The organism is Kluyvera genomosp. 2 (assembly GCF_036759865.1).
Taxonomy (GTDB): domain Bacteria; phylum Pseudomonadota; class Gammaproteobacteria; order Enterobacterales; family Enterobacteriaceae; genus Kluyvera; species Kluyvera ascorbata_B.
This window is the reverse complement of the sequence record NZ_JAPKIA010000004.1, coordinates 169,276-226,219: the sequence shown is the minus strand read 5'-3', so window position 1 is coordinate 226,219 and position 56,944 is coordinate 169,276. Positions and strand designations below refer to the sequence as shown.

Here is a 56,944-nt window from a genome sequence, read left to right as displayed (position 1 = left end):
TCGTTACGATCACGGCGGGATTGTGATTGTGAATAACGGATAAAAAAATGGCGGGTTTATCTCCCGCCATTTTATCTTTGCGTTTATCCGGCCTACGGACATGTAGGCCGTCACCGGGCAATCCGGATGGATTAGTTCAGACGAACCGGCATACCGGAACGGTTTTTCACTGCCTGGTCAACGATGCTCTGGTCAACGTCGGACTGGCTGGTTACTGCCTGTACGGCTTTGGTCAGCGTTACAGGTACCGTTTCACCGCCTTCGAACTGTGCTTCGGTGGTGGACAGCGGGTTGTGAACTTCGATGTAGCGGCTGCCATCGGGTTCGGTCGTGGCTTTCACCGGCTCATCAATAAACTCTACGCGAGTGCCAACCGGCACGTTTTCGAACAGGAATTTGATGTCTTCGTTACGCAGACGGACACAGCCGTGGCTTACGCGCAGGCCGATACCGAAGTTGGCGTTGGTGCCGTGAATCGCATACAGACGGCCGATGTACAGCGCGTACAGGCCCATCGGGTTATCCGGACCGGCCGGAACCACTGCCGGCAGCGGGTTGCCTGCCGCAGCATATTCTGCGTGCATTTTCGCCGTCGGGGTCCAGGTCGGGCCCGCTTTCTTACGTTCAACCTTAGTTGTCCAGTTGATCGGGGTATCTTTACCCAACTGGCCGATACCGATTGGCAGCACGATCACGGTGTTGGTGCCTTTCGGATAGTAGTACAGACGCATTTCCGCGCTGTTAATGACGATACCTTCATGCACGGTATCCGGCAGGATCAGTTGCTGAGGAATATTCAGCACGCTGCCGCCTTTCGGCAGGTAGGTATCCACGCCCGGGTTAGCTTCCAGCATGTTGGACAGACCCATCTGGTACTGGGCGGCGAAGTACTCCAGCGGCTGCTTGTTGTCCTCAGGGATCGTGATGACCTGATTCTGACCGACAATACGGCTGCCATCGGTCGGCAGCGGGTACGTTACCGCTGAAGCCGAATTGCAGAAACCTACGACAGCGAGCGCCGCAGCGAAAAGCGTTGTTAATTTCATGTTCATGTTGTGCGAGGTATCAGTGCCATTACGGCGGTTGTTTGGGAATTCAGACTGTTGGTAGGAGCGCATTATATGTGCATTCGCCGTCACAGGGAATTCGGATGTGTACGAAATCACATTTTTTTCACTTACCTTACAGTTTAGCCTTCTCGCGAAGGCGGGCGCTTTTTATTCGTAACTGTGGCATAATAGGGAGTTTGTCACATTCTTCAGGATACTCCCGTGTTAGTTACCAGCAACGTCACCATGCAGTTTGGCAGTAAGCCGCTGTTCGAAAATATCTCCGTCAAATTTGGCGGCGGCAACCGTTACGGCCTGATTGGCGCCAACGGGAGCGGCAAATCTACCTTTATGAAAATTCTCGGCGGCGACTTAGAGCCGACGCTGGGCAATGTGTCCCTCGATCCGAACGAGCGCATCGGTAAGCTGCGTCAGGATCAGTTCGCCTTTGAAGAGTTCACCGTGCTCGATACCGTGATCATGGGCCATGGCGAACTGTGGGAAGTGAAACAAGAGCGCGACCGCATCTACGGTCTGGCGGAAATGAGCGAAGAAGACGGCTATAAAGTGGCCGATCTCGAAGTACTCTACGGTGAAATGGACGGCTACTCTGCGGAATCACGCGCGGGCGAACTGCTGCTGGGCGTGGGGATCCCGCTGGAGCAGCACTACGGTCCGATGAGCGAAGTGGCGCCCGGCTGGAAGCTGCGTGTGCTGTTGGCGCAGGCGCTGTTCTCTAACCCGGATATTCTGTTGCTCGACGAACCAACGAACAACCTGGATATCGACACCATTCGCTGGCTGGAGCAGACGCTGAACGAGCGTGACAGCACCATGATCATCATTTCGCACGACCGTCACTTCCTGAACATGGTCTGCACCCACATGGCGGATATGGATTACGGCGAACTGCGTGTTTACCCGGGCAACTACGACGAATACATGACGGCGGCAACCCAGGCGCGTGAACGTCTGCTGGCCGACAACGCCAAGAAGAAAGCGCAGATTGCCGATCTGCAGTCCTTCGTCAGCCGCTTTAGCGCTAACGCATCAAAATCGCGTCAGGCAACCTCCCGCGCGCGTCAGATTGATAAAATCAAGCTGGAAGAAGTCAAAGCCTCCAGCCGTCAGAACCCGTTCATCCGCTTTGAACAGGATAAGAAACTGTTCCGTAACGCGCTGGAAGTGGAAGGTCTCACCAAAGGCTTTGAAGACGGCCCGCTGTTCAAAAACTTCAACCTGCTGCTGGAAGTGGGCGAGAAGATTGCCATTCTGGGCGCCAACGGCGTGGGTAAATCCACCCTGCTGAAGACGCTGGTTGGCGACATGCAGCCGGATAGCGGCACCGTGAAATGGTCCGAGAACGCGAGCATTGGCTACTACGCGCAGGATCACGAGTACGAGTTCGAAAACGATCTGACCGTCTTTGAGTGGATGAGCCAGTGGAAGCAGGAAGGCGACGATGAGCAGGTGGTTCGCAGCTTCCTGGGGCGTCTGCTGTTCAGCCAGGACGACATCAAGAAGCCGGCGAAGGTCCTGTCCGGTGGTGAAAAAGGCCGTATGCTGTTCGGCAAACTGATGATGCAGAAACCCAATATTCTGGTGATGGATGAACCGACTAACCACCTGGATATGGAATCGATTGAATCACTGAACATGGCGCTGGAAATGTATCAGGGCACGCTGATTTTCGTTTCTCACGACCGTGAGTTCGTCAGTTCCCTGGCGACCCGCGTGATCGAGATTACGCCGGAGCGCGTGGTCGACTTCACCGGCAACTACGAAGATTACCTGCGCAGCAAAGGTATCGACGGTTAATGCCAGATCGCTTCCCGATGGCGCTCGCGTCATCGGGAATTGTTACCACATCATTTATCACAAACAATTCATCAACAACGTTCCGAAACCCCCGCCACACCATAATTCCTGCACAATTTTATGAAGAAATGGCTCCTGCACATTCATTGATGGCGGAAGAGACGATGCAAGAATTCATGCTCTACACCAGCACGGACGACAGAACCCTTTATCGTTACCTGATACGGCAGCGCGGCCCCGTTTTCTACATAACAATGAGTCGGATGGAAAACGACGTTGAAGCGGAACAGCTTGGTACCCGGGTCGTCAGCAACATCACCCGCCAGGACGCGATTGAAGAGTGTCTGGCGCACTGTCGACGACGAAGCCATACTGAGGTCTGGAGACGGCGAAAAGCGTTGCTGGCCGGGGTGCGAAACTGGCTAGTGTGCAGCGTGGCGATGCTGACTTTTATTCGTCTGGCCATTGTCAAAAGTTAACCCTACCGCTCAACCTTTGAACGGGGCCGATGCTGATGATCATTATGCTGCTGGTGGTCAATGTCGTTTTGTACGGTGTGCTGATTGGTTTTTTGATTGCGGCAGCGTGAGAGACGCAAAAAAATGCCATGAGCGGTTACACTCATGGCGTGCTTTGTTACCAATGGAAAAAAATCAGCGGTTTATCCACTCTGTCGCGGCGACGCCGTTAATCAGTAGCTGACGTTTTTCATTGGCAGGCAGCGTCACCTTCAGCGCCTTCCACGCCGGACGATAATCGCCGCGCGCGTTGACCTTCAGGTCAATGGTACTGCCGGTGCAGACCATTTCCCATTCCAGCCACAGCGCGTTGCCCTGCTGGTATCCCCACGACTCTCCGTCATCTTCAAACAGCAGGCCAGACGTGCTGCCCATGCCTTTCAGCGGGTACAGCTTGAGCTCGCGCTGCGTATCCTCGGCGGCGTTCACAAAGGTAATGCGCTCGCTCATTGGGATACCGGCACCGGCGCGAACCAGCAGCGGCAGTTTTTCCAGCGGTGCGTCGAGGGTGATCCACTGGCCGCCGCTGAACCAGGCACCGGTGTAGAAATCATACCAGCCTGCCTCGTTGTCCGGCAGCCAGACGCGGCGCTTGCGTTCACCGGCTTCCACTACGCTGGCCACCAAAATGTCGCGGCCGAGCAGGAAGTCGTCACACTCTTCAAAGGTCTGCGCGTCGTGCTCGTGGTCGAGGAACGTCGGGCGCAGCATCGGTTCATCGTCGGTGTGCGCCTGCCACATCAGGGTGTAGAAATACGGCAGCAGACGATAGCGCAGCTCAATGGCGCTGCGAATCGCCGGGGTGACGGCTGGGTACATCCACGGCTCGTTAACCGTATGGTCATCGTTCCATGAGTGGATGGTGAAACGCGGATGCATCACGCCGTTCTGCACCCAGCGTACAAACAGCTCCGGGTCCGGTTTATCGCCGGAGAAACCGCCGACATCGTGGCCAAGGTTGTACAGCCCGGACAGGCTCATGCCCAGCCCCATACGGGTGTTGTAGCGCAGGGTGTCCCAGTTGGTGCGGTTATCGCCGCTCCAGGTCTGCACGTAGCGCTGCATCCCGGCGCAGCCGGAACGGGAGATCAGATACGGGCGCTTGTTCGGCGCAAAGCGCTGTTGGGCTTCCATTGAAGCGCGAATCATCAGCAGCGGCATCACCGGGCGAATATGTTTAATGGCAATCTCTTTGCCAAAGCCGTGGCAGCGCGCTTCGCCGTCCCAGACTTCAAACTCGTTGTTATCGTTCCAGGTCGAATCTATACCCATCTCCAGCAGTTGGCTGGTCACGCCGTTCTGCCACCAGGCCACGGTCTGCGGGTTGGTGAAATCGAGGTGTGAGCCTTCGTCGTCCCAGAAGCTGGAGCGTTCCGGACCGTCGCTTTCGGAATCGCGAATAAACAGCGCCTGTTCCGCTACTTCGCCGTAGCGCGGGTGATCCTGTAACAGACACGGCTTAATGTTCGCCGCCAGATGCAGACCGGCATCGTGGAACGCCTGGCTCATCACCTTCGGCTGCGGCACTTTGTCGTCGTTCCAGTTGAACACATAGCGCTTGCCGTTAATCGAGGTATAGCCAGAAGAGAGCTGGAACGAGTCGCACGGAATGGCATGCTCGTCGCACAGGCGAATAAAGTTCATCAGCTGATTCTGCGCGTCCGGCGCATCGGTGTAATGCATGGTGGAACCGCTGTAGCCGAGGCTCCATTTTGGTCCGAACAGCGTTTTGCCGGTCAGGCGAACGAAGGCTTTGGTCACGTCGAGCACGCGCTCGCCGGTAAACAGGTAGTAATCGATATCCCCGGCCTCTGCCTGCCAGCGGCGGTAGGCGGTGTGATAGTTATCAATTTCGTTACCGAGATCCAGCCAGCAGCTGCTGAGGTTGTCGTAAAACAGCCCGAAACTCACGTCGTCGCGGCGGGTGATGGTAAACGGAATATGTTTGTACAGCGGGTCGGTGCTGACCGCGTTGTAGCCCATCGCGTCGAGGTTGCGCATTTCGTAGCGCTTGCCGCCACGCTGTAAATCTCCGGCTTTATCGCCGAGGCCATAAAAACGTTCGTCTTTGCGGCGGCTCTGATAGTGCGCCACGCCGTCGCCGTGGGCGTTCATCAGATAGGCGCTGGTGGGACGGTCGTTGACCAGCGGCTGCCACTCGCCCTCGGCGTTGCGGTAATGCCATTCAATCCATAGCGGCTGGTGGACGGTAGCACGTAAGGATTCGGTCGCCACCGTTACGGTGTCGTCCTGCTGGCTCAGCGTCCAGGTCGGCAGGGTAAAGCCGCTGAGATCCTCACGGTCACGCCCTTCCCACGGCACATCCAGCGATGGGGCGATACTCCAGGTGCGATCCAGCGCCAGCTCGCCTTTGCGTTTTAACAGTACGCGGAACAGATTCTCTTCCAGCACGTACAGGCACAGGGTGTGCTGGCCGTCGACCCGCAGCTCGACGTGATGGGTTGACTGTTTTTGCAGGGTCCAGTTTTTCAGCGTTTTCATGTCTACATCCACTCTCAGGCGCGTTTTGCGCGACGTTCAGCAATAAAAGAAACCAGGAAGATGGCGCCAATCAGGTCGAAGAAACCCATGGCGATAAACAGCGGGTTGAAGCCGATTTTGTCGGCGGTCACCCCGATAATCAGGGAAAAGATGAAGCTCGCGATCCACGCGGCGGAGCCACGCATACCGTTCACGGTGGCCATCTGGCCTTTATCGAAAGACTCCACCACCAGCGCGCTCAGCATGCAGGAGATAATCTGGTGGCCGAAACCGCCAATCGACATCAGCACCACGGCGACGATAGGATCTTTAGTGAGCGCGACCACGGCGAGCGAGACCATCAGGAACGCGCCGGTCACGGAGCTTGCCACGGTGGAGTTAACGCGTGAGAAGCCAAACAGACGCACATACAGGCGGGTTAAGTAACCGCTGGCGACGCTACCGAGATCGGCGGCGAGGAAAGGCAGCCAGGCGAACAGGGCGATCTGCTTGAGATCCATGTTGTACTGCTTGGCGAAGTAGAGCGGCATCCAGAAGCTGAATACGGCCCAGGCCGGTTCCGCCATAAAGGCCGGGATCGCGATGCCGTAGAAGCGTTTGTTTTTGCCGACGGTTTTCAGCGCGGTAAGGAACGGCAGCTTGACCGGCGGCGCTTCGTTATCCTGGCGGATATAGTCCAGCTCGGCCTTGCCCAGGTTCGGGTGTTTGTCCGGGTTATGGTAAAACGCCCACCACAGCACGACCCAGGCAAGTGCCAGCAGACCGGTAAACATAAATGCGCCCTGCCAGCCGAAGGAGGCGTGGGCAAAGTAGATGATCGGCGGCGCCAGCATTGCGCCGATAGAAAAGCCTACGCCCGCCCATCCTGCCGCTACCGGGCGCTCGGATTTCGGGAACCACTCGCCAATCGTTTTGGCGTTTGCCGGGGTCGCCGCTGCTTCCGCGCCGCCCATAAAGAAGCGCAGCAGCGCCAGATGTATCCAGTTACCGGCCCCCGCATGCAGCAGACAGGCCAGCGCCCACAGGCTGGCGCAAATCATAAAGCCCAGCTTGAGGCCAATCACATCAATCAGCCAGCCGCACAGCGGCTGGAACAGGGTGTAGGCGATCTGGAAGGCACCGACGATCCAGGAATACTGCTCGGTGGTGATGCCGAGGCTGTCTTTCAGCTCTGGCGCGAGGATCCCCAGCGAGTTACGAGTGATGTAGTTGACGGTAACGCCGAGTAAAAAAAGCACCAGCATCCACCAGCGCAGGTTTTTGACGACGCGGCGGGTTTTACTGGTGGCCATTTCATTATTGATACCCTGACTCATAGGGATCTCCACAGGATGATGTAGGGAACGGTGCGGCAACTATGTGGGAAGCTGTTACACCACTTTTTTAAGGTTTTGATCGTTATTGCTTTTGTTGTTTTTGACTTCCACCGTTCTTGTATGGAAGTTGTTCTACCAATTCACCTTAAGAGACAAAAAAATCCGGGGAAAGCGGGTTTTGTGCACGTTTTTTCATAACAGGCTGATATACATTGCACATACGTATTTCAGCCCATGCGGCATCAGGATTTTCAGTCATGAAAATTCTTTCATTTGCGAATTAGAGGCGGATCACAAAATGGAAAAGAAGCTGAAAATTGCCGAAATCGCCGCGCGAACGGGGCTGTCGGCCAGTACCGTGTCGCGGGTGCTGGCCGGTAAAGCCAACACCAGCGCCCGCGCCCGTGAGCAGGTGCTGGCCTGCGCACGGGATCTGGGGGTAATGGACGGGATGGCGGCAGGCAGAATGCTGCTAAATAGCCTGATTGTGTTCGCGCCGCCGCGTGCGTTTGACGAGCGGTCCGACATCTTTTACTACCGTGTGATCCAGAGCATCAGCAAGGCGCTGTCGCCGCATGAGGTTCGCCTGCGTTACTGTCCGCTGGATGAGAACGATAGCGATCCGGCGCTGTTTCTTTCGCGCATGAACGAACCGGAAACGCAGGCGGCGATCCTGCTTGGTATCGACTCCCCGCATATTCACGATCTGGCCGCCGATCTCGCCAAGCCCTGCGTGCTGATCAACTGTCGCGACGAACGTATGCGCTTGCCCGCCGTCGCCCCGGATCACCGGATGATCGGCGCTTTTGCCGCCCGATACCTGTTCGAGATGGGCCACCGTGAGGTCATGAACGTGATGTGCCTGCGCCGCTACACCATGGAGCAGCGGCTGGCGGGGATTAAAGAGTCGTGGCGGGCGCATAATCTGACGTTTCAGCATGAGCGCGACCTGCTGAATATCAGCAGCTTCAGCGCCAAAGGCGCCGAGGAAAAGGTGGGGGCGTGGCTGGATGCCCGGGGTAACCGTCCGCTACCGACGGCGTTTCTGGTCGGCGGCGATTTTATGGCGGCGGGGACCATCAACGCGCTGCGCCAGCGCGGGCTACGGGTGCCGCAGGATGTTTCGGTCATGAGCATTGACGGTTTTAACCTTGCGGCGATTGAAGATGTCCCGCTGACGGCGGTGCATGTGCCGCGCGATGAGCTGGGCGTTGAAGCGGTGCAGATGCTTCAGCAGCGGCTGATTCGCCCGGACGCGCCGATGGGCTCGTTACTGCTGCACGGCCGTCTGGCGGTGCGCGAGTCGGTACGGCGGGTGCGCCCCGGTAAAGGACACACCGCTGTAGAACGGGAAGGGTTGTACGACAATCAGACGTCGATGCCGAGCGCGCGTTTACCGTAAACATTGAGATCGGCGAGGGTAAAGCGTCCCTGCCACCCGGCCTCGTAGTCTTCGCGCGGGAAGTCGCCCGGCGAGGCACCACGCTCCAGCGCTGCCTTCACCTTGTGGGCGTAGGCGAGGTTTTTCGCGCACATCGGTGCTGCCGGAATATACATCACGTTACCCCAGCCTTGCTGGTTGTCGACCGGTGCCACCGAGTGAATCACGTCGCAGTGCCACCATACTGAATCCCCGGCCTCAATGGCGGGAATGGCGGTCAGCGCGCTGATTAACAGCGGGTGCCACTTCTCCGAGATTGGCAGTACTTTCCCCGGCGCAACGCCGCACAGTTCATCTTCCGGAACGTCATCAAGCAGCGGGCGCAGTAGCACATAAGCCATCGCTTCGGGAATCGGCACCACGTGCAGCAGACCCTGGTCAGGAATCATATCCGACAGCGCCGTCCAGCCCTGGAAGGTGCGGAACACCGAGCATTTGGTGGTGTTATCAACGGTATACTCTTCTACATCGGTACGGTACGCCGCGTTCCACGGATCGTACTGCTCGACGTTGCCGTTAAACACGTTAGCAAACACCTGCTGATAGGCTGGCAGCAGCCAGCGCTCCAGCGCGCCGGAGTCGGTGTGCGCGCCCAAACCTTTCGACGTGGTGCCCGGCGGGCGGCGTCGAATACGGTCCGGGTAGATAACGCTGATATCCGGGTTAAACCACTGCTTACCCTCGCTTTCTACCTGCCACAGGCGGTTAAGGAACGACTGTGCCAGCGCCATCTCTTCGCTCTGGCGCGCCTGCATTTGCGCCTGTGACCAGTAGATCGGGTAGATTTCCGGGCGTGAAGCATCGAGCGAGCCGAAGAAGGTGTCACCAGGCCCTTTGTAGACGTCGTCAAAACGGTTGAGGTCGAGATAGTCGAGCATCGAACGATCCCAGGCCAGCGCCCGTTCGCGCGGGAAATGACCTTTGATCACCGCACAGCCGCGGCGTTTCACCTCGGCGCGCGTGGCTTCGCTGATTTTCCCGGCCGCCAGCGTCTCAAAGGGGATTATTGGCCACACCGGCTGTCCCTGCGTCTTCAATGCGTTAATTTCCGCTACCCGGGCCTCAATTGTGGCACTCAGGCGGTCGAAGACGGCCTGCACGTCGCCAATCTGCGCGCGCAGCGTCTGCTTCATCTGACGAATGGCCGACGTGGGATCGGCAGGGAGCGTTTCGTGGGTAAAGGTAACCGTCATATCAACCTCGCAATCTTTCGTTCGAAAGCAAAATGAATTACAGGTGATACTTTAAGTTAAAAATAAGTTAATGCAAGTTTAAATTTTAGAGGGTGTGACCGGGCGAGTCGGCCGGATAAGGCGAAGCCGCCATCCGGCACTGTGCACGATGGTGCCTGATGGCGGCTTCGCCTTATCAGGCCTACAAAGGGAGAAAATCAGAAGGGGGCATTGCCGTCCAGCACGGCCTGGATCACGTTCAGCGCGCCGTCGTGGTTATTGTCATCGGTACGATAGCCAGCAATCGCTTTTATGCTGTCGACGGCGTTATCCATCGCAAAGGCATATTTTACCAGCTTGAGCATTTCCGCATCGTTACCGCTGTCGCCGATGGCCACGCATTGCTGCGGGGAGCACTGCCAGCGCTTCAGCAGGCGGCTGATGCCGTTGGCTTTATGCAGCCCCGGAATAATCAGATCGACGAAGCCAAAGCCGCTGGTAACCGGCTTCATAATACCGTCGAGAGAGACGTGCAGCTTATCGACCAGCTCGGGAATATCGCTGTCCGGTAGATTGAGCGAGAACTTAAAAATTTTGTCGTCAACGGCGTGGAAGTCGGCCACGCGCTGGAGGCGATAGTAGTGTTTTGACATGAGCTCAACCAGCGCTTGCGGCGCACGGTCGCTGATATAGGCGCTTTCCAGGCCGCAGGCGACAAAGTGCATCTGCGGGTCTTTTAACAGTTCGCCAAGCACCGCCTGGTACTCATGACGCGTCAGTTCGCCGTGGAAAAGCTGCTGCCCGTGCTCGTATACCAGCGCGCCGTTTTCGGCGACATAGGAGATGCAGTCGCGAATTTCCGGGAAAAAGGTAATTAATTGATAGTACTGGTTGCCGCTGGCGACAACGAATTCAATGCCACGCTGTTGAAGCTGTTCAAACTGCGCCAGAAACCGCGAACGGTCGTAGGTCTTGGCGTCATTAAGAAAAGTTCCGTCCATATCAGTGACGATAACTTTAACGGTCATGCGGGATGCTCCTGGGGTAACTTCGGCCAGAAACAATTTAATTACAATGTGAGCTAAAGCACAAATTTATTTCATTCGAAAGGGAGGTGATGTGCGCGTTTTACCCTCATCCCGGCCCTCTCCCTGGGAGGGAGAGGAAGAAAACCGGCACCCTTTGAAAGGGAGGAGGAGAAAATGGCACCAATCGGTTCCCTCTCCCCATTGGGGAGAGGGTTAGGGTGAGGGGGAAAACACCGAACTACAGTGTGTGCTCCGTACGGGCAATAATATCATCCTGCGCATCCGGCGACAGCGCGGTAAAGAACGCCGAATACCCCGCCACGCGCACCACTAAATCACGGTACTGATCCGGATGTTTCTTCGCTTCCAGCAGCGTTTCGCGCGACACGATGTTGTACTGAATGTGCCAGCCTTTGTGTACTTCAAAGAAGGTGCGCAGCAGCGCCATCAGTTTCTGCTTATCGCTCTCGTTTTCCAGCGTTGCCGGGTTCAGCTTCTGGTTAAGCAGCACGCCGCCAAGAATGGATGCCGTCGGTAACTTACCAATAGAGCTGATCACCGCGGTAGGCCCCAGATGGTCGGTACCGGAAGCCGGACTGGCGCCTTCGGCGAGCGGCGTTTTCGCCTTACGGCCATCCGGTGTAGCCATAGTCTGGGCACCAAACGGCACGTTGGCCGAAATAGACGAGGTGCCGGCGTAGTAGTTTCCGCCAATCGGGCCGCGGCCGTAGCGCGGGTTATGGTACTGCTTCAGTTCGTCGATATAGGTCTGATAGGCGCGCGCCAGCAGGGTATCAACGCTGTCATCGTCGTTGCCGTACTTCGGCGCGCCGTTGATCAGGCGCTGACGCAGCTGTTCGTGGGTCAGACCCTCGTAATCGTCCGCCAGCGCTTGTGCCAGTTGCTGCTGACCTATCGCTCCCTGATCGAATACCAGCTTTTTGACCGCCGCCAGGCTGTTGCCGAGGTTGGCGATGCCCACCTGCAGGCCGGAAACCCAGTCATACTTCGCGCCGCCCTGTTTGATGCTCTTTGCGCGCTCAATGCAATCATCGACCAGCGCCGAGCACAGAATATCGTGCACGTTTTCTTCCAGCATGGTGTCGACCACGTACTCAATCTCAATCGATTTACGCGTGTAGTAGCGGATCTGATTATCCCAGTCGGCCAGCATCTGGTCGAAGTTGGCGAAGTTGCCCTGCGACAGCGCGTGCTCCTGTGGCAGGAACACCTTACCGCTGGTGGCATCGCGGCCGCCCTCCATCGCCGCCAGCATCACGCGGGCAAAGTTGATAAAGCTCATGCCGGTACAGCGATAGCCCCATTTACCGCCGACGGCGGTTTCGATGCAGCCGATTGCCGCGTAGTCGTAGGCATCTTCCGGTTCGACGCCGAGCTTAATAAATTCCGGGATGACGATTTCATCGTTATTGAACGCTGGCATGCCGAAGCCGCAGCGAATCACCTGCACGCAGGCGTCGAGGAAATCGTTGCTCATGCCCGCGTGGTAGCGCACGCTCAGGTTTGGCTGGGTGGAGCGCAGGCGGCCGCAGGATTCGAGAATTGCGTAAGAGAGCGGGTTGACCGCGTCCTGTGCCTCGCCGTTTACCCATTTTTGGCCGCCGATGGTGACGTTCTGATACAGCGGGCTACCGGCAGAGGCTTTGGAGTGCGAGCCGGAGCGAATTTTGTTCACCTCCAGCAGCTTCAGCCAGCAGCTGTGCAGCAGTTCAATGGCGTGCTCGCGATCCAATGACTGTTCCAGCTCAACGTCGCGGCGATAGTAAGGGTACAGATACTGGTCCATACGGGCGAACGACACGGAGTGTCCATTCGACTCAATTTGTAAAATCAGCTGAATGAAATAGCACAGCTGCAGCGCCTGCCAGAAGGTTTTTGGCGGCTGGTGGGCAATCACGTCGCAGTTTTCCGCTATCGCCAGCAGCTCATCGCGGCGGCTGGCCCGCGTTTCTTCGGCGGCCATGTTACGCGCCAGCTCGGCGAAACGGGCAATGTGCAGGCTTACGGCTTCAAGAACGATATCGATAGCTTTGAGGAACTGCTCACCGTGCAGGTCTTCCAGCACGGTCAGGTTAATGCGGGTACGGCGTTCGGCCACTTTCGCGCGCATGCCGTCGAGGCCCTTTTCCAGCAGCAACGGGTAGTTTACCGCCAGGTGAGCGTCGCCCGAGGTCATATTGCCTTCAGCTTTGATGATACCGGTCGCCAGCAGCGCTTTTTGCTCATCGGTGAACATACCGTAGCAGCGGTCTTGTACGGTCTGGCCGCGCCACCATGGGCACACTTCGTGCAGCACGCGTTTGTTCTCTTCGCTGACGGCGAAGCCCGCGCCCGGACGGTCGGCGAGATCGTCGATCTCTTTTTCAATCCAGCTGACGGTATATTCCGGGAAGATCGGCGCGGCGCGCACTTCACTGGCTTGGTTGCCGATGATCAGCTCGTCGTGTTTGATCCAGATAGTCCGCTCTGCCAGGTGGTGGGCCAGCGCCAACGCGCGGCGGACTGGAATCGGCTTGTCCAGGTGCTGCTGGTACGCTTCGGTATAGTGGCGTGCGCGTTCGGTGCACACCGGCGGCTTAACAATATGCACCAGCGCGTTTTTGTGGGCCTGGATGCGGTCGGTCAGTTTATCGAGCGTCAGAGTGGTCATGGTTTTTATCCTCGTAGTGTCGCCGTTAACCCTTTTTCGTGCGCGTACTGTTGGGCAAAGTCCAGCAGCGCTGGGTCATTCAGCGGCTTGTCGGGTGCAAAGTAGGGAAGACCGAGCAGGGAATATTTGTTGATTCCCAGCGTGTGGTACGGCAGAAAATGAATGTCGCGCACGCCGGGCATTTCATCGGCGGCAAAATCGGTAATCGCTTTAATGGAGGCGGTATCAGCGTTGAAGCCCTGAATCAGCGGCACGCGCAGGGTGACTTTTTTGCCGGCTGCCGACAGGCGTTTCAGGTTATCGAGTACGCGCCTGGCCGAGCCGTCGGTCCACTGTTTAAAGTGCGCCTCGTCAACGTGCTTGAGGTCGGCGAGGAACAGGTCGATATACGGCAGCGCCGGTTCGAGATAGCGCCACGGCACATGCAGGCAGGTTTCGACCGCCGTGTGGATGCCTTGTTCATGCGCGCTTTTCAGCAGCGTCAGCGCCAGTTCAGGATTCATAAACGGCTCGCCGCCGGAGAGCGTCATGCCGCCGCCGCTGCGATCGTAAAAGGGCTTATCGCGTAGAACGGTCGCCATGATGTCTTCGGCGCTTTTCGCTTCGCCGCAGACGGTCAGCGCCTGCGTTGGGCAACAGTGTGCCAGCGCGTCGAGATGCGTTTGATTCAGCTTTTCGCGATGAATAACCAGGCCGTTAAGGGCACGGGTAATGACCGCAGGCGCCGCCTGTTGACACAGATCGCAGCCCTCAAGGCACAGGCGCGGGTCAAACAGCAGATCCTGTTCACGGGCGCGGCTTTCCGGGTTTTGACACCAGCGACAGCCGAGCGAGCATCCTTTCAGGAAAACCACGGTGCGGATGCCTGGACCATCGTGGGTGGAATAGCGCTGAATGTTGAAAATCATAGCGTGCCCTCATCTTTCGTATAAAGATTAAAATACTTTCGAATGAAAGTTATCTTGACATGCGTCAACTTAAGAAGAGGTTTTGCTGTGGTAGGGTTATTCCATGCTCAATATCACGCTTTAAGGAATCATCATGGAACTCTATCTCGACACCTCTGACGTTGCGGCAGTTAAAAAGCTGGCGCGCGTGTTTCCGCTGGCGGGCGTTACCACCAATCCAAGCATCGTGGCTGCGGGCAAAAAGCCGCTGGATGCGCTGCTGCCGGAGCTGCTTGACGCCATGGGCGGTAAAGGCCGTCTGTTTGCCCAGGTCATGGCGACTACCGCCGATGGCATGGTGGCAGATGCGCATACGCTGCGGGCGATTATTCCGGATCTGGTGGTCAAAGTGCCGGTAACGGCAGAAGGGCTGGCGGCGATTAAAATGCTGAAAGAAGAGGGGATCCCGACCTTAGGCACCGCCGTATACGGCGCCGCGCAGGGGCTGCTGTCGGCGCTGGCGGGTGCAGAATATGTCGCGCCTTATGTCAACCGCGTGGATGCACAAGGCGGCAACGGGATTCAGACGGTGTGCGAATTACAGGATTTGCTGACTCTGCATGCACCGCAGTCGAAAGTGCTGGCGGCCAGTTTCAAAACGCCACGCCAGGCGCTGGATTGCCTGCTGGCGGGCTGTCAGTCGATTACTCTGCCGCTGGACGTGGCGCAGCAGCTGATTAGCTACCCGGCGGTAGACGCGGCGGTGGCGAAGTTTGAGCAGGACTGGCAAACGGCATTCGGACGGACGTCGCTGTAAAAGAAAATACCGGATGGTGGGCAAGCGATTATCGGTTCCCTCTCCCCGTTGGGGAGAGGGTTAGGGTGAGGGGGTTATGCCGAAGCCTGCCCGCACACCTCACACGCTGGGTCACGCATTAGCTTCATCTCTCTGAACTGACAGCGCATCGCGTCATACATCACGATTTTCCCCGCCGCTGGCGTACCGTAATGGGCCAGCACCTTAATGGCTTCCATGGCCTGCATTGCACCGATGACCCCGACCAACGGCGACATTACGCCCGCTTCGACGCAGGTGAGGGCATTGTCGCCGAACAGGCGGCTCAGGCAGCGGTAGCATGGCTCGCCTTCCTGATACGTAAATACCGAAATCTGCCCTTCCATCCGAATCGCCGCGCCGGAAACCAGCGGGACCTTATGGCGGAAGCAGCCCGCGTTGAGCTGGTTGCGAATGGTGACGTTGTCGGTACAGTCGAGCACCAGATCGTGTTCGGCAATCAGCGCCCACAGCTCGTCTTCTTCCAGCAGTGCGTTACGGGCCGCCAGCGTGACGTGCGGGTTAATCCGCGCCAGCGCCGCGCGGGCGGAGTCCACTTTCGGCAGGCCAATCGTGGCATCGCTGTGCAGCGTCTGGCGCTGGAGGTTGGAGAGCGCGACGGTATCGAAATCCAGCAGCGTCAGTTGGCCAATGCCCGCGGCGGCCAGATACTGGGCTGCGGCGCAGCCCAGACCGCCGAGGCCAACGACCAATACGCGCGACGCTTTTAGCTGCTCCTGACCGTCAAAATCAAAGTCGCGCAAAATGATTTGCCGGTTGTAGCGCAGCATTTCGGCATCGCTGAGTTCGACGGCCATTACAGGCCTCCCAGCAGATGGTTAAACGGCTCAACCTCGACCCATTCACCCGCTTCAACGGTGCCGCGTTCGCGCTCCAGCACGATGAAACAGTTGCCCTGGCTGAAGGAGCTGAAAATATGCGAACCCTGGTGGCCGGTGGTGGTAACGGTAAGCTCACCGTTGGCGTCGCGGCTTAGCACGCCGCGCTGGAAGTCGAGACGACCCGGCGATTTCTTCAGTCGACCGGCGGCGCGTACGCGCAGGCGGGGAGCCTGGGTGGCGTGCGTGCTGGCGCTCAGCTTCGCCAGCAGCGGTTGGACCAGCTGATAGAAGGTTAACGCGGCGGAGACCGGGTTACCCGGCAGACCGCAAAACCAGCTGTGGCTCAGCTTACCGAAGGCGAACGGTTTACCCGGCTTGATGGCCAGCTTCCAGAAACCAATTTCGCCGAGCTCGTCGAGGATGGTTTTGGTGTAATCCGCTTCACCCACCGATACGCCGCCGGAGCTGATGACGACGTCGGCCTGTCGATCGGCCTGGACAAAGGTTTCGCGAAGCTGTTCCGGGTTGTCACGGATGATGCCCAGGTTAATGACCTCACAGCCGAGCTGTTCGAGCATCAGGTGTACGGCCAGGCGGTTAGTGTCGTAGATTTGCCCGTCACCCAGCGGCTGGCCCGGCAGCTGCAGTTCATCGCCGGTAGAAAACAGCGCGACGCGGACCTTCCGCACCACGTCGACGTCGGCGATGCCGAGCGACGCCAGCACCGGTAATTCGGCAACGGTAAGGCGCGTCCCTGCGGGGAAGACGACCGCGTCGCGGGCAATGTCTTCACCGCGGCGGCGAATGTTTTGCCCCGGCTTCACGTTGGCGATGAAGCGAATACCGGCGTCGGTCTGCTCGGTTTCCTCCTGCATCACGACGGCATCGCAGCCGGCGGGAACGGGGGCACCGGTCATAATGCGCACGCAGCTGCTGGCAGGCCATTCGCCGTGGAACGGTTGTCCAGCAAAGGCTTTGCCAGCAACGGTCAGCGGCGCCTGTGCGCTAAGATCGGCCAGGCGGACGGCGTAACCGTCCATTGCCGAGTTATCAAAACCGGGTACGTCCAGCGGGGAGATGATATCGCGTGCGGTAATGCGCCCAAACGCCTGCAACAGCGGTACCGTTTCACTTTCCTGAAGTGGGGTAATCCGATCAAGCATCTGTGTGAGCGCCGCATCAAGCGGTATCAGTCCGGCGGTAAAATCCATGGGTAAACTCCTGCGGGAAACGTTCGAATCCGCACATTATGGCAGAAAACCCCCGCAGACTGTATGCCACCTGCGGTGTAGCTTTACATGACGGAAGGCTATTTCTATATTCAAAATTCATATAGGCGCAATGCCACTATAATGATATTTATAAAGAAAATGATGGAAGGGATGGCGTAATGGGCAAGGCAGTCATTGCAATTCACGGCGGTGCGGGGGCCATCAGCCGCCAGCAGATGTCGGCGGAAAAAGAGCGCGAATATGTGACCGCGCTGTCCAGCATTGTGGAACATGCACAAGGGATGCTTGAGGCCGGTGCCAGCGCCCTTGATACGGTGACGGAAGCGGTACGACAGCTCGAAGAGTGCCCGCTGTTTAACGCGGGAATCGGCTCGGTGTTTACCGCCGAGGAAACCCATGAGCTTGACGCCTGCGTGATGGACGGCAACGCGCTGCAGGCGGGGGCCGTGGCGGGCGTGAAACATCTGCGAAACCCCATTCTGGCTGCCAGACTGGTGCTGGAAAAGAGCCCGCACGTGATGCTGATTGGCGAAGGTGCGGAAGCCTTTGCTCAGGCGCAGGGCATGGAGTGGGTGGAGAATTCGCTGTTCTCTACCGACGCGCGCTTTCAACAGCTTGTCGAAGCGCGCAGCAACGGCGCATTTATTCTCGATCACGACGGTGCGCCGCTCGATGAGCGTCATAAGATGGGGACCGTCGGTGCCGTCGCGCGGGATATCAACGGCAACCTTGCCGCCGCCACCTCGACCGGCGGAATGACCAATAAGCTTCCAGGGCGGGTGGGCGACAGCCCGCTGGTGGGGGCGGGCTGCTATGCCAACAATGCCAGCGTTGCCGTTTCTTGTACCGGCACCGGTGAGGTGTTTATCCGCACGCTGGCGGCGTACGATATTGCGGCATTAATGGAGTACGGCAACCTGAGTCTGCTGGAGGCCTGCGAGCGGGTTGTGATGGAAAAACTGCCGGCGCTCGGCGGCAGCGGCGGGTTGATTGCTATCGACCGCGAAGGCAACGTCGTGCTGCCGTTCAACAGTGAAGGGATGTATCGTGCCTGGGCCTACGCCGGCGATACGCCTACGATTGGTATTTACCGGGAATAAAAGGAGCAACCGTGCCGCATGCCGATGAGCTTGATGTAACCCAGGTGCTGAGCGTTCAGAACCTGAACGTGGCGTTTCGCCAGGATAAGCAGCCCGTGCGTGCCGTACATCAGCTCTCTTTTCATCTCAATCGGGGCGAAACGCTGGCGATTGTCGGCGAGTCCGGCTCGGGGAAATCCGTGACGGCGCTGGCGCTGATGCGGCTGCTGGAGCAATCCAACAGCGACGTCCACTGTGACCAGATGCTGCTGCGTCGGCGTAACCGTGAGGTCATTGCGCTTGCGGAGCAAACGCCCGCGCAGATGCGCCGCGTGCGTGGCGCCGATATGGCGATGATTTTTCAGGAGCCGATGACTTCACTCAATCCGGTATTTACCATCGGTGAGCAGATCGCCGAATCTATTCGGCTGCATCAGGGACTAGGGCGCGAAGAGGCGCTGGCCGAGGCGAAAAAAACGCTCGATAACGTGCGCATCCCCGAAGCGCAGACCATGCTGTCGCGCTACCCGCATCAGCTTTCCGGCGGTATGCGCCAGCGGGTGATGATTGCCATGGCGCTGTCGTGTCGCCCGGCGGTGCTGATTGCCGATGAACCGACCACCGCGCTCGATGTGACCATTCAGGCGCAAATTCTTCAGCTTATCGACGTGCTGCAAAAAGAGATGTCGATGGGGGTTATTTTTATCACCCATGATATGGGGGTGGTGGCTGAAATCGCCGATCGGGTGCTGGTGATGCATCAGGGCGAGGCGGTTGAGACCGGCCGCGTTGAAGATATCTTTAACGCGCCGCAGCATCCCTACACGCGTCGTCTGCTCGCCGCGGTGCCCCGTCTGGGCGCAATGCGCGGCAGCGCGTTGCCGAAAAGCTTTCCGGATCTGAACGCGTCGGCACCTCCGCCGCCGCCGCAAAATACGGTAGTGAGCGGTGACCCGATACTCAAGGTTCGTAACCTGGTCGCGCGTTTCCCGCTGCGCGGCGGCCTGCTAAACCGTATTACCCGCGAAGTGCATGCGGTGGAAAACGTCAGTTTTGATTTATGGCCCGGCGAGACGCTGGCGCTGGTCGGCGAGTCCGGTAGCGGCAAGTCGACCACCGGACGGGCGCTGCTGCGGCTGGTGGAATCACAACAGGGCGCTATTACATTTAACGGCGAGCGAATTGACGGCCTTTCCGCCAGCCAGCTTCAGCCGCTGCGGCGCGATATTCAGATTATCTTCCAGGACCCCTATGCTTCTCTGGACCCACGTCATACCGTCGGTTTTTCGATTATGGAGCCGCTGCGGGTGCACGGTGTGCTGCAGGGGGAGGCGTTGCAGCAGCGCGTGGCGTGGCTGCTGGAGCGGGTGGGGCTGCTCCCGGAACATGCCTGGCGCTATCCGCACGAGTTTTCCGGCGGCCAACGTCAGCGTATCTGCATTGCGCGCGCGCTGGCGCTGGAGCCGAAGGTGGTAATTGCCGATGAGTCCGTGTCGGCGCTGGACGTCTCTATCCGCGCGCAGATTATTAATCTGCTGATGTCGCTCCAGCGCGAAATGGGTATCGCCTTCTTGTTTATTTCTCACGACATGGCGGTCGTGGAGCGTATTAGCCATCGCGTGGCGGTGATGTACCGCGGCCGCATTGTGGAAATTGGCCCGCGGCGCGCTATTTTTGAGGATCCGCAGCATCCGTATACCCGTAAGCTGCTGGCCGCCGTGCCGGTCGCTGACCCGGCGCACCGGCGACCGCAGCGCGTACTGCTGTCCGACGAGCTGCCGGGCAATATCTATAAGCGGGGCGAAGAGGTAGAAACGACCGGTTTGCAACAGGTTTCACCTGGGCACTACGTGGCCCGCGAACCGGTAAGCAGTGCGCTGATAAACCGATAATAAAACCATAGGCAGGGGACAATATGACACAACGCATTTCAGGTAAATGGCTGGTTGCTCTGGGGATAGCCTCGGCGCTGGCCGCCGCTCCCGCGTTCGCGGCAAAAGATGTTGTGGTCGCGGTTGGTTCTAATTTCACCACTCTCGACCCGTATGATGCTAACGACACGCTGTCGCAGGCGGTAGCAAAATCCTTCTACCAGGGGCTGTTTGGCCTGGATAAAGAGATGAAGCTGAAAAACGTGCTGGCCGAAAGCTACAGCGTGTCTGATGATGGCAAGGTCTACACCGTGAAGCTGCGTCAGGGGGTGAAGTTCCAGGATGGCACCGATTTCAACGCCGAGGCGGTGAAGGTTAACCTCGATCGCGCCAGCAATCCGCAAAGCCATCTCAAGCGCTACAACCTGTACAAGAATATTGATAAGACCGAAGTCGTCGACCCGCAGACGGTGAAAATCACCCTCAAGCAGCCATTCTCGGCGTTTATCAATATTCTCGCCCACCCGGCGACGGCGATGATTTCGCCTGCGGCGCTGAAAAAATACGGCAACGAGATTGGCTTCCACCCGGTAGGTACCGGGCCGTATCAGCTGGATACCTGGAACCAGACCGATTTTGTGAAGGTCAGCAAATTTGCCCACTACTGGCAAAAAGGGCTGCCGAAGCTGGACTCGATTACCTGGCGTCCGGTTGTCGACAACAATACGCGCGCCGCGATGCTGCAAACCGGCGAAGCGCAGTTCGCCTTCCCGATCCCTTACGAGCAGGCCGCGCTGTTGGCGAAAAACAGCCAGCTTGAGCTGGTGGCCAGCCCGTCAATCATGCAACGCTACATCAGCATGAACGTGACGCAAAAACCGTTTGATAATCCGAAAGTGCGCGAGGCCATCAACTACGCGATCAACCGCCAGGCGCTGGTGAAGGTCGCTTTTGCGGGATACGCAACGCCGGCGACCGGCGTGGTGCCACCGTCGATTGCCTACTCAACGCAATATCAGCCATGGCCGTATGACCCGGCGAAAGCGCGCGAGCTGTTAAAAGAGGCGGGTTACCCGAACGGTTTTAGCACCACGCTGTGGTCATCGCATAACCACAGTACCGCGCAGAAGGTGCTGCAGTTCACCCAGCAGCAGCTGGCACAGATTGGTATCAAGGCGCAGGTGACGGCGATGGACGCCGGTCAGCGTGCGGCGGAAGTGGAAGGTAAGGGCCAGAAAGAGAGCGGCGTGCGCATGTTCTACACCGGCTGGTCGGCATCGACCGGCGAAGCTGACTGGTCGCTGTCGCCGCTGTTTGCCTCATCAAACTGGCCGCCAACCCAGTTCAACACTGCATTCTACAGCAACCCGCAGGTTGATAAAGACCTGGCCGCTGCGCTGCAAACCACCGACGGCAGCGAAAAAGCGCGGCTGTATAAAGACGCCCAGGATATCATCTGGAAAGAGTCGCCGTGGGTGCCGCTGGTAGTGGAAAAACTGGTTTCAGCGCACAGTAAGTCATTGTCTGGGTTCTATATTATGCCGGATACTGGATTTAGCTTTGACGATGCGGATTTGAAGTAAGCGACCTTACCCTGCGTCATGATGGCGCAGGGGATGCGCGGCAAGGAGAGTCATGCTCAACTATGTGATGAAACGCCTGCTCGGCCTGATCCCCACGCTGTTTATCGTGGCCGTGCTGGTGTTTTTGTTTGTCCATATGCTGCCCGGCGACCCGGCGAGGCTGATTGCCGGGCCCGAGGCGGATGCGCAGGTGATTGCCATGGTGCGCCAGCAGCTGGGGCTGGATCAACCGCTGTATGTGCAGTTCTGGCACTACATTAGTCACGCCGTGCAGGGTGATTTTGGCACGTCGATGGTGTCACGACGCCCGGTATCAGAAGAGATTGCCAGCCGTTTTCTGCCGACGCTATGGCTCACGCTTGCCAGCATGAGCTGGGCGGTAATATTTGGCATGGGGGCGGGAATTGCCGCCGCCGTCTGGCGTAACCGCTGGCCGGATAGGCTCGGGATGGCGCTGGCGGTGACCGGCATCTCGTTCCCGGCCTTTGCGCTGGGTATGCTGCTGATGCAAATTTTCTCCGTCGAGCTGGGCTGGCTGCCGACGGTGGGGGCTGACAGCTGGCGGCACTACATATTACCGTCGTTGACGCTGGGGGCCGCTGTGGCCTCGGTGATGGCGCGATTTACCCGCGCCTCGTTTGTTGATGTGCTGAATGAAGACTATATGCGCACCGCGCGCGCCAAAGGGGTGAGCGAGAAATCGGTAGTGCTCAAGCACGGGCTGCGTAACGCTATGATCCCGGTGGTGACAATGATGGGCCTCCAGTTTGGCTTTTTGCTCGGTGGCTCGATTGTGGTCGAGAAAGTGTTTAACTGGCCGGGGCTCGGGCGCCTGCTGGTGGACTCCGTCGAGATGCGCGACTACCCGGTGATTCAGGCCGAGGTGCTGCTGTTTTCGCTGGAGTTTATTCTTATTAACTTAGTGGTCGATGTGCTTTACGCCGCCATTAACCCGGCTATCAGGTATAAATAACGTGCGATTATTCAACTGGCGCCGACAAGCCGTTCTTAACGCCATGCCGATCGTGCAAGCAGACGCTCGCCGCACGCCGTGGCGCGAGTTCTGGCGGCGTTTTCGTCAGCAGCCGGTGGCGATGGCTGCGGGCATTTTTGTCCTGCTATTGATCGTTGTGGCGATCATCGCCCCGTGGATTGCACCGTTCGATGCGGAAAACTACTTTGACTATGACAGGCTTAACGACGGACCGTCGTTGATCCACTGGTTCGGCGTCGACTCGCTGGGGCGCGATATTTTCAGCCGCGTCCTGGTCGGAGCGCAAATATCCCTCACCGCAGGCGTATTTGCGGTGCTGATGGGTTCGCTGATAGGCACCGTTCTTGGCCTGCTGGCGGGGTATTATGAAGGCTGGTGGGACCGCATCATCATGCGCGTTTGCGACGTGCTGTTTGCCTTTCCCGGCATTCTGCTGGCGATTGCGGTGGTGGCGATTATGGGTAGCGGGATGACCAACGTCATTATTGCCGTGGCCATATTTTCCGTTCCCGCCTTTGCCCGCCTGGTGCGTGGCAACACGCTGGTGCTCAAGCAGCAAACCTTTATTGAATCGGCGCGCAGCATTGGCGCCAGCGACAGCGTGATTATCTTCCAGCATATTCTGCCAGGCACCGTGTCATCCATTGTGGTGTATTTCACGATGCGTATCGGGGTGTCGATTATCTCCGCCGCCAGCCTGTCATTCCTGGGCCTCGGCGCTCAGCCGCCGACGCCGGAGTGGGGCGCAATGCTCAACGAAGCGCGCGCCGATATGGTGATTGCGCCACACGTCGCGATATTCCCGGCACTGGCGATTTTCCTGACGGTGCTGGCGTTTAACCTCCTGGGCGATGGGCTGCGCGACGCGCTCGATCCGAAGCTGAAGGGGTAGTCCCTGCGACAGGTTGCTGGCGTCACGGGCAGCCTGTTCCTTCTCCTTATGTTCTGGAAGAGCGACTTTGTCGCTCATCACAATCCGCTCTCTTTTTTTGACGCTTCTCGCTTTTTTCCCTGCCTCCGGAAGAAGGCATTTCCTCCTGTGGGCGGAAAACGCCGCTCAGACTGCGAGGGCAGGAAGTCTTAGTATCGACCTAACCTAATCGGGACTAAACGCATGGAGAGGTAGGTCAATGCTCATTGCTCGGGACAACATTTTTCTCAACCAGCCTTTTATCGATAAGCAGTCGGTCTTTCGCTTTCTCGCTCACCACGCTGTGGCGCAGGGGTGGGCCGACAGCGCGCAGAACATTGAGGCCGATCTGTGGACGCGCGAGAACCAATATTCCACCGGCTTTGAAAGCCAGATTGCTATCCCTCATGCGAAAACCGCCAACGTCTCGCAGGCCGGGGTGATCTTTATTCGCCTGCAGCAGCCGATTGCCTGGGAAAGCCTCGACGATCAGCCTGTACAGATTATTTTCGGCCTGCTGGTGCCTGAAGCGGGGGCACCGCTTTTGCATTTACAGATCATCAATAGCCTTGCCTGCCAAATCGTTGAGGACGATTTCAGAGCGTTTTTATTTTCTGCCAAAGATGAAGACGAATTGTTTCACTTTATGCAGTCACGTATCGAAATAAAGGAGCAGAGATGAACATAGTTGGAGTGACCTCCTGTATCGCTGGTCTGGCCCATACGCCGATGGCCGCAAAATCGCTGGAAAAAGAGGGTGCCCGCCTTGGCCACAAGGTCAGTATTGAGCAGCAGGGCGCAATGGGAATCCTGGATCGCCTGCCGGAACAGGCGATTGCCGAGGCCGATTTTGTGCTGATTGCTGCCGACCGGACCATTGAAGAAGAGGCTCGTTTCGCCGGGAAAACGGTGATTCGGGTAAAAATTGGCCAATGCGTCACTCATGCCGCTGATGTGATTAGCAAATGCGTCGCGGCGGTTGAGGCGCGCCGCAACGCATAAAACTGCCGGGGTAATGTCATGAAAAAGATAATGATAGACATAAAAAACCACGTAATGACCGGCATTTCTTTTGCGCTGCCGGTCATTATTGCCGGTTCGCTGATGGTCGCGGTGGCCAAAATACTCGGCCTGATTGTTGGCGAATCCAATCTTGATGCCTTCGCCAAAAGTGACGGACTCATGAACTGGCTGTATCTGACCCAGGATGTCGGTTTCAAAATCATTGGTCTGATGAACTACGTACTGGGCGCCTATGTCGCTTATTCGGTAGCGGGTAAGAAAGGACTGGCGGCCGGTTTTACTGCCGGGCTGATTGCCTCCATAACCGGCTCAGGGTTTCTGGGGGCGGTACTTGGCGGTCTGCTGGCGGGCTATTCGGCGGAGTGGGTAGGACGCAAAATTCGCATTACCGGTTCAGCTTCTAGCTCGGTACCGCTGATTATTTTGCCGTTTATCACCGTTGGCCTGCAGGTTGTGGTGATGCTGCTGTTGCTCGGCGATGCGCTTAGCTGGATTAACGCTGCGCTGATGGGCTGGGTACAGCAGATGACGGAAGACGGTACCAGTACCGTGATGCTGGCGGCGGTGCTGGGCGGGATGATCTGCTTCGATCTCGGCGGCCCGGTCAACAAAGCCGCTTGGGGTACCGCCAACGTGCTGTTTCTGAGCGGCGTTTATCTGCCTGCTATCCTGGTGAATGTGGCGATTATTATTCCACCGCTGGGCTACGCTGTCGCACGTTTCCTGCGGCCCAACAACTTCAACCAGACCCTGAAAGAGGCGGGCAACGGTGCGGTCATTATGGGTATCCTCGGCATTTCTGAAGGCGCAATTCCGTTTACGTTGCGTAACCCCGCGCGGCTCATTCCCGTTAACGTGTTAGCCGGGGCGCTGGGCGCGATGACAGTCGCGTTGTTCAAGGCTTATCCGATCATGCCACCGCTCGGTGGGCTGTACGGCGGTTTCACCGTTGGTCATCCGTGGGCCTATTTTCTCGGCGCGCTCGTTGGCACCCTGGTGATAGCCTTTGGCGCCAATTTACTGGTGAATTTTAACGATGAAGAACGGGTAGAAACCGGCGATATATCGACGGTCAGCGATGAAATAGACATTAAATTTGATTGATTTGGGCCTGTGACGGAAGGGAGAGCGGGATGAAAGAGAAAGTGGTACATATTTACAGCCATACGCACTGGGATCAGGAGTGGTATTTCACTTCATCGCGCTCGCGGATTTACCTCTTGCATCACGTGAAGAATGTACTGCGCGTGCTGGAGGAGAATCCCGATTTTTCATGTTATCTACTGGATGCGCAAAGTGCTCTTATCGAAAGTTATCTGCAGTGGGCGCCGGAAGATAAAGCGCGACTGAGCGCCTTGGTAGCGGCAAAACGCCTGCTGACCGGACCCTGGTATACGCAAACCGATCAATTGGTGGTTCACCAGGAATCGGTGGTACGCAACCTGTGGTATGGAATGCGCGTAGCCGATGAATCCGGCGGGAGCATGAAGCTAGGCTACGTACCGGACTGCTTCGGTCAGGGCGGTAATATGCCGCAAATTTACCGGCAGTTCGGTATTCGCCACGCCTTGTTCTGGCGGGGCATCGCCGACAACACACTTCATGAGACCGAATTTTGCTGGCAGGGGGATAACGGCGATACGGTATTTGCCGTGCAGATGCCGTGGGGGTATCACTATGGCGGTTTGCTGGATGAAACACCGGATACCATGGCGGCGTTCCTGCAGGCAAAGATGGCACCGATAGAAGCGCGCAGCGCCCGGACGAATCTGCTGTATCCGCACGGTTTCGATCAAGCGCCGATTCGTGAGAATCTGCCGGATCTGGTGCGTCAGTTCAACGCCTGCGACGACGAGCGCCGTTATCAAATTAGTAGCCCGCTCGATTTTATCACCGTGTTGGAGAAAGAGGCCGCTGGTGATGTCCGTACGCTTCATGGGGAACTGACGGAAGGTAAACACTCCAGGGTACATAAGACGATCTTTTCCTGCCGGGCCGACCTGAAGCGGCTTAACAACGACATTGAGGCTCTGCTGGTCAATACTCTGGAGCCGGTTTTGGCCATCAGCCGTAGCCTGGGACACGACTACCCCGCCCGCGCGGTAGCGGATATCTGGAAGCTGATGTTTTTCAATGCTGCCCACGACAGTATTGGTGGCTGCAACAGCGACGAAACGAACCGTGATATTGCCGCTCGCTATAAGCAGGCGCACGATCTCGCCAGTAATCTGCTCGAGCTGCATACCCGGCAAATCGCCATTCGTACCCCGCGTGAGCACGATTATACTTTTAGCGTATTTAACCCATTGACCGCACCCGCTGCGCCACAGATTACCTTTGAAGCGTGGCTACCGGGCACGCCGTTTATTTTACGCGATGCCGCAGGCCACGCGCTGCCGTATGTGATTGAGGCGCAGACGGATCTGACCGACTATGTGCTGAATCAGACTATTCGCCTTAACCCCGGTCAGCCTTACCATAAGCCAGAGCGAGTGTACCGCAGCAAAGTGACGGTGAGCAGCAGCGCGCTGCCCGCGCTGGGCTATACCCGCTGGTACGCAGACTTCAGTGCCGACGGTGCAAGCCAGACTCAGAGTGATACGCGGTCATGGATTGAAAATGACTATTATCGTATTGATGTAGAGGAAAATGGTCTGCTGACCGTGACCGACAAAGCCAGCGGGAAACGCTACGCCCGGCAGATGTTGCTGGTAGAAAACGGCGATGACGGCGACGCCTACAACTATTCGCCGCCACGCCACGACAGGCAGGTCACGTCGGAAGGTTGTCTCAACGGCCTGGACCGCGAGCGCAACGCGCTGCGACAAACGCTGCGTCTGCGCTATCGGATGCCAGTGCCGATTGACCTGGAAGCGCGAGCACGCGGCGTTTTCGATGGCGTCATGCCGGTCACCGTCGAGGTTATGTTGCAGCAGGATGCCCTAATCCGCTTCACCGCCGAGGTCGATAATCAGGTGCTGAGCCATCGGCTGTGCGTGCATTTTGCAACGGATATTCTGGCAAATGTCTCCTGCGCCGATCGGCTGTTTGGCGCTGCCACGCGGCCGGTGCAGCTAAGCAACTCGCTGCGGGTGTGGGAACAAGAGGAATGGCATGAGAAGCCGATAGCGATAGAACCGATGCAAAGTTACGTTAACCTGCACGACGAGAACCACGGTTTTACGCTGCATACCAACGGCGTGCGCGAGTATGAAATTGTCGGCGACCGTTTTGACACGATCGCCGTCACCTTGTTCCGCTCGTTTGGCTACATGGGTAAAGCCAATCTCCTTTATCGTCCTGGTCGGGCGTCGGGAGAGACGGTTGTTGCCACGCCGGATGCCCAGCTATTGGGGACGCTCTCGTTCAGCTTCAGCTGGCGCATCTACCGCGGGGCATTTGATGACGCGCAGCACGCGCGGCTGTCGAAGACCTTAATGACCACGTTCCCCGTCTATCAGGACAGCGATTTTCTGAACGGCCGTCTGCGGTTTTGCCTTAGTGATGAAATACGTTGTTACCCGCATGAGTACAGCCTGCTGACACTGCCTGATGGGCCACAGGATGCACTGCTGAGCGTGGTGAAGTGCGCCGAGCGGGGGAGCGGCTTAGTATGCCGCTTCTATAACCCGCACCTTGAAACGCCGGTGTTGATTCCGCCGCTGAAAAATGCGCACTGTGTGCTACTGGACGAGCAGACGCCGGCGCAGGAGAGAGCGACGCTTAAGCCGAACGATGTGCAGACGCTGTATGTAGCAATCGCCTGAAGAGGGAAAGATGAGACTGTTCACCAATAAGCGAGTCAGAGATATTTTTATCCAGATCGCGCAGGGTACGGCGACGCAGGTGTCGCTCGCTAAAGCCATGAATGTCTCAACGCGGACGATTCGCAGCGATCTCAAAACGCTTAGTGACATCGTTGGCGAAGCGGGCAACCGTCTCATCTACGATCGTAAAACGGGCTTTTCGATTCAGGTTGATAACCCGGCTGGCCACCACACGCTGCTTGAACAATCGCAAAAACCGTGGAAAGAATCACGGGCGACCGGAGAGCGGCGCCGTGCGCTGCTTACGGCGTTGCTGCGGCAAGAGGCGGAGGTGTCGTTGGAGATTCTGGAGTCGACATGGTTTATTAGTCTGTACACCTTGCGTAACGACATCACCCTGCTGAAACGCCACTTTGCACTCTACGACATTGTCATTCACAGTGAAGGTGCCGATTGCTATAAACTTCAAGGCAGCGAGATGGCGCTGCGCCGCTGTATTTATGACCATTTGCTGCGGGCGAAAGAGGCGGATGATGAATATGCTGCGCTGTTTGATACGCTTGCCCCAATATCGGAGATTAAGCAGGCGTTGGGTGGGTATGTGGTTGAGCGTGGGCTGCAGCTGAGCGATGTTAATCTGCGCTTCTTTACCCTGATTTGCGCTATTAGCGCGGGGCGGATACGGCAAGAGCACTGGTTGTTGGAGGCGTCTTTCGACGCCGGGGATCGGCTATTTAACTCCGCCGCTGAAGATATTTTCCACCTGCTAAATGGTGCAACCTCAGCCGTGCTCAGCAGTGAAGTCAGTTACCTGGCGATGCACCTTGCGGCGTTTTGTACACACGCGGCTTCCGTGTCGGCGGTGAATCCTGATGGCGACGCCGCCGAACTGACGATCATGAACCATTTTCTCAGCTACGTCAGCGCATCCTGGTTTTGCGATGTTTTCTACGACGATGTATCCCGCGCCAGCCTGCTGAGCCATATTAAAGCGATGCGCATTCGGGTAAACCACGGAATTACGATTATCAACCCGCTCATCGAGCAGATAAAGCGCCACTACCCGCTGATGTACGAAATGACCCTGGCGGTTTTCAGCGAGCTGGAACATTTTTTCTCTGGCCCCATAAGCGATGATGAAATTGGGTATCTGGTCATGCACATTGGCGCCATTCTGGAAGAGACACATCTCAAGAACGCCGATTGTACCCTGAGCGCGCTGGTGGTCAGTGAGCAGGGCGGTGCACCGGCCAGGTTGGTATGCCAGAAAATAATCCGCATGTATCCACAGTTGGCGATTGCGCGCTGTATCTCGGTGGAGCAGTACAATGCCGCCGAGTATATTGACGAAAATCTGGTCATTAGCCTGGTGGCGGTGACGGAGAAAAACCGGCGGGTGATTCATCTGCCGCCTTTACCCGAACGCTGGCAGTTGGAAAATATGAAGTATTTTCTGAACGCACAATCGCCGCCGCCGCCGACCATGGCGAACTATTTCTCTGCCGAACACTTTTTTATATTTACCGACTGCCCCCATGATAAAGCGTCGCTGATGCAGTTTCTCTGCGCCGGGCTCGTGCGTCAGGGGCGGGTGGATGAACACTATCTGCCATCCGTGCTGGAGCGGGAGAGCCGGGCTTCAACGCTGCTGGATGACAAAATGGCTATCCCGCATCCGCTGGGGCTAGTGGCGTTGAGCACCATGGTGACCGTTGCGGTATTTCCGCAGGGGATTGAGTGGGATGAGGGAAAAACGGTGAAGCTGGTATTTATGCTGGCCATCAGCGAGGATGCCTTCGTCGATAGTATGCTGATATATGACTATCTGACCAACATTCTTGATGATGATGTGATTGACGCGTTGAGCCAGTGCACAAGCTATGCGGCGTTTATGGCGCTGTCGCAGAAGTACTTTTTGTAGTATTTATCCTGAATCATGCCTTTCCCCTGCGGGGAAAGGCATGCTGAAATTACACCCGGCTGCCCCACAGGTCGTATTCGTCGGCGTTTTCTACCTTCACACGCACGACGTCGCCCGGCTTCACGTTGCTTTCGCCGTTCAGGTATACCGCGCCATCGATTTCCGGAGCGTCGGCCATGCTGCGGCCAATCGCGCCTTCTTCGTCGACTTCGTCAATCATAACCAGAATTTCGCGGCCGACTTTCTCCTGCAAACGCTCAGCAGAGATCTGCTGCTGCAGCTGCATGAAGCGGTTCCAGCGTTCTTCCTTAATGTCATCCGGTACCTGGTCCGGCAGATCGTTGGCGGAGGCGCCGTCAACCGGGCTGTACTGGAAGCAGCCGACGCGGTCGAGACGGGCTTCCTTCAGGAAGTCGAGCAGCATCTGGAAATCTTCTTCCGTCTCGCCCGGGAAGCCGACGATAAAGGTCGAACGCAGGGTCAGCTCTGGGCAAACTTCGCGCCACTGCTTAATACGTGCCAGCTGGCGGTCAACGGCACCCGGGCGTTTCATCAGTTTCAGAATACGCGGGCTGGCGTGCTGCAGCGGGATATCGAGATACGGCAGGATTTTGCCTTCTGCCATCAGCGGGATGACATCATCAACGTGCGGATACGGATAAACGTAGTGCAGACGGACCCAGACGCCCAGTTTAGCCAGCTGTTCGCACAGGCTGGCCATGCTGGTTTTCACCGGTTCACCGTTGTGGAAGCCGGTGCGGTGCTTCACGTCAACGCCATAGGCGGAGGTATCCTGAGAAATCACCAGCAGCTCTTTCACGCCGGCATCAACCAGACGTTTCGCTTCGGCAAGCACTTCACCAATGGGACGGCTTACCAGATCGCCGCGCATAGATGGGATGATGCAGAATGCGCAGCGGTGGTTACAGCCTTCAGAAATTTTCAGATAGGCGTAATGGCGCGGCGTCAGCTTAACGCCCTGTTCCGGCACCAGGCTCAGGAACGGGTTGTGCTGAGGCTTCGGTGCGTAGTGGTGTACGTGTTCCAGCACCTGCTCGTAGCTGTGCGGACCGGTAATTTCCAGTACCTTCGGGTGCACTTCGCGAATTTGATCTTCTTTAGCACCGAGGCAGCCGGTCACAATCACCTTGCCGTTTTCTTTCAGCGCTTCGCCGATAGCTTCCAGGGATTCCTGGACTGCGCTGTCGATAAAGCCGCAGGTGTTGACGATAACCATGTCGGCGTCATCGTAGCTGGGCACGACGTCATAGCCTTCAGTACGCAGTTCGGTCAGGATGCGTTCGGAATCCACGAGGTTTTTCGGGCAGCCTAAAGATACAAAGCCAATTGTGGGCTGGCGATGAGGTGATTTGTCTGACATATGTACATTGCTCAAAAGTTGGGGCCAGGAAAAGCGGGGATTCTACCATGATGGTAGGAAAACTATACGTCAATAATACGCGATGAACGCTGATGATGCAGGCGAAGAAAATCGCCAGCAGCATCAGCGGAGAAGGGCCGCCGACCTGGATAGGACTACGGTTTTGTCACCGTGTCTCCCCGGACAATAAAGGGGATAGAGTCGCGAAGCGACGGGTTGACGGTACCGCTGTGATCAAGCCCTTCATAAATATGCACTTCCGTTTGGGTACCTGCGGCTTTAACGGCGTCGGAGAAGCGCATCTGCATGGCGGTGGGGACATTGATATCGACGCTGCCAATGCCAATAAATACCGGATGCTGAATATGCATCGTTGGATACAGCATGGTGTTGATACCCGCACTCAGCAGGGATTCAATGGCCGGTTTCAGCGTATTGCCGGCGTTAAGACCGGCCTGCATGGTTTTTTCCGTCAGCGGCGTAATACACAGATTTTTCGCCTGTTCCAGCAGGGGGAGCGCGCTGTCCTGGAAATAATCTGACGGCTTCAGCGACGGGTCTGCGTCGGCGGCCGCAAGGTAGATATAGAAAATATAGGGGATTTTAGGATCACCGGCCTGCGCATTGCCTGCACTCGCAGGTGGCAGAATATCCGCTGCGGTGGTGTTGGCGGCAAAATACGGCGTGCCGGTCAGCACCGTTGAACGGATGTTCAGCTCAGGTGCGTACTGCGGCTGAAAACCTGCGCTTGAAAATGCCGCATGTGCGCCCTGCGATTGGCCTACAAGAATGAGTTCATTTTTCAGTGGAAACTGGTGCAGCGCGGCCCGAACGCCGTCCAGTATGCTCCACGCTTCCCCACGGGCATTCAGATAATGGTGCACGCCCTCCGAGCCGAGCCCGGCGTAGTCCGGCGCCACGATGGCGTAGCCCAGAGAAAGCCAGGTGTTGAGATACTGCTTGTCTCTTGCCGTGCGTTCATTGAGCGAGGGGGCGCACTGATTGGCGACGCCAACGGTACCATGCGCCCAAACAACCACCGGCCATCCGCCTTCCGGCGTTTTCCCTTTGGGAAGAAATACCGCCGCAGAGTCGATGCGTGACGAATGCCCGTCCACGCCGCTGCGCGAAGGGTAGTGCATCAGATATTGCTGGGCGGCTTCGCTCAGCCCGTGATTGGCGCTCAGCGTGGTAATACTTTCACGGCTTTTGGTGTCCGTCGGCGCCGCAATGGCGGGAGCGACGCTAACCGACAAGAGCAGTAATGCGGACGCGCCAGCCCGCAGCTTTTCCTGAAGTAACATTCATTACATCCTTTTCTGTAGCCTGAATAGTCACAGTGTAGTCGGCGATGCGTGAACGCAGGGTCAATCAAATCAGGATAGTACGGGAAGGCGCAGGGGCCGCTTTTCTGCTGTCAGTCGCGTCGTGAAGTTGTTTCATTGTTAAATATGTTGCAAATAATGAATTGTTGATGTCGCGCAGTATTTTGTACGTTAAGTAATCACATAATGAAAATGCCAATGGGTGGCAAGGGAGGTAAATGCATGACGGAAAGCAAACTGAAACGCAAGCTGGTGAGGCGGCTCATTAGCGCGCGGATTGACCTTGATGCCTATTTGCAGCTGCGGAAGGCTAAAGGGTATATGTCAGTCGGTGAAAACGATCATCTGCGTACTAACCTGCTCGAACTGTGTGGCGAACTGCGCGAAAACGCGGTGGCTTTGAAATTGTGCACTTCGCTAAATGAACTTGAAACAATGCGGCAGGCGGGCGAGGCAATGGCCTCCGCTGCGGTCTGTCTGATGAGCGGGCGCTATGACTGCCCCGCCTATATTGCGGTTAACGTCGAAACGCTGGAACGCTGCCTGACGGCGTTGACAAAAAGTATCCATAAACTGGAGGCCGAGTCTCACGCAGTGCAGGTCTGAAATCAGGGGGAGGTGACTCCCCCTGTATTGTGATGGTTAGCACGGGAATTCGGCATAGGGCGCGAGATAACCGTGTGGATCCGTTTTCCGGCAGTAGGCCTTAATGGGTAATGGATCTTCGGCACGCATCTGCCAGATAGCGAGCCATTGCAGCATTGTTGAGCGCACGTCGCTCAGCGTCGGGTCGTTCCAACGGTTATGTAGCTCAAAGGGATCGTCAGCAATGTTAAACAGGCGAAACTCGCCGGTCATGCTGGCGAACAGTGACCAGTCGCCGCTGCGAATTTTGCGATGTCGACCGCTTTGCGTGATGGCATTCAGTTCATCAAGCCGCGGTATGTTCTCGCCATCATCCCACATAATGCCCGGATGCGAGTGCATTGGAATATCGTCGGCGGTGTAGGGCAGCCCGCCAAATCCCTGCTCGATATAGACGCTGGCAAACTCGGCTTCCGGCCATGACTCACCGCGCAGCATCGGCAGCAGGCTGCGTCCCTGCACGCTCAGCGGCAGCGGCTGGGCCATAGCTTCGCAGAAGGTGGGCATCATATCCGCTAATGAGACAAAAGCGTGTTGTCGCTGCTGTACGATGCCGTCACCGCTCACGATCAGCGGAATGCGGGCAAGCATCTCCGGTATCTCCGCGCCTTTACGCAACAGACCAAATGCGCCGACATAATCGCCGTGATCGGCGGTTATGGCCAATAAGCGCGCACGTTGCTGGTGGCGGTGAGCCAATCCTTCATGCAGCCGTTTTACCTGATCGTCAATCAGTCGCAGCATACCGCAGTAGTTAGCGCGCGCCCGTGCGATGTGATGATCGTAATTTGGGTCCGACTCAACGCCAATGTCGTGCAGGTAGTGCCAGGCAAAAGATTGGTTGGCCCGATCGTTGGCGTCTGGGAAAAGCGGCGGCAGGCTGTCGGGGGGAAACAGCGAAAACCACGGTTCCGGCACCTGGTAAGGGTTGTGCGGTTCGGGGAAGGAGACAACCAGCAGCAGCGGTTTATCCGCCGGTTGCTGGTTGGCCCACGCCAGCGCCCGTGACACGATACGGAATTGGTTTTGCTCTTCGACCGGGAACGGCGTGGCCTGGATGGCAGTGCGGTGGCGCAGGTCGTGCAGCCACTGTTCAAAAGCGGTCCATTCACTCTCGGGCACCACGCGGCCTTCGTGTGAAAACTCATCCCAATAGTCGACGTCGCTGGCCGACAGCCAGGTATGGTTTTTCCCGACCATCGCGGTGGCGTAGCCCGCGCGACGCGCGACGGCAAACAGGTTTTCACCCGGCACCGCCAGCTCCGCCGCCGAGTTTTCTACCACCCGATGCGCCGATGGATAGCGGCCAGTAAACAGGCTGGTGCGCGCCGGGCAGCACAGCGGGGCGGTAGTGTAGGCGCGGTCAAAACAGGCACCGTCCTGCGCCAGCGCATCCATAAACGGGGTGGTGTCGAGGGGGAAACCTTCTCGCGCGCAGTGATCGGCACGCTGCTGATCGGTGATGACCAGCACAATATCAGGACGTTCATTATGCGCCATGGTGGCTCCTTTGGTAGTCGGTGGCGGTATCGCGACGCACGCTGGGACGCATGGCAATGCCGCACAGTGCGGAAAGTGCGCAGACAACGGTGAGTACCAGCGCCAGCACGTAAGCATTACCGTCGGCCCAGATAAGAAGGGTCAGGCAGGCGGCTGGGGTCAGGCCGCCGATAATGGCAGACACCTGATACACCAGCGAGACGCCGGTGTAGCGCACCTCCACCGGGAAAATATCAGCGAGGAACGCCGACTGAACGGCAAACGGCATCATGTTGCAGATACGCATGATGATGACACCCAGCACCATCACCGGCACGATTTGGGTGTTGAGCATGGCGAACATAGGCAGCATCGACAGCGCAACCAGCACCATGCCCAGAACGAAAATACGTTTGCGCCCCACGCGGTCAGAAATTTTGCCCGTAATCAGCATGAGCGGGATGGCAATCAACGTGGGGACCAGCGTGGCGACAAGGCCAATGGAGTTACTCATGTGCAAATAGGTGGCGACGTAGGCGATGACTACTGAACCGGCCACGTTGCCGGAAATGGCATCGGAGGCGCGGGCGCCAAGCCCTAGCAGCAGCGCTTTCCAGTGATGGCGTAGCACCGCCATGACCGGGCTTTTTTCGACCTTATTTTCTTTAACCAGCCGGGAAAAATCACCGGTTTCCTCCATGCGGACGCGGACAACCATCGCGTACACCAGCAGGATAGCGGACAGCAAAAACGGCACGCGCCACAGCCAGGCGGCGAACAGCTCATCACCGGCGAAGTAGGTGCAGCAGAGCACCAGAATGGTCCCTAACGCGCCGCCCACCGGGTTGCCGAGCTGGGGAATCGCACCATAGAAGCCGCGCTGGGATTCCGGAACCGATTCGATGGTGGCCAGCGCCGCGCCAGCGTATTCACCGCCGAGGCCAACACCCTGCAGGATTCGGCAGATAATCAGGATAACCGGCGCGGCGGTGCCGATTTGCGCGTAGCTCGGCAGGCAGCCGATAATCAGCGTCGGAATGCCCATAATCAGCATGGTGGCGACCAACAGCTTTTTACGCCCGACGCGGTCGCCGAAATGGCCGAAGATTACCGCGCCCAGCGGGCGCGCAACGTAGCCCATCGCGACCGTTACCAGCGAGGAGAGCGTGCCGACGGCGGCGCTTTGTTCCGGGAAAAACACCTGATTAAAGACCAGCGTCGAAACGGTGGTATACAGCACGAAGTCATACCATTCGAAGGTTGAACCAAGAAAGCTCGCCAGCACGGTGCGTTTTGCGGCAGCGGACAGACGGCCTGAAGCAGCGGAATTCATAATCAATCCTTTCGTCCCCTATGGGGCGCGGTGAGAAAAGCAAAATGAATGAAGCGGTGATTCAGATGTTGGGAAGGATGTTGTGTAGGCCCGATAAGGCGCAGTGCCCCCGGTAAATCGGCGCAAGATTCGCGGATGGCGGTTTTGCCTTACCAGGCCTACGACAACAAGGGTTTTGGGCGGATGACGTGCATCCGCCCCGTCGCGCTTAACGCATAATGCGGCGCAAAATGCGGTTAGCCTGTTCCTCAAAGTTGCTGGCGGCCTGATCGATCGTCGCCTTACCGTAGTCGATGCTTTGCAGCGCGGCGCTGAACTGCGCGCCAAACTGCGGATCTTCCAGATAAGGCAGCGCTTTCGATTTGTTTGGCAACGATGCGGACTGAAGCAGGCCCGAAATCACCGGGTCGTCGTCGGTCAGCAGGCCCGCTTCACGCAGAATCGTTTCGCCAGCCTTGCTCAGCGGCACGCCACGCTCCAGCGCCACGGGGATGACGCCGTCTTTTTCGCTCATCAGGAAGTTAATCAACATGGCCGCTTCCTGGGGATGGCGGGTGTTTTTGCTCACCGAGAACATCAGCGCCGTTTTATGGAACTGACCGGCATCTTTGGCTCCTTCACGCATTGGGTAGGGCCCCATCACCAGATCCGACGGATTCGGCAAATTCTGCGACTCGGCGGTATACAGCACGTTCCAGTTGTAGACGCCGCCCCACTCTCCGTTAATCCACGGTTTCATCTCGTAGGCTACGCCTTTACCAAACGAGGCCATGGTGCGGGCATCCGGCACCGCGTGGGCGTCAACCAGCTTACGGTAGAAGGTGAACGCTTCTACCAGATCGGCGTGGCTCCAGCCGAGCTTGCGGGTTTTTTCATCCACCATCGGTTTCTGATTACCCTGATAAACGTAGGAGTTCAGCAGCAGCAGCGCGTCCTGTTCGGTCAGAATGAGCGGGAAGTAGTTATCGCCCAGCTTCTCTTTGAATACCGGACCGGCTTTCAGCAGCTCGTCCCAGGTTTGCGGGAGCGCAACGCCCGCTTTTTTCCAGGTGGCGGCGTTGTAGTAAAAGAGCATCACGTTAGCGGAAATCGGAATCGCGTTTACCTTGCCGTCGACCGTGGTGCTGGCCAGTGACTCGGGGGAAAACTGGTCAAGGCCGATGGGTTTACTGAGCTTATTCAGATCGTAAAAGCCGTCGCCGGTTTTCGACAGCAGCGTCAGCCAGTTCCAGTTGGTCTGGATAACGTCGGCTTCGGTATTGCTGTTGATCTGCGTTGTCAGACGCGAGTAGAAACCGTCCCAGCCGGTGTATTCCGCCTTCACTTTGATGTTGGGATATTGGGCTTCAAAGGCTTCCAGCGCTTTTAAGGTTGCCTGGTTACGGGCTTTGCCGCCCCACCAGGCAAAACGGAGTTCCACCTGATCGGCGCTGTGCGCAATCGGCATCGCGGCGAAACTGCAGCAGGCAAGCAGGAACAAAACAGACTTTTTCATGGATGAATCCTCCGTGTTCAACGAGTTAGTGTTGCTGCCGACGCCAGGTTGTTAAGCCTTTTACCAGCCGCATCTCCTGTTCGCACCACGGCTTACCTTCTGGCGTCAGCACGTCGTGGAACCAGAGCGACCGCGGGTTCGGGTGGTTTTTATTGACGCTGGTCCACGGGATCCAGGTCTGGGTGCGGCCCTGTACCAGACCCCACTGATAGCAGCCAGCAGCAAAGGCGCAAAACAGCGGTAGCTGTTCGCTGAAGACGCAGTCCATATGGCGAGCCAGCCACTCTGTGCACAGGATGGGACGATTGCGCGCCGTCAGGCTTTCCAGCACGCTGAGCTGGCGGGCGGCAGTGTTGTAGTTGTGGTAGGTGATGATGTCTGACAAATCCATGGCGGCCGCGTCGATCGGGTGTTCCAGCGTGCCGTATTTTTCATGGTCGATGTGCCATGCGCCGACGGTCAGCGGCTGAGTCGGGCCGACTTCACGCGCCCAGCCGAAAGTCGCGGTCATTAGCTCCAGCGCGAAGGTTTCCAGCGCTTCGTCATACTCCATCGATTCCGTCGGCGACAGGTTGATGCCGCGGTTGCCCGGTTCGTTGTAAAGATCCCAAATGGTGATGCGGTCATCGTCTTTGAAGCGGGTCAGGACGTCGCGCACGTAGGCTTCTACGCGCGGCCACTGGTCGGGGTCCATCACAATAGCGCGTCCCGGGCTGGCGGCCGCCTGGCTGTTATGTACGCCGTCACGCGGCGGTTTTTGCGGCCCGAGGTACGGCTCGTCGCCGGAAAAACCACAGTCGTCCATCAGCGTTAGCATCACCTGAATATTGTGCTTTGCCGCCACGCTGAGGAAGGTGTCGATGCGCGCCAGCAGGCCGTCGCGATCGGCCTCCCAGACGATAAACGGCAGGTTGGTGCGTAGCGCGTTGTAGCCATAGTCATGCGCCCAGCCCAGTTCCTGGTCGATCGTGGCAATATCAAAGGTCTCCGCCTGCCACATTTCGGTCCAGTTTACCGCGCTGCGCGGGAGGTAGTTGAAGCCACAGGCCCAGCCATGCTGTTGAAACCATGCTTGCGCCTGAGATTCGGTCCATTGCGAATGCATTTCTGTATCTCCATCACTAATAATTATTAGCTAATATTTATTAACTGACGAGAGATACGCAATCCCAAAGCTGCCAATATGCTGGGGCGTTCACAAAAAAACCGTTGGATAACTGTGCTATAGTCGGCGACGTCAAGGAGTAATCATGCAGAAAAAAAATAAGATAACGATGAGTGATATCGCCAGGGAAGCCGGTGTCTCGCAGGCGACCGTTTCGCTGGTGCTCAACAATAGCCGCGCCATTCGCCTGAGCGACGCCACGCGCGAGCGGGTATATGCCGCCGCGCAGGCGCTGGGCTATCAGAAGATTATCGTGCCGCACCGTCAGGACGGGCAGGAAGAGATAGCCATGCTGCTGTGCGGGATGCCGAACTATGACCCGTTCGTTGACGCCATTAGCGAAGCCAGCAGCACCGCCTGGCAGCGGGATACGCTGCTGAGCGTGTACGACTATGGCGACGATATGGAGCTGGCTGCGCAGATTCTGCGCCAGCTTGATCGACGCAACTGCGCAGGTGTGATCCTGGCCAGCTCCGTGACGCGCGCGTTTGATTTTTCACCCTTTGAACCGTTGCTGAATAAGCCGGTGGTGCTGCTGAATCAGTACGATCCTCATCGTCCGCTGCTGCCGACCTTTTTGCCGGACGATCGGGCTAACGCCTGCCAGACGGTCAACCATCTGCTGGCGCAGGGTGTGACGCGTATCGCCCACATCATGGGCGATGAGTGGATGGACGCCAGCGTGCTGCGTCTGGAAGGCTATCGTCAAACGCTGGAACAGGCGGGGATCGTGGTCGATGAGGCGCTCATCAAACAAACCGACTGGTCGCTGGACGCGACCTTTAAAGCCACGCTGGAGCTGATGCGTCTGCCGCAGCCGCCGCAGGCGATTTTCTGCGCCAGCGACTGGATGACGCTGGGCTGCTACCAGGCGCTGGCCACCTTAAACGTGTCGATTCCGGGAGACGTGCTGGTGTGCGGTTATGACGATCAGCGCATTGCGCACCAGCTGACGCCATCGTTAACCAGCGTGCAGCTGGCTTATAATGAACTGGGCAGAATGGCGGTGAGTTACCTGTGCGAGGGCGACGATACCGCCGCGCATATCCGGCTGGTGGGGAAATTACAGGTGCGCGGCAGCAGCCAGCGCACCTGAGGGGCTAGCTGACCGGAATCATCACCACCTCGCGGAACGCCGGGCGCTCGGCGAGCTGCTGATACCAGCGGGTGAGATGCGGGCGCGGCTGCCAGGTGTTGACCGTTTCCAGCAGGTTATAGACGAACGGCGCGACGGCAATATCGCCCACGCCAAAGCGGTCGCCAGACAGCCAGCGCTGCCCGGCTAGCGTGTTGTCGAGTATCGCTAGCAGCGGCTCGCAGGCGACGATCGCGCCCTCAATCTCCGCAATGTTGCGCTGCTCGGCGGGGGTTCTCACCAGCCCGATGAGAATCTTACGGTGCACCGGCGACAGCGTCTCGTTGGCCCAGTCCATCCATTTTTCGCTTTTGGCGCGCGCGATCGGTTTGCTCTGCCACAGGCTGTCCGCGCCATACTGTGCCGCCAGATAACGCACGATGGAATTGGACTCCCACAGCACGTCTTCGCCGTCCTTTAGCATCGGCACCAGGCCGTTCGGGTTGAGCGCCAGGTAGGCCGCGTCGCGGTTCACGCCAAAGCCCTGGCCCGCCATAATCTGCTCGTAGGGCAGGTCGAGCTCGGCCAGCGTCCAGCGTACTTTCTTCACGTTTGTTGAATTATTTCTTCCCCACAGCGTAACCATAGTCACTCCCGTTTTTTTCGCGAAAGTTCAATGTGAGCCAAAGTTAACGCTTACGCAATCTTGATCAAAAAAAATGTCAGGTTTTAAGCACAAGCCGGGGATCTTGCGTAAACTTAAAAAACTTTACCAACTCACTGTTTCTTTGAGAGAGTTTCTACGCTATTACTCACGGCCTGGTGCAACACGGTACTGTCGTGGCGTGTTTTTGGGAATGGATACTTGGGTGGCTTCTATGATGTGTAACGCTAACGCCTTTCGCAGCCTGATGGCAGGCTCTGTGCTTTTACTTTTGGTCGCGCCGATAGCGCAGGCGGCAGAGCAGCTTCCTGATGCTCCGGCCATCGATGCCAGGGCGTGGATTTTAATGGATTACGCCAGCGGTAAGGTGCTGACGGAAGGCAATGCCGATGAAAAACTGGATCCGGCCAGTCTGACAAAAATCATGACCAGCTACGTCGTCGGCCAGGCGCTGAAGGCGAATAAAATCAAGCTGACCGATATGGTGACCGTGGGCCGCGACGCATGGGCCACCGGCAACCCGGCGCTGCGCGGGTCATCGGTGATGTTCCTCAAGCCCGGTGAACAGGTTTCCGTTGAGAACCTGAATAAAGGGGTGATCATTCAGTCGGGTAACGATGCCAGTATTGCCATCGCTGACTACGTCGCCGGCAGTCAGGACTCTTTCGTTAGCCTGATGAACGGCTATGCGCAAAAAATCGGCCTGACCAATACCACCTTTAAAACCGTGCATGGCCTGGATGCCCCGGGGCAGTACAGTACGGCGCGTGATATGGCATTGCTGACCAAAGCGATGATTCACGATGTGCCGGAAGAGTACGCGGTACACAAAGAGAAAGAGTTCACCTTTAACAATATCCGCCAGCCGAACCGCAACCGCCTGTTGTGGAGCAGCAACCTTAACGTCGACGGGGTGAAAACCGGCACGACGGCCGGGGCAGGGTATAACCTGGTCTCGTCGGCTACTCAGGGCGATATGCGGCTGATTGCCGTGGTGCTGGGCACCAAGAGCGATCGCGTGCGCTTTAACGAATCGGAAAAACTGCTGACCTGGGGCTTCCGCTTCTATGAAACCGTCACCCCAATTAAACCAGATGCCACGTTCGTCAGCCAGCGCGTGTGGTTTGGCGATAAGAGCGAAGTGAATCTGGGCGCCGGTGAAGGCGGGTCAGTGACCATTCCGAAAGGCCAGTTGAAAAACCTGAAGGCCAGCTTTGCGTTGACCCAGCCTCAGTTGACGGCGCCGTTAACCAAAGGTCAGGTGGTCGGGACCATTGACTTTAAACTCAACGACAAAACCATCGAGCAGCGCCCGCTGATCGTGATGGAAGCGGTCGAAGAGGGTGGTTTCTTCAGTCGTATGGTGGATTTCGTGTTGATGAAATTCCACGACTGGTTTGGCAGCTGGTTCGCTTAATCGCCGACTAATACAGCAGCGAGATTTGCTGCTGTTTCGCCAGCGTCACCAGCTCGTCGTCCGGGCAGATGTCGCTGGCAATCACATCAAAGCGCGTCAGGTCGCCCATGCGGGCAGGGCGCACTTTGCCAAATTTGCTGTGATCCGCCACCAGCACGTGATAGCGCGACTGGCGCATCGCCCAGTGCTTCACCGGCAGCTCTTCAAGGTTAAAACAGGTTGCCCCCATCTCAATGTCGATACCCGCCGCAGAGTAGTAGGCGATGTCCGGACACAGGTGCGACAGCGTATCTTGCTCGCTGATCGGTTTGAAAATGGCGTTGCTGGCGTGAAACTCACCGCCGCAGAGAATCGGCCGGCAGTGAGGTTTATCCTGTAGCGCAAGGAACGTGTTCAGCGAGTAGCACACGGCGGTAAAGGGCAGGTCATTATCAATGGCGTCGATGATCCACGGCGTGGTTGTACCGCAGTCAAAAAACGCCATCTGGTGCGCTTTTAACAGCTTTGCCGCATGACGCGCCGCCAGCTTCTTTTCTTCGACCAACCGCGTTTTCTGGTCGCTGAGCAGGTAGTGCGGCACGCTGCGTGGTTCCAGCACCACGTAACCACCCAGCAGAACCACCGGGCCGCTCTCGCTGTTCAGATCGCGACGAATGGTCATTTCCGACACGCCAAGCAGTGCCGCCGCTTCTTTAAGATGCAGCTTGTCGCTACGTTTCAGTGCCTGAATCAGTTGACCAATTCGCTCGTCGCGTCGTGTTTCCATAGTGCCTCTGATGGACGTGTCCCGGCAAAAAGGCCGGGGTTCAGCGCGCTATTTTACCTGCGTGCGCGGTGCTAGTCACGTACCCAGCCTTTACGAATTGGCAGGGAGAACACCAGACGATAAATCTGCTGCAAACGCGGGTAAACCGCCGCGCCGATGTACTGCCAGAGCATTTGTGCCACCAGGCAGCCAACGAGGCCGCTGAGGAAACCGCCCAGCATATCCATTGGCCAGTGCACGCCGAGGTAGACGCGAGACCAGGCAATGGCCACGCCAATGGCCATCAGCACCAGGCCAGACCACAGTCGATGCCAGAACAGGAACGCCAGCGCGAAGGTGAAAATGACTGTGCCGTGATCGCTGGGGAAAGAGTTGTCGGGCGCATGATGCAGGAACGTGTGGCCGACGTTCGCCACAAAAGGACGGGCGTGCGGGAACAGCTGCCCCATTGTCCAGGACAGCGTCAGGCTGACGGCGATAGCCAGTGCTACCTTGACCACCAGGTGCCGCTGGGCGTGGACCTGCTTACGTTCTCCCCACAGCCACATGGCGGCGGCGAGCAGCGGGACAATCAGAATCAGATCCTGTGCGATAAAGGTCGCTAATGCTATCTCCCAAGCCGCAGAGGCGGGCGTGGCGTTGATCAGCAAAAACAGCGTGTTATTCAGGTTTTCCAGCATAACGTTCCGGCTTTATAGATGACGGTTTGATGACAGCTACCTTAAAAATCCTTTTCCGGACGGTAAAGCGGCATTGTCTGAATCGCGCTACCGTCGTGCAAGTGACTGATATTAAGGTGGCGTATGGCGTGGGTACAGTATAGCGTGCGCTACCTTAAGCCAATCTTAACAACATCAATTTGTGCGAAATCGTTAATTGACGTGATAATTAACTATCACCACTACTGTGCATTGATTAAACTTGCGCGTTTTTATAATGGTTACGAGTCATCTATGGATACTTCCTCTCCTTCCCGGAAACGCTTAGGGCGCAAGGCGATTCTGTTTCCGCTTTGCCTCGTGCTCTATGAATTTTCCACTTATATCGCTAACGATATGATTCAGCCCGGAATGCTGGCGGTGGTGAAAGAATTCAACGCCGGCGACGAGTGGGTGCCGACGTCCATGACCGCCTATCTCGCGGGCGGCATGTTTCTGCAATGGCTGCTGGGGCCGCTGTCCGACAGGATTGGCCGCCGCCCGGTGATGTTGACCGGGGTCATCTGGTTTATCGTGACTTGCCTGGCCACCCTGATGGTGCAAAATATTGAACAGTTCACCTTCCTGCGTTTTTTACAGGGCGTCAGCCTGTGCTTTATTGGCGCGGTAGGGTATGCAGCGATTCAGGAATCTTTTGACGAAGCCACCTGTATAAAAATCACCGCGCTGATGGCTAACGTTGCGCTGATTGCGCCTCTGCTGGGGCCGCTGGTGGGGGCCGCGTGGATTCACGTAGCGCGCTGGGAGAGCATGTTTGTGCTCTTCGCGGTACTGGCGGTCATCGCCTATGTGGGGTTGCATAAAGAGATGCCGGAAACGGCGACCCGCATTGGTGAGAAGCTGTCGATTAAAGAACTGGGGCGCGACTATCGCGAAGTGCTCAAAAACGGCCGCTTCGTGGCCGGAGCGCTGGCAACGGGGTTTGTCAGCCTGCCGCTGCTGGCGTGGATTGCGCAATCTCCGGTTATTATTATCAGTGGCGAACAGGCCAGCAGCTATGAATACGGGCTGCTGCAGGTGCCGATTTTTGGCGCGCTGATCCTGGGCAATCTGGTGCTGGCACGGTTGACCTCACGCCGTACGGTACGTGCGTTGATCATCGCCGGTGGCTACCCGATTATGTTTGGCCTGCTGCTGGCCTCCGTTGCGACGGCGGCGTCGTCCCACGCTTACCTGTGGATGACCGCCGGGCTGAGCTTCTACGCCTTCGGGATTGGCCTCGCGAACGCCGGGCTAGTGCGTCTGACGCTATTTTCCAGTGAGATGAGTAAAGGAACGGTGTCGGCGGCAATGGGCATGCTGCAAATGCTGATCTTTACCGTAGGGATTGAGCTGAGTAAGCATTGCTATCTGCTGGGCGGCATTGGCTTATTCAGCCTGTTTAATCTGGCGGGTGGCATACTGTGGCTAGTGTTGATGGTGATGTTCCTGCGGGATAAAACCGTCGGCAGCGGTTTACAGCCAGGATAACAGGAGGCCGGATAAGGCAACGCCGCCATCCGGCAGCCGGAATGAAATGGCCCGATAGCGCTTTGCTTATCGGGCCTGGCGTTGGGTCAGGCAAACGGCGCTTCGCCTTTCAGTACCTTATCGATAATGGCCAGTACGCCTTCCTCGTTATTGTGCGGTGCAGCATAACCGGCAACGGCCTTCACCGCGTCGGCCGCGTTGGCCATCGCGAACTCGAAGCCGGCCTGGCTTACCATCTCGATATCGTTGCAGCTGTCGCCAAACGCCACGACTTCATCGTCGCGGATCCCCCAGCGCGCCTGCAGCAGGCTCAGGCCGTGGGCTTTATGTACGCCCGGCATGATCAGATCGATACTGCCGTGGCCGGTGGTGACCGCGGTGAGCATATGGCCGAGCTGGTTATCAAGCAGCACCTGCATTTGTGGCACCTTGTCGTCCGGAATATTGAGGGCGAACTTGAGGATGGTGTCATTAAGGCTATCGAAATTCTCCACCCGTTCCAGACGGTGATAGTAGTGGGCCGCGATATCGTGGAAGCGCGCATCATACTGTTTCAGCGTGTAGGCACTCTGTTTTCCGCAGGCGATAATCTCGATTTCCGGACGTGTTTGCAGGAACGCTACGATCTGCTGGAAACGATCGCGCGGCATATCGCAGTTAAAGATATCTTCACCGGCATCCCGTACCCAGCCGCCGTTCTCAGCGACGAACGCGATTTCACCGGCGATCTCCGGGAAGAACGACGCCAATTGATAGTACTGGTTGCCGCTCGCGACCACGAAGCGAATCTGCTGCGCTTTCATCTGCGCATACTGCTGAAGAAAACGCGCGCGGTTATAGGTTTTTTTGTCGCTTAAAAACGTGCCATCCATGTCGACAGCGATCAGTTTAACGCTCATCAATGACTCTCCATTACAACGCGGGGCTCGGGTTTGGCCACCGCTTTCGCCACCAGAGCGGCAATCAGAACCAGCGACAGTACGGCCAGCATGGCGCTACGCAGGCCGTAATGTTCGCCAAGGAAGCCGAGCAGCGGCGGCCCGACCAGGAACGCCAGATAGCCGGTGGTGGCGACCACGCTGACGCGGGTAGGCGCATCCGGGCCGGTATCGCTGGCGGCGGAAATGGTTAGCGGGAAGCCAAGCGAGGCGCCCAGCCCCCAGAGGATCACCGAGACGCCGGCAACCCAGGCGCTGTCGATAAAGATAATCAGCGCGATGCCCAGCGCTCCCATCAGCGCGCTGGCGCGCACGACGGTGACGCGGCTGTAGCGGTCGATAAACCAGCCGCCGGTAAAGCGTCCCACGGTCATCCCCAGCGTGAAGCCCGCGTAAATCAGCGAGCCGGAGGCAGGGCTAAAGCCGTGACCGTCAACCATCAGCAGCGGCAGCCAGTCGTTGGCCGAACCTTCGGCGAAGGCCATTGCCAGCACCACCACGCCAATCAACATCAGCTGCATATCGCGCCAGAAGGGCACGCCTTTTTCCTGATGCTGCGCGTCTTCAGCGACGTTTTTGCCGGTGCCGTCGGGAATGGCCTTGATGGCAATAGCGATGGGGGCGATTCCCACCAGCGCCGCCAGCAATATATGCCACATTGCCGGCAACCCGAAGGCGGTAACCGCCATACCGACGCCCGCGCCGACCAGCGTACCGAAGCTGTAAAAGCCGTGCATCATGGGGAGCACGGTTTTTTTCATCTCGCGCTCGACGGCCGCGCCTTCCACGTTGATGGCCACCTCCGCCGAACCGAAGCTGGCGCCAAAAATGGCGAGCCCCACGGCGAAGATCCACGCTGAAGCTTCATGTAGCGCCAGGCTTAAAATCATCATTCCGAAGATAGCGCATGACATGGTGGTACGAATAACCGCCCGGGTCCCGAATCGTTTCACTAAAAACGCCGAACAAAGGATGCCGCTCATTGAACCAATCGACAGGCCAAACAGCACGATGCCCATTTCGGCGGTAGAAACGGACAAAATATCGCGGATCGCCGGCGTACGCGTGGCCCACGAGGCCATTAATAAACCGGGTAAAAAGAAGAACATAAACAGCGCCCACATGCGCAGCTGCAGGGTTTTACGGGAGGTTAAGGTTGTCATCCATTCGCATCGGGTCGGAAAGTGTGCAGACAACACTAACAAGGTTGTGTACATTTGTACATAATCAGAAAGAGGAGAATTATGGCTCGCCGACCGAACGACCCGCAGCGCCGGGAGCGCATCCTTGACGCCACGCTTGAGACCATCGCAACCCATGGGATCAGTGCGGTTACGCACCGAAAAATCGCGACCTGTGCCGACGTGCCGCTGGGCTCGATGACCTATTATTTTGACGGCATCGATGCGCTGCTGGGTGAAGCATTCCGCACGTTTACCGAGCGAATGTCAGAAGAGTACAGCGCCTTTTTTGCCCGCGTAGAGACGCCCGCCGATGCCTGTGATGCCGTGGCCGAGCTGATTTTCACCAGCCAGGTGACCACCCCCAGAAATATGACCCTGATGTACCAGCTTTACGCGCTGGCAAGCAGTACGCCATCGATGAAAGCGATTATGCAAAATTGGATGCAGCGCAGCCAGCAGACGCTGGCGCAGTGGTTCGATCCGGTAACCGCCCGCGCGCTGGACGCATTTATTGAAGGGATGACGCTGCATCTGGTCACCGACCGCCAGCCGCTGGCGCGCGAGGATATTCGCAAAATGGTCGGGCGTATTGCCGGAGAGAGTTAAGGCGCGCCGTCGGCAACAAAATGTGAGCATCGTGCCCTGTGCGGCATCAACCTGCAACATAAGACAACGCGTGATTGTGACGTTCTTAATCCGTATGAATTAAGGGAAAGAGGATCCGCGCGATGGGCGAAGGGGTGTTTTTAACTTATTGATAGTTAGATTGTTGGTGAAATTCAGGCAACAAAAAACCCATTTATGTAAATGGGTTAGAAATAACAATGAGTTGCAAGGCAATCAATAAGTTAGGTTAGTGATAAGGAGTGGCGATTACGGGGCAATGTCAACCGCTGCCGCCACTTTGTCGCCACTTATACCGGAGATTTGTCATTTCCCCATAAAGGGAGGCTGGTGCTGAAGATTGCACGTTCGCAATCAGTCTCAAGTTTCTTCTGAGCAACCTTTTGTGGGATAAATCGACACTGATTTGTGCGACGGTCATACTTAATTTTAGCCTTTCCAATCTCAATAGCCCGCCAGCCAATAGTACGATGTATTACAGCATCTATAGTCCTAAGACATCTCAGTTTACCCTGAATGACGAACTTTTCTTCGGGATTAATTGTGCAGGTGAGTTCTCCTGAAAAAGTCCAATCACCTTCTGCTTTCTCTAACTGTATATGTATGAAATGTGGATAAGAAGTAGAGATGTCACCTTCATTGCCCCAATCAACTTTTACCAAAGACTCATAGTTTTTTGTTTTAGATGATTGATAAATAGGTTGATATGCAGCAGGGATGATTACAACTGCCCCAACTGCAGCCACAACTGAAAAAAAATTCGCAATGCCGGACATAGCTTTACTCTATTAAGGGAAGGTGCGCTATTTTAACGTGTTAGCTGTTTGCTTCAAGGCTCGTTGCTTTAGTGGAAAGTGTGGCTAATGGATTAAAACGCAGTGCTGTTTCAAGGTGATCAGGGGCAAGATGTGCATAGCGCATAGTCATTTTTATATCGTGGTGGCCCAAGATTTTTTGCAAAGCAAGAATGTTCCCGCCGGACATCATAAAATGTGCTGCGAACGTATGGCGTAGAACGTGGGTAAGTTGCCCGCGTGGTAGTACGATCGAGGTTCTATCCATCACGGCTAAAAACTGGAAGTAGCAGTCAGTAAAAAATTTGAAGCCGTCCAGTGCAACAATTTCCTCATACAGCTCTTTGCTGATCGGAATGCTGCGGTTTTTTTTGCCCTTAGTTCTGACAAATGTGATTCGGTATTTCGTGACCTGAGAACGGGTCAGGTTCACAGCTTCGCGCCAACGTGCTCCGGTGCTCAAGCAGATTTTGACGACAAGAGCGAGCAGGGGGCTTTGGCGTTGACAGTCGAACAGAAGCTCTGTGATTTGTTCATGTGTCAGCCAGGCCATTTCTTTTTCGGCAATGGTGAATTTACGCATGTTCTCCAGTGGATTTGGTGCTGTCCATTCACCGAGTCGGGCTAACTCGCTAAAGACTCCACTCAGATAGCTTTGCTCCAGATTGATAGTTACCGGGCTGGCTCCTTTCTTCCATTTTTCGCTGAAGTAGATTTCACCCGTCAGGCGCTTATCGCGATAGTGCGCGAACATTTTGGATGTTAGATCGGTGGCGAGGGGATTTCCGAGAGCATCGACCATCAGTATCAACTTGTCGTAAATATGCTCGCCAGCGGTCAGGGATTTGCCGTGCAGTTTGAACCAGAGTTCAACGACATCCTGTAGAGTTCGACGGTCTACCGATTCACCAAGCCAGGGCTTAGTCTCTGCCTCATACATTGTGTGACGCTCAAAAGCCAGTGCTTCGCCTTTGGTGGCGAACTGCTTGCGCACACGGCGTCCTTCGCGCCCAGTGGGATAGCATTCGCAAATCCATTTCCCTGTGGGGAGTTTTCGTACTGCCATAAAAATGCCCTCCTTTTGGAGAGCATTTTTACTGTATGTATAAACAGTGTCAATGTATGATGTTAAGAACTTTATACATCATAGATATCGGTATGACTGCGGTGCTGTAATATTGTCACCTAATGAACTTAGTAAACGTGGTTGTTCATAGACTTTCAAATCACCGATCTTAATCGCAAAGGCTTTATCCCTACTTTGAAAGTAAGAATCAAAAAATTGTTTACTGATACCCGCGTAACGGCTAGTTTTTTCCCAGACATTACTAGGTTTATCTTCTATAACGTCAGCAATATCGAACTCAGCGACAATCATCCCTACAGGCATTGTCGAATAAATAACCACAGATTTTACATCTGGATTTTTAAAGATCCCTTTTCTGAACTCAAACTTTTTTGTTCCATCAAGTATCTTTTCAACAAATTCAGGTTTAATTGATAATAATACTTTCATCTACTTCACCAAGTTCAACTATTTTATTAAACTGATTATCAGTTAATTCAACAACACTCCAGCGGTTTTGACCATTCAAACCCACATCTGAAATTAGTTTAGCACGGTTTATTCTTTTAGGTAAAGCAAGATTATATGTGAAGCTAATAATATAAGGATATCTTTTAGTTTTGTAAAAATCTCTTAGTTCCTCCTCGGAAAATACGCTATATCTGGCGCAATACTTTATAAATTCTTGCTCAGTAGCAAAGGAGTTTATATTTCTGACGTCTTCAACAACGCATAGTGAAGTTGCAACTGAGCGGTAGAATGCTCTGTTTTGTTCATCGGTTGTTCTATAAATGACTAATATGTCATGATGCCTTATTTTTGTTACATTTTTCATACGACATATGTATATTTTTCTTATGCTATTTGCATGAGACACATCTGTAATTATATCTGGTGACTCATTTATTAATTTAGAGTCAGGGAAAAGCTTTGTATGAAATTTTGGGAAAATTGATAACAGATATTTTTTTTCATTGCCTCTGTTATTAATATAAGGATAATCTGAAAGAAGATCACCTGTAAGGTGTTCTCGATTCATTTCTCTTAATAGAACATTTTCAGTGCCATTTGCTGAATTTTTTATACCATAACGAATAAAACCGTATAGTTGAAATAATTTTATTAAATAATCATGCTTTTCAAATACAGTGACGTAAATATCATCTACTTTTTCTTTTAAAGCGTGGTCAAATATTTTCTTTAAAAAGCGTTGTCCTCTCAATGTTTTTTTTGTATTAAATTTGAAGGTCCCGATTTTTAAGTGTTTTTTATTGGCTAACGTTGGCGTGACGTCTGTAATTGAACCATTCTCAATTTTCAAATACATAAACCCATCAATGGTGTTATCATCATTGTAGAGAACATAAGCCATTTCTTCAGGGTTTAGGCTTTTTTTATTTAACCAATCAACAAAACCTTGTTTATAATCATTTTTCAGTGAATCAAAGAAAACATCATTGAAATTCACTTCACTGAACTTTATAAATTTTAAGTTTTCCATATAATTTCCTCAGTGATAGTTATGTTATTTTCTATATGTCCAAAAATGAGCTGAGATATAAATTATAATCGCAGCAAAAGCAGCAGCAATATAATATCCCTGTGTGGGGATGAACTTCAGTACAAAAGCAAAGGCCGCGCCATATAGTAAATAAGAAATTATTTTAGTGATTTTTGTTTTTGTATTTTTAAATTTAACAACGACAGAGAAATCATTCAATCTAGAATCTTTGTCATTGGCAATCTTCCAGTGATAGATCATTGGGTCATGAGGACCGAAAGAAACACTTTTGTCAAAATATTTTGTCCATGTTTCAGATTCTAATATTCTGCACCCTTTATAGTTGGAACCTGATGCGGAACACTCATCAACCATATCTCTTATGATAAATAAATGAGTCTTCAATGGAGTACAAGCTGCGCTAGCTAATGTAGTTGAAATTTCGGATGGAAGATTTCGTTGCTCATTGATTCTAAAATCAACAATGTCTGAACGCTCAATATTACTTTTAAGAAATAAATCTTTAGGGTAAAAAGTTTTAACTAATGCTTTTAGATCACATGGATCTAGTTTGATGCGGAATCGGATGTAATGTTTACAGCTATGTGAATCTGAGAGGCAGTCATTTAACCTGAAAACGACTAAAGTACCATCATCAGCTTCACTGATTTTGACTCGTTGATCAAGTTGGCTATTATTAAATGCTAACTTTGTGTTTATTATTAGATCGCCTTTGTTGTCAAGTACTAATTTTAAATGTCTTTCATCTAATGTTTCTCTATTAATTAAATATTCATTAAAGACAGCTGTCACCAGATCTTTACTTGACTCGAGGTTGTCACTTAAATCTGAAAAAAATTCAGGTTTTTTCTTAAATGGGAGGAATATACATATTGCCCCATTAGAGGCTATTTCTTCTTCTACTGGATGATGGAACGTTATACCAAAATCTAAATAACTTAATTTATGTGAACTTACGTTCCAGAAATTTATGTGTAACTCATCAATAAAACTGGAATGAGTAGGGTTATAACCAGAAACTTTTCTTATTTTAAAATTTCGGCATCCCCAAACCGCAAAACTTCGTGACATAAATATTCCCTTATATATCAGAATAACTATTGTTACAAATCGGCTAAGAGCTGATAATAGCATCTCGCGATGGGTTTAATATCATCGAGCATACATTCGAAAGATGCTTGTTCACTACTTACTTGTACTTTACCAATAGGAATCCGAGTCAATTCACGAGTGCTCGTTTTTCCTTCAATCTCTACAATCCACCTACCATCAATAATCTCGTTAAAGTCCATTTCTACAAGATAGCTATTCGTTAGATCAGAGATAATGATTGGTTTAGTGATGCCTTGCGGAAGTAAAGCTTTATCAAAAAAATAGGAAGAAGCATCACGCAGCTTCCCATCGACTATTTTCTGATGAGGTAATCGAACTATATCTCTCACTAAATCGTTATGTGCGGAACCGACTCCTGTTACTAGCCAGTCGAGTGAAACACCAGTTTCTAAAGCACACTGGATAACCCACTCAGAAGGAAAGGAATCTCTCATATAACGTGTTGCAAGGGTACTTTTTGAGACACCTAGATGGTCGCACAAGGCCTGCCTAGTCGTGTATCCATATGCTTCAACCATTCTTTCAATGGCAGCTCTGCCACCTTTTTCAAGATCCATAGATCACTCCAAGTGAACTTTTTGTTTGACAGTTCGAACTGTGAGGAGTAGGTTTGCGTGTGTTCACAAAAAGCAAACCTTGTGGGATGGTGGGTCACACACCGTTAACCACAGTTAATCACAGTTAAAAGGGAATCATGCACCATGACACCTCATATTTCAATCTCGTTGGCCGTACCTTCAATTTCAATTGAAAAGTACAGTGAACTCACAGGGTTATCTATTGACACAATCAATGACATGTTAGCGGATGGGCGTTTGATACGGCACCGCTTACGCAAAGATAAAAAGCGCGAAAAAGTTATGATCAACATTGCCGCTATGACTATCGATGCGCTCTCAGATTGCAATGTGTCCATCAATTAGTTCGATTTTGAGACCGACTGAGGGCAAAGGCTATGTTTGATTATCAGACCTCTAAACATGCTCACTTTGATGCGGCTTGCCGAGCATTTGCAATTGAACACAATCTGGAAGATGTGGCCGCTGCCGTTGGTATGCGGCCGCAGATCCTGCGCAACAAATTGAACCCAGCGCAACCGCACCGTTTAACCTGTGACGAGCTTTTAGCCATTACGGATTACACCGAAGATGCGCGTTTACTGGATGGGATGCTGGGGCAGATTAACTGCCTTCCATCCGTACCAGTGAATAATGCCACAGAAGGCAACATGCAACTATGCGCACTGAGTGCCACAGCCAGTGTGGGCGCAATTGCTGGGGAAGCCGTATCCACTGGTCATATGACCGCCGCCCGCCGTACACAAATTCTGGATCGCGCTCGCGATGCAATCCGTAGCTTATCCGTGCTGGCTTATACCGTTGAAAGCCGTATCCAGTCTGCGCCCGTTCTGGCCGCTGCGGTGGATCTGGTGACGGCTAACGCCACCGGCTTGATGTGAGGGAGCACCATGAAAGCGTTTGTTACATACCTAAAAAAAGAATCACCAGCCATGCAACGGCCAAGTGGTTCAACGGGCTGGATAGAACTGCCGAACGGTCAGCGCTGGAATCCTGGCCACACGTATAAATTCAATGCGCATGAGTCTGTTCGAATGAAAGGTGGGGTGGTTTTACGTTTCTTGTCTACAAAAGTCCGTCGCCTGGTTGGGGGGATAGGGGGGCGCTATGGCGATTAGCCAGGAACAACAAAAGCGCGGACTGGAACATTTAAAACAGATCCGCCGAAAATACTTCAGTGAAAGCAGCGAGGCCGCTGAATGGTGGGACAACCTGACACCGGAGTGGCGCGGCGTGGTGCTTCATGCTGCTGCTGTTACTTCTGGCACCGGGGCATTTAAAGCCCACTTAAGCAAGTGCTGCTGGCGCGAGCTTTATGAACGCCTGGGCTATCGGGACATGATTCTGCTGCGCCAGGGCATTTCACGGGCGCGGTTAACGTTTGATGGTTTCGGCAGTTTACGTGACAGCGATTTTTCGAAGCGCACTGCGAACCGTCCGATCAAGAAGGTATATCCAATTTATAGCAGTAGCGGGGTGCAGATGGTAATCGCGCCTCATATCGTCCAAAAGTTGCAGCAGCAGGGGAATCACTAATGACCATTATTTCTGTCGAGGGTAAATCGTTGGGGGCAGAGTTGGCTGCGTGGGGAGTCCCGCACAACTACGCCTTAGCATTTGCAGAGAAAAGCACCAGTAAAAATGGTCGCATTGCGTTGCATCCATTCTTCTTTAATGACACTGAGCACATGACTAATCCGCGTCACTGGCTGGCAATCAATGCCGCTTTCTGGTGCTGCGTGTACCGCGAGGCTGAAAGCAAAGAAGCACAGATTGAAGCGCTGGCCGGAATCCGCGCCATTTTTTATACGGCCGGTGCGCTGGGTGTTGGCGAAATTAAAGCTCTGATCCAGGAGTGGTGGCGGACAACTTACGAGCTGCACCTTATTCCAGCACCGAACCATTCCGCCGTCACTGTACAACCCGCTTTTCACTAATTAACAACCTGAATTTTTTGGTCACAGCTTAGGTGGCCGGGGATTCTTTTGCCTTAAGGAAACCAAAATGCACATGACACGTCAGGATTTACCCGCAACGAAATCAGGTACTGACCTTCTGACCATGCTCACCAAAGCTACACAGGAAGGTAAAGCAGCTGCTGCTGATCTATGTTCCACCCGTCTGGATAAGCTGGCCACTCACGCGGCCAATGAAGGTTTAAGCGCAACGGAAATCGTTGAGTTAATCCGCGAAGAAGCTGCAGCGATTTGTAGTAAAGGCGGTGCAGCATGGCAGTAAAAACTCCGCTTAAGTGGGTGGGCAGCAAAGCCCGCCTTATGCCACAGTTGCTTCCTCATCTGCCGGAAGGTAAGCGCCTGATTGAACCTTTCGCCGGTTCCTGTGCTGTCATGATGAATACGGATTATGACGAGTATCTGATCGCTGATGTGAATCCTGACCTGGTTAATCTGTATAAGACAATGGCCTATCAGACTGATGCATTGCTCATTGAGCTGGAGGCTTTATTTTCTGCCGGTTCATTAGGCGATGAAGAAAGCCGCGCTGTTTTCTATTACGCGGTGCGTGATGCCTTCAACCAGTCCGGCAAATCCTTTGGTTCTGAATCTGTGGAAGCTGCGTCGCGTTTTCTTTATCTGAACCGTCACTGCTTCAATGGCCTGTGCCGATACAATCGCCGTGGCCAGTTCAATGTTCCGTTTGGTAAGTACAAAAAAACCTACTTTCCTGCTGATGAAATCCGTGCTTTTGCTGAAAAAGCGAAACGCGCAACGTTCATTACTGCCCACTATTCAGAAACGCTTGATTTGGTAAGGGACGAGTATGACGTTGTTTATTGTGATCCGCCTTACCTGACTGATACCGACAATTTCACCGCTTACCATGAGCGTGGTTTTTCGCACATGGATCAGGGACGGCTGGCGCGTAAGCTGCGCCGCCTGACTGAGCGTGGGATTAAGGTTGTCGCGTCAAACAGCGATCTGGAAATGGTGCATTACCTGTATGCAGGATTTGACGCTGTGCGGGTAAATGCGCCACGCAGTGTGGGTGCAGCAGCTGCAAGCCAGAAAGTGGCCGCAGAGCTGATTCTTAAGTCACCTGCTAACCCGGCCATCGACATTCGGGCGGTGGTGGCATGATGGCGGAAATTATCACCGGCATTTATGCCTTGTTTGCCTGTATCACTTTCGCTTTTCTCTTGTGGGACGAATGTCAGGACGAATTTGATTACGATGCTGAGGACTTAGGGTTAATCACTCTGAGTGCGGTTTTCTGGCTACCGCTGGTAGCGGCCGTACTTGTGGCCTTTCTGATTGATTTCTGGCGCAAGTGGGTTAACCGTGGTTGATATGCTGGAGCCTGGCCAACACCACGCCGTCAATGCCTGGCGGCGTGAAACCTTTGCGCCTGGTACCCCTTCCGATGCGACGATCACAGAACGCCGCTTGTGGGCTGTTAACCCACAGGATTATGAATGGCGCTCCCAGTTCCTGCATGAGATACCTGACTGGTTAGCCGGGTATTTCGGCAACCGTTACGAAAAACTGCTGTCTGGTCGTGACGGGCGTCGCCGTGCCAATACATTCCTGCGTAAAACTATCGGTGAGAATGTATTGCCACGTCTGCGCAAAGTGGCTGCACGTTACAAACTGGCCGCTGATGCACTTGATCTTCCTTTTGGTAAGTCGCTGGAGCGACTGCCGTCACTTGACCGCCCGGATCTCAAAAAACTGGCTGGCCAGATATCTGGCTGGATCTCTCAGTCACTTTATG

General features: G+C 55.3%; 55 protein-coding genes (2 of these 55 running past the window's edge). 29 read left to right on the top strand and 26 right to left on the bottom strand.

Annotation, left to right across the window (positions count from 1 at the left end):
• Positions 1–43, top strand: the end of a protein-coding gene (locus tag V6942_RS05880; RefSeq protein ID WP_106924555.1) for a GntR family transcriptional regulator. It extends 674 nt beyond the left edge of the window; 43 of the gene's 717 nt are visible here — the last part of the coding sequence; the start codon falls outside the window, past its left edge; the stop codon is at positions 41–43.
• Between the two features lie 88 nt (positions 44–131).
• Here V6942_RS05880 and ldtB read toward each other — a convergent pair whose 3' ends face one another.
• Positions 132–1,052, bottom strand: a complete 921-nt coding sequence (gene ldtB, locus V6942_RS05875; RefSeq protein ID WP_146145694.1) for a L,D-transpeptidase — start codon at positions 1,050–1,052, stop codon at positions 132–134.
• A 219-nt stretch (positions 1,053–1,271) separates the two neighbouring features.
• Here ldtB and V6942_RS05870 point away from each other — a divergent pair, with 219 nt between their 5' ends.
• Both V6942_RS05870 and V6942_RS05865 read left to right on the top strand, forming a co-directional pair.
• Positions 1,272–2,867, top strand: a complete 1,596-nt coding sequence (locus V6942_RS05870) for an ABC-F family ATPase (protein WP_106924554.1) — start codon at positions 1,272–1,274, stop codon at positions 2,865–2,867.
• Between the two features lie 164 nt (positions 2,868–3,031).
• Positions 3,032–3,346 (top strand): hypothetical protein, encoded by a 315-nt coding sequence (locus V6942_RS05865; RefSeq protein ID WP_146145688.1) that lies wholly within the window; start codon positions 3,032–3,034, stop codon positions 3,344–3,346.
• Positions 3,347–3,520: 174 nt separating this feature from the next.
• Here the strand turns inward: V6942_RS05865 and V6942_RS05860 are convergent, their stop codons facing one another.
• Entirely contained in the window at positions 3,521–5,887 is a 2,367-nt protein-coding gene (locus tag V6942_RS05860; RefSeq protein ID WP_333500937.1) for a glycoside hydrolase family 31 protein, read from the bottom strand.
• 14 nt (positions 5,888–5,901) lie between these two features.
• Entirely contained in the window at positions 5,902–7,203 is a 1,302-nt protein-coding gene (locus V6942_RS05855; protein ID WP_106924551.1) for an MFS transporter, read from the bottom strand.
• A gap of 298 nt (positions 7,204–7,501) precedes the next feature.
• Here V6942_RS05855 and V6942_RS05850 point away from each other — a divergent pair, with 298 nt between their 5' ends.
• On the top strand, positions 7,502–8,605 hold the full coding sequence (locus V6942_RS05850; RefSeq protein WP_106924550.1) for a LacI family DNA-binding transcriptional regulator: 1,104 nt from the start codon (positions 7,502–7,504) through the stop codon (positions 8,603–8,605).
• Here the strand turns inward: V6942_RS05850 and V6942_RS05845 are convergent.
• The 4 genes from V6942_RS05845 to V6942_RS05830 form a co-directional block, all read right to left on the bottom strand.
• Positions 8,572–9,837, bottom strand: coding sequence for a DUF1479 domain-containing protein (locus tag V6942_RS05845; RefSeq protein ID WP_333500936.1), 1,266 nt, complete (start codon positions 9,835–9,837; stop codon positions 8,572–8,574). The genes V6942_RS05850 and V6942_RS05845 overlap by 34 nt on opposite strands.
• A gap of 197 nt (positions 9,838–10,034) precedes the next feature.
• Entirely contained in the window at positions 10,035–10,844 is an 810-nt protein-coding gene (locus V6942_RS05840; RefSeq protein ID WP_106924548.1) for a Cof-type HAD-IIB family hydrolase, read from the bottom strand.
• A 238-nt stretch (positions 10,845–11,082) separates the two neighbouring features.
• Positions 11,083–13,515, bottom strand: coding sequence for a formate C-acetyltransferase/glycerol dehydratase family glycyl radical enzyme (locus V6942_RS05835; protein WP_182929235.1), 2,433 nt, complete (start codon positions 13,513–13,515; stop codon positions 11,083–11,085).
• A gap of 5 nt (positions 13,516–13,520) precedes the next feature.
• The gene (locus tag V6942_RS05830; RefSeq protein ID WP_333500935.1) at positions 13,521–14,423 is read right to left on the bottom strand and encodes a glycyl-radical enzyme activating protein; all 903 of its coding nucleotides are present in this window, start codon (positions 14,421–14,423) and stop codon (positions 13,521–13,523) included.
• 133 nt (positions 14,424–14,556) lie between these two features.
• Between V6942_RS05830 and fsa the strand changes: the two genes are divergently transcribed.
• Positions 14,557–15,219 carry a fructose-6-phosphate aldolase gene (gene fsa / locus V6942_RS05825; protein ID WP_333500934.1) on the top strand — a complete coding sequence of 221 codons (663 nt, stop codon included), beginning with the start codon at positions 14,557–14,559 and terminating at the stop codon, positions 15,217–15,219.
• A 74-nt stretch (positions 15,220–15,293) separates the two neighbouring features.
• Here fsa and moeB read toward each other — a convergent pair whose 3' ends face one another.
• Complete coding sequence (moeB, locus tag V6942_RS05820; RefSeq protein ID WP_106924531.1) at positions 15,294–16,055, bottom strand: molybdopterin-synthase adenylyltransferase MoeB; 762 nt, start codon at positions 16,053–16,055, stop codon at positions 15,294–15,296.
• Positions 16,055–17,290, bottom strand: a complete 1,236-nt coding sequence (gene moeA / locus V6942_RS05815) for a molybdopterin molybdotransferase MoeA (RefSeq protein ID WP_333500933.1) — start codon at positions 17,288–17,290, stop codon at positions 16,055–16,057. Before moeA ends, moeB begins: the two co-directional genes overlap by 1 nt.
• A 179-nt stretch (positions 17,291–17,469) precedes the next feature.
• On the opposite strand from moeA, the gene iaaA reads away from it, so the two are divergent.
• From iaaA to V6942_RS05765, 10 genes are all read left to right on the top strand, one after another.
• Positions 17,470–18,411 (top strand): beta-aspartyl-peptidase, encoded by a 942-nt coding sequence (gene iaaA / locus V6942_RS05810; RefSeq protein WP_106924529.1) that lies wholly within the window; start codon positions 17,470–17,472, stop codon positions 18,409–18,411.
• An 11-nt stretch (positions 18,412–18,422) separates the two neighbouring features.
• Entirely contained in the window at positions 18,423–20,282 is a 1,860-nt protein-coding gene (gene gsiA / locus V6942_RS05805; RefSeq protein WP_106924528.1) for a glutathione ABC transporter ATP-binding protein GsiA, read from the top strand.
• Positions 20,283–20,305: 23 nt separating this feature from the next.
• Positions 20,306–21,844, top strand: a complete 1,539-nt coding sequence (gene gsiB, locus V6942_RS05800; RefSeq protein ID WP_333500932.1) for a glutathione ABC transporter substrate-binding protein GsiB — start codon at positions 20,306–20,308, stop codon at positions 21,842–21,844.
• A 52-nt stretch (positions 21,845–21,896) separates the two neighbouring features.
• Positions 21,897–22,817 carry a glutathione ABC transporter permease GsiC gene (gsiC, locus tag V6942_RS05795; protein ID WP_106924526.1) on the top strand — a complete coding sequence of 307 codons (921 nt, stop codon included), beginning with the start codon at positions 21,897–21,899 and terminating at the stop codon, positions 22,815–22,817.
• A 1-nt stretch (position 22,818) separates the two neighbouring features.
• Positions 22,819–23,730, top strand: a complete 912-nt coding sequence (gene gsiD / locus V6942_RS05790; RefSeq protein WP_333500931.1) for a glutathione ABC transporter permease GsiD — start codon at positions 22,819–22,821, stop codon at positions 23,728–23,730.
• Positions 23,731–23,968: 238 nt separating this feature from the next.
• On the top strand, positions 23,969–24,430 hold the full coding sequence (locus V6942_RS05785) for a fructose PTS transporter subunit IIA (RefSeq protein ID WP_333500930.1): 462 nt from the start codon (positions 23,969–23,971) through the stop codon (positions 24,428–24,430).
• Positions 24,427–24,750, top strand: a complete 324-nt coding sequence (locus tag V6942_RS05780) for a PTS fructose transporter subunit IIB (protein ID WP_106924523.1) — start codon at positions 24,427–24,429, stop codon at positions 24,748–24,750. Before V6942_RS05785 ends, V6942_RS05780 begins: the two co-directional genes overlap by 4 nt.
• A 30-nt stretch (positions 24,751–24,780) precedes the next feature.
• Positions 24,781–25,875, top strand: a complete 1,095-nt coding sequence (locus V6942_RS05775) for a PTS fructose transporter subunit IIC (RefSeq protein WP_223878901.1) — start codon at positions 24,781–24,783, stop codon at positions 25,873–25,875.
• Between the two features lie 29 nt (positions 25,876–25,904).
• Positions 25,905–28,538, top strand: coding sequence for a mannosylglycerate hydrolase (gene mngB, locus V6942_RS05770; protein ID WP_333500929.1), 2,634 nt, complete (start codon positions 25,905–25,907; stop codon positions 28,536–28,538).
• Between the two features lie 10 nt (positions 28,539–28,548).
• Positions 28,549–30,459, top strand: coding sequence for a BglG family transcription antiterminator (locus V6942_RS05765; protein ID WP_333500928.1), 1,911 nt, complete (start codon positions 28,549–28,551; stop codon positions 30,457–30,459).
• A 49-nt stretch (positions 30,460–30,508) separates the two neighbouring features.
• On the opposite strand, the gene rimO is transcribed toward V6942_RS05765, so the two are convergent.
• On the bottom strand, positions 30,509–31,840 hold the full coding sequence (gene rimO / locus V6942_RS05760) for a 30S ribosomal protein S12 methylthiotransferase RimO (RefSeq protein ID WP_182929227.1): 1,332 nt from the start codon (positions 31,838–31,840) through the stop codon (positions 30,509–30,511).
• Between the two features lie 155 nt (positions 31,841–31,995).
• On the bottom strand, positions 31,996–33,144 hold the full coding sequence (locus tag V6942_RS05755; protein WP_333500927.1) for a lipase family protein: 1,149 nt from the start codon (positions 33,142–33,144) through the stop codon (positions 31,996–31,998).
• Positions 33,145–33,387: 243 nt separating this feature from the next.
• On the opposite strand from V6942_RS05755, the gene V6942_RS05750 reads away from it, so the two are divergent.
• Complete coding sequence (locus V6942_RS05750; RefSeq protein WP_106924517.1) at positions 33,388–33,771, top strand: biofilm formation regulator BssR; 384 nt, start codon at positions 33,388–33,390, stop codon at positions 33,769–33,771.
• Positions 33,772–33,807: 36 nt separating this feature from the next.
• On the opposite strand, the gene V6942_RS05745 is transcribed toward V6942_RS05750, so the two are convergent.
• From V6942_RS05745 to V6942_RS05730, 4 genes are all read right to left on the bottom strand, one after another.
• Positions 33,808–35,310, bottom strand: a complete 1,503-nt coding sequence (locus V6942_RS05745; RefSeq protein WP_181357955.1) for a sulfatase-like hydrolase/transferase — start codon at positions 35,308–35,310, stop codon at positions 33,808–33,810.
• Positions 35,300–36,622: an MFS transporter gene (locus V6942_RS05740; RefSeq protein WP_333500926.1), complete on the bottom strand. Its 1,323-nt coding sequence runs from the start codon at positions 36,620–36,622 to the stop codon at positions 35,300–35,302. Before V6942_RS05740 ends, V6942_RS05745 begins: the two co-directional genes overlap by 11 nt.
• A 208-nt stretch (positions 36,623–36,830) precedes the next feature.
• Positions 36,831–38,117 (bottom strand): ABC transporter substrate-binding protein, encoded by a 1,287-nt coding sequence (locus tag V6942_RS05735; RefSeq protein ID WP_106924514.1) that lies wholly within the window; start codon positions 38,115–38,117, stop codon positions 36,831–36,833.
• Between the two features lie 25 nt (positions 38,118–38,142).
• Positions 38,143–39,222 carry a cellulase family glycosylhydrolase gene (locus V6942_RS05730; RefSeq protein WP_333500925.1) on the bottom strand — a complete coding sequence of 360 codons (1,080 nt, stop codon included), beginning with the start codon at positions 39,220–39,222 and terminating at the stop codon, positions 38,143–38,145.
• A 145-nt stretch (positions 39,223–39,367) separates the two neighbouring features.
• Between V6942_RS05730 and V6942_RS05725 the strand changes: the two genes are divergently transcribed.
• Positions 39,368–40,378 (top strand): LacI family DNA-binding transcriptional regulator, encoded by a 1,011-nt coding sequence (locus V6942_RS05725; RefSeq protein WP_333500924.1) that lies wholly within the window; start codon positions 39,368–39,370, stop codon positions 40,376–40,378.
• A 4-nt stretch (positions 40,379–40,382) separates the two neighbouring features.
• On the opposite strand, the gene V6942_RS05720 is transcribed toward V6942_RS05725, so the two are convergent.
• Positions 40,383–41,003, bottom strand: a complete 621-nt coding sequence (locus V6942_RS05720; protein WP_333500923.1) for a glutathione S-transferase family protein — start codon at positions 41,001–41,003, stop codon at positions 40,383–40,385.
• Positions 41,004–41,235: 232 nt separating this feature from the next.
• Here V6942_RS05720 and dacC point away from each other — a divergent pair, with 232 nt between their 5' ends.
• The gene (gene dacC / locus V6942_RS05715; protein WP_106924510.1) at positions 41,236–42,438 is read left to right on the top strand and encodes a serine-type D-Ala-D-Ala carboxypeptidase; all 1,203 of its coding nucleotides are present in this window, start codon (positions 41,236–41,238) and stop codon (positions 42,436–42,438) included.
• 7 nt (positions 42,439–42,445) lie between these two features.
• On the opposite strand, the gene deoR is transcribed toward dacC, so the two are convergent.
• Positions 42,446–43,204, bottom strand: coding sequence for a DNA-binding transcriptional repressor DeoR (deoR, locus tag V6942_RS05710; protein WP_182965793.1), 759 nt, complete (start codon positions 43,202–43,204; stop codon positions 42,446–42,448).
• A 71-nt stretch (positions 43,205–43,275) separates the two neighbouring features.
• A complete protein-coding gene (gene ybjG / locus V6942_RS05705; RefSeq protein ID WP_106924508.1) occupies positions 43,276–43,884 on the bottom strand; it encodes an undecaprenyl-diphosphate phosphatase in 609 nt (202 codons plus the stop codon).
• 273 nt (positions 43,885–44,157) lie between these two features.
• Between ybjG and V6942_RS05700 the strand changes: the two genes are divergently transcribed.
• A complete protein-coding gene (locus V6942_RS05700) occupies positions 44,158–45,393 on the top strand; it encodes an MFS transporter (protein WP_333500922.1) in 1,236 nt (411 codons plus the stop codon).
• Between the two features lie 86 nt (positions 45,394–45,479).
• On the opposite strand, the gene V6942_RS05695 is transcribed toward V6942_RS05700, so the two are convergent.
• Positions 45,480–46,292, bottom strand: a complete 813-nt coding sequence (locus V6942_RS05695) for a Cof-type HAD-IIB family hydrolase (protein ID WP_333500921.1) — start codon at positions 46,290–46,292, stop codon at positions 45,480–45,482.
• Entirely contained in the window at positions 46,292–47,494 is a 1,203-nt protein-coding gene (locus tag V6942_RS05690; RefSeq protein WP_182965786.1) for an MFS transporter, read from the bottom strand. The genes V6942_RS05695 and V6942_RS05690 overlap by 1 nt, the downstream gene beginning before the upstream one ends.
• An 81-nt stretch (positions 47,495–47,575) precedes the next feature.
• Here V6942_RS05690 and V6942_RS05685 point away from each other — a divergent pair, with 81 nt between their 5' ends.
• Entirely contained in the window at positions 47,576–48,121 is a 546-nt protein-coding gene (locus tag V6942_RS05685) for a TetR/AcrR family transcriptional regulator (RefSeq protein ID WP_106924505.1), read from the top strand.
• Between the two features lie 308 nt (positions 48,122–48,429).
• Here the strand turns inward: V6942_RS05685 and V6942_RS05680 are convergent, their stop codons facing one another.
• The 6 genes from V6942_RS05680 to V6942_RS05655 form a co-directional block, all read right to left on the bottom strand.
• Positions 48,430–48,915, bottom strand: coding sequence for a hypothetical protein (locus tag V6942_RS05680; RefSeq protein ID WP_097755934.1), 486 nt, complete (start codon positions 48,913–48,915; stop codon positions 48,430–48,432).
• Between the two features lie 40 nt (positions 48,916–48,955).
• Positions 48,956–49,999, bottom strand: a complete 1,044-nt coding sequence (locus V6942_RS05675; protein ID WP_333500920.1) for a tyrosine-type recombinase/integrase — start codon at positions 49,997–49,999, stop codon at positions 48,956–48,958.
• Between the two features lie 78 nt (positions 50,000–50,077).
• Positions 50,078–50,449, bottom strand: a complete 372-nt coding sequence (locus V6942_RS05670; protein ID WP_115398490.1) for an ASCH domain-containing protein — start codon at positions 50,447–50,449, stop codon at positions 50,078–50,080.
• A complete protein-coding gene (locus V6942_RS05665) occupies positions 50,427–51,500 on the bottom strand; it encodes an N-acetyltransferase (protein WP_333500919.1) in 1,074 nt (357 codons plus the stop codon). Before V6942_RS05665 ends, V6942_RS05670 begins: the two co-directional genes overlap by 23 nt.
• 24 nt (positions 51,501–51,524) lie before the next feature.
• On the bottom strand, positions 51,525–52,592 hold the full coding sequence (locus tag V6942_RS05660) for a hypothetical protein (protein WP_333500918.1): 1,068 nt from the start codon (positions 52,590–52,592) through the stop codon (positions 51,525–51,527).
• A gap of 32 nt (positions 52,593–52,624) precedes the next feature.
• A complete protein-coding gene (locus tag V6942_RS05655; RefSeq protein WP_115398487.1) occupies positions 52,625–53,191 on the bottom strand; it encodes a phage repressor protein CI in 567 nt (188 codons plus the stop codon).
• A 144-nt stretch (positions 53,192–53,335) separates the two neighbouring features.
• Between V6942_RS05655 and V6942_RS05650 the strand changes: the two genes are divergently transcribed.
• The 9 genes from V6942_RS05650 to V6942_RS05610 form a co-directional block, all read left to right on the top strand.
• On the top strand, positions 53,336–53,557 hold the full coding sequence (locus tag V6942_RS05650) for a regulator (protein WP_333500917.1): 222 nt from the start codon (positions 53,336–53,338) through the stop codon (positions 53,555–53,557).
• 32 nt (positions 53,558–53,589) lie between these two features.
• The gene (locus V6942_RS05645) at positions 53,590–54,093 is read left to right on the top strand and encodes a phage regulatory CII family protein (RefSeq protein ID WP_021293717.1); all 504 of its coding nucleotides are present in this window, start codon (positions 53,590–53,592) and stop codon (positions 54,091–54,093) included.
• A 9-nt stretch (positions 54,094–54,102) separates the two neighbouring features.
• Positions 54,103–54,330 (top strand): phage filamentation protein Fil family protein, encoded by a 228-nt coding sequence (locus V6942_RS05640; RefSeq protein WP_333500916.1) that lies wholly within the window; start codon positions 54,103–54,105, stop codon positions 54,328–54,330.
• On the top strand, positions 54,320–54,748 hold the full coding sequence (locus V6942_RS05635) for a hypothetical protein (RefSeq protein WP_057521321.1): 429 nt from the start codon (positions 54,320–54,322) through the stop codon (positions 54,746–54,748). Before V6942_RS05640 ends, V6942_RS05635 begins: the two co-directional genes overlap by 11 nt.
• Positions 54,748–55,149, top strand: coding sequence for a hypothetical protein (locus V6942_RS05630; RefSeq protein WP_058331641.1), 402 nt, complete (start codon positions 54,748–54,750; stop codon positions 55,147–55,149). Before V6942_RS05635 ends, V6942_RS05630 begins: the two co-directional genes overlap by 1 nt.
• 67 nt (positions 55,150–55,216) lie before the next feature.
• Complete coding sequence (locus V6942_RS05625) at positions 55,217–55,450, top strand: DUF2732 family protein (protein ID WP_265758801.1); 234 nt, start codon at positions 55,217–55,219, stop codon at positions 55,448–55,450.
• Entirely contained in the window at positions 55,441–56,310 is an 870-nt protein-coding gene (locus tag V6942_RS05620) for a DNA adenine methylase (protein WP_333500915.1), read from the top strand. Before V6942_RS05625 ends, V6942_RS05620 begins: the two co-directional genes overlap by 10 nt.
• A complete protein-coding gene (locus V6942_RS05615) occupies positions 56,307–56,519 on the top strand; it encodes a hypothetical protein (RefSeq protein ID WP_284903755.1) in 213 nt (70 codons plus the stop codon). Before V6942_RS05620 ends, V6942_RS05615 begins: the two co-directional genes overlap by 4 nt.
• A gap of 1 nt (position 56,520) precedes the next feature.
• On the top strand, positions 56,521–56,944 hold the beginning of the coding sequence (locus V6942_RS05610) for a replication endonuclease (protein WP_333500953.1). The gene runs 1,592 nt beyond the window's last position; the window shows 424 of its 2,016 coding nt (coding positions 1–424); it begins with the start codon at positions 56,521–56,523; the stop codon falls past the right edge of the window.

Coding starts and splice junctions, on each gene's coding strand:
- V6942_RS05750 (WP_106924517.1), top strand. CDS start 33,388: ATGACGGAAAGCAAACTGAAACGCAAGCTGGTGAGGCGGCTCATTAGC.
- V6942_RS05720 (WP_333500923.1), bottom strand. CDS start 41,003: ATGGTTACGCTGTGGGGAAGAAATAATTCAACAAACGTGAAGAAAGTA.
- V6942_RS05745 (WP_181357955.1), bottom strand. CDS start 35,310: ATGGCGCATAATGAACGTCCTGATATTGTGCTGGTCATCACCGATCAG.
- V6942_RS05675 (WP_333500920.1), bottom strand. CDS start 49,999: ATGGCAGTACGAAAACTCCCCACAGGGAAATGGATTTGCGAATGCTAT.
- iaaA (WP_106924529.1), top strand. CDS start 17,470: ATGGGCAAGGCAGTCATTGCAATTCACGGCGGTGCGGGGGCCATCAGC.
- V6942_RS05845 (WP_333500936.1), bottom strand. CDS start 9,837: ATGACGGTTACCTTTACCCACGAAACGCTCCCTGCCGATCCCACGTCG.
- dacC (WP_106924510.1), top strand. CDS start 41,236: ATGATGTGTAACGCTAACGCCTTTCGCAGCCTGATGGCAGGCTCTGTG.
- V6942_RS05775 (WP_223878901.1), top strand. CDS start 24,781: ATGATAGACATAAAAAACCACGTAATGACCGGCATTTCTTTTGCGCTG.
- V6942_RS05625 (WP_265758801.1), top strand. CDS start 55,217: ATGCACATGACACGTCAGGATTTACCCGCAACGAAATCAGGTACTGAC.
- V6942_RS05620 (WP_333500915.1), top strand. CDS start 55,441: ATGGCAGTAAAAACTCCGCTTAAGTGGGTGGGCAGCAAAGCCCGCCTT.
- moeB (WP_106924531.1), bottom strand. CDS start 16,055: ATGGCCGTCGAACTCAGCGATGCCGAAATGCTGCGCTACAACCGGCAA.
- gsiB (WP_333500932.1), top strand. CDS start 20,306: ATGACACAACGCATTTCAGGTAAATGGCTGGTTGCTCTGGGGATAGCC.
- V6942_RS05725 (WP_333500924.1), top strand. CDS start 39,368: ATGCAGAAAAAAAATAAGATAACGATGAGTGATATCGCCAGGGAAGCC.
- fsa (WP_333500934.1), top strand. CDS start 14,557: ATGGAACTCTATCTCGACACCTCTGACGTTGCGGCAGTTAAAAAGCTG.
- V6942_RS05650 (WP_333500917.1), top strand. CDS start 53,336: ATGACACCTCATATTTCAATCTCGTTGGCCGTACCTTCAATTTCAATT.
- V6942_RS05680 (WP_097755934.1), bottom strand. CDS start 48,915: ATGTCCGGCATTGCGAATTTTTTTTCAGTTGTGGCTGCAGTTGGGGCA.
- V6942_RS05645 (WP_021293717.1), top strand. CDS start 53,590: ATGTTTGATTATCAGACCTCTAAACATGCTCACTTTGATGCGGCTTGC.
- V6942_RS05740 (WP_333500926.1), bottom strand. CDS start 36,622: ATGAATTCCGCTGCTTCAGGCCGTCTGTCCGCTGCCGCAAAACGCACC.
- V6942_RS05865 (WP_146145688.1), top strand. CDS start 3,032: ATGCAAGAATTCATGCTCTACACCAGCACGGACGACAGAACCCTTTAT.
- gsiC (WP_106924526.1), top strand. CDS start 21,897: ATGCTCAACTATGTGATGAAACGCCTGCTCGGCCTGATCCCCACGCTG.
- V6942_RS05835 (WP_182929235.1), bottom strand. CDS start 13,515: ATGACCACTCTGACGCTCGATAAACTGACCGACCGCATCCAGGCCCAC.
- V6942_RS05755 (WP_333500927.1), bottom strand. CDS start 33,144: ATGTTACTTCAGGAAAAGCTGCGGGCTGGCGCGTCCGCATTACTGCTC.
- V6942_RS05615 (WP_284903755.1), top strand. CDS start 56,307: ATGATGGCGGAAATTATCACCGGCATTTATGCCTTGTTTGCCTGTATC.
- V6942_RS05660 (WP_333500918.1), bottom strand. CDS start 52,592: ATGTCACGAAGTTTTGCGGTTTGGGGATGCCGAAATTTTAAAATAAGA.
- V6942_RS05860 (WP_333500937.1), bottom strand. CDS start 5,887: ATGAAAACGCTGAAAAACTGGACCCTGCAAAAACAGTCAACCCATCAC.
- V6942_RS05630 (WP_058331641.1), top strand. CDS start 54,748: ATGACCATTATTTCTGTCGAGGGTAAATCGTTGGGGGCAGAGTTGGCT.
- V6942_RS05670 (WP_115398490.1), bottom strand. CDS start 50,449: ATGAAAGTATTATTATCAATTAAACCTGAATTTGTTGAAAAGATACTT.
- V6942_RS05640 (WP_333500916.1), top strand. CDS start 54,103: ATGAAAGCGTTTGTTACATACCTAAAAAAAGAATCACCAGCCATGCAA.
- V6942_RS05635 (WP_057521321.1), top strand. CDS start 54,320: ATGGCGATTAGCCAGGAACAACAAAAGCGCGGACTGGAACATTTAAAA.
- V6942_RS05840 (WP_106924548.1), bottom strand. CDS start 10,844: ATGACCGTTAAAGTTATCGTCACTGATATGGACGGAACTTTTCTTAAT.
- V6942_RS05700 (WP_333500922.1), top strand. CDS start 44,158: ATGGATACTTCCTCTCCTTCCCGGAAACGCTTAGGGCGCAAGGCGATT.
- V6942_RS05685 (WP_106924505.1), top strand. CDS start 47,576: ATGGCTCGCCGACCGAACGACCCGCAGCGCCGGGAGCGCATCCTTGAC.
- V6942_RS05655 (WP_115398487.1), bottom strand. CDS start 53,191: ATGGATCTTGAAAAAGGTGGCAGAGCTGCCATTGAAAGAATGGTTGAA.
- ldtB (WP_146145694.1), bottom strand. CDS start 1,052: ATGAACATGAAATTAACAACGCTTTTCGCTGCGGCGCTCGCTGTCGTA.
- rimO (WP_182929227.1), bottom strand. CDS start 31,840: ATGTCAGACAAATCACCTCATCGCCAGCCCACAATTGGCTTTGTATCT.
- V6942_RS05850 (WP_106924550.1), top strand. CDS start 7,502: ATGGAAAAGAAGCTGAAAATTGCCGAAATCGCCGCGCGAACGGGGCTG.
- V6942_RS05735 (WP_106924514.1), bottom strand. CDS start 38,117: ATGAAAAAGTCTGTTTTGTTCCTGCTTGCCTGCTGCAGTTTCGCCGCG.
- V6942_RS05665 (WP_333500919.1), bottom strand. CDS start 51,500: ATGGAAAACTTAAAATTTATAAAGTTCAGTGAAGTGAATTTCAATGAT.
- mngB (WP_333500929.1), top strand. CDS start 25,905: ATGAAAGAGAAAGTGGTACATATTTACAGCCATACGCACTGGGATCAG.
- ybjG (WP_106924508.1), bottom strand. CDS start 43,884: ATGCTGGAAAACCTGAATAACACGCTGTTTTTGCTGATCAACGCCACG.
- moeA (WP_333500933.1), bottom strand. CDS start 17,290: ATGGATTTTACCGCCGGACTGATACCGCTTGATGCGGCGCTCACACAG.
- V6942_RS05830 (WP_333500935.1), bottom strand. CDS start 14,423: ATGATTTTCAACATTCAGCGCTATTCCACCCACGATGGTCCAGGCATC.
- V6942_RS05730 (WP_333500925.1), bottom strand. CDS start 39,222: ATGCATTCGCAATGGACCGAATCTCAGGCGCAAGCATGGTTTCAACAG.
- deoR (WP_182965793.1), bottom strand. CDS start 43,204: ATGGAAACACGACGCGACGAGCGAATTGGTCAACTGATTCAGGCACTG.
- V6942_RS05785 (WP_333500930.1), top strand. CDS start 23,969: ATGCTCATTGCTCGGGACAACATTTTTCTCAACCAGCCTTTTATCGAT.
- V6942_RS05695 (WP_333500921.1), bottom strand. CDS start 46,292: ATGAGCGTTAAACTGATCGCTGTCGACATGGATGGCACGTTTTTAAGC.
- V6942_RS05690 (WP_182965786.1), bottom strand. CDS start 47,494: ATGACAACCTTAACCTCCCGTAAAACCCTGCAGCTGCGCATGTGGGCG.
- V6942_RS05765 (WP_333500928.1), top strand. CDS start 28,549: ATGAGACTGTTCACCAATAAGCGAGTCAGAGATATTTTTATCCAGATC.
- V6942_RS05780 (WP_106924523.1), top strand. CDS start 24,427: ATGAACATAGTTGGAGTGACCTCCTGTATCGCTGGTCTGGCCCATACG.
- V6942_RS05855 (WP_106924551.1), bottom strand. CDS start 7,203: ATGAGTCAGGGTATCAATAATGAAATGGCCACCAGTAAAACCCGCCGC.